Consider the following 57,491-nt stretch of genomic DNA (forward strand, 5'->3'; position numbering starts at 1 on the left):
GACCAGAAGGGCCGCGGCTACGAGGTCCGCAAGGGCAAATATGTCGAGATCGAGAAGGACGAGCTCGATGCGGTCCAGATCGAGAGCAACCACACCATCGATATCGATTCCTTTGTGCCCGCGGGCGAGATCGACAAGCGCTATCTCGACCACCCCTACTACATCAGGCCCGAGGGCAAGGCCGGGGCCGACGCATTCGCGGTGATCCGCGACGCCATGAAGGACCAGGACCGGGTCGCACTGGCACGCATCGTGCTGACCAACCGTGAGCACGTGATCGCGATCGAGCCACTCGACAAAGGCATGCTCGGCACCACCCTGCGCTACCCGTACGAGGTCCGTGATGCCGACGATTATTTTGACGACATCAAGAGCCCGAAGGTCACCAAGGACATGATCGAACTCGCCGGCCACATCCTCGACAGCAAGGCCGCGCATTTCGACCCATCGAAATTCAAGGACGAGTACGAGACCGCGTTGAAAGCGCTGGTACGCCGCAAGGCCGCGGGCAAGCCGATCAAGGCCGTCGAGCGTGAGGAGAAGCCCAGCAATGTGGTGAACCTGATGGACGCGCTGAAGCAGAGCCTGAAAGACCGGAAAGGCGGCGCGAAGCGTGCGCAATCCAGTGCGCGCCGCCCGACCTCGCACCGCCGTGCCGCGAAGAAGGCGCACCGGTCGAGCGCGCGGTCGCGGAAGGCGGGGTGAATTGAATTTCACGCGTCGTGCCCGGGCTTGACCCGGGTATCCATCTTCTTGGCCAGAAAGACGTGGATGGCCGGGTCAAGCCCGGCCATGACGAAGGTAGACGGACGGCGCCCTACCGCTTCTTCGCAGCCTTGCGCTTCTTCGCCATCTTCTTGGCCGTCTTCCTGGCGGCCTTCTTCGGCACCTTCCGCCCCTTGGCGCGGGCCTCGGATAGTCCGATCGCGATCGCCTGCTTGCGGCTCGTCACCTTCTTCTTCGAGCGGCCGCTGCGCAGTGTTCCGGCCTTGCGTTTCTTCATTACACGCTCGACATCATCAGATGCCTTCCGCGAGTATTTCCTTGCCATGGCTTCTCTCCCGGTAAGGGGAAACAAGCCTCGATGGGAGCCAAAGTTCCGATCGCTGTGACAGCTCAGTCCGCCGCGCGCAGCCGATAGCCGATGCCGGTTTCGGTCAGCACGAATTGCGGGCGCTCGGGATCGGCCTCGATCTTCTGGCGGAGCTGGCGGACATAGACGCGCAGATATTGCGCGTCGGTCAGTTCGTCCCACAATTCCTTCAGCAGGAAGCGATGCGTCAGCACCTTGCCGGCATGCTGCACCAGCACGCGCAAAAGATCGTACTCCTTCGGCGACAGCTTGATCTCCTTGTCGCCAACCTTGACGATCCGGCGCACCAGATCGACCGAGAGATCGCCGGAGCGGAACACCGGACGCTCGCCCTGCACCTGCAACTGGTGGCGCAGCGCCGCGCGCAGCCGCGCAAGCAATTCGTCCATACCGAACGGCTTGGTCAGGTAATCGTCGGCGCCGAGATCGAGTGCCTGCACCTTGCCGGCCTCGTCGCCGCGGCTCGACAGCACCACGATCGGGACGCTCTCGTTGCGGCCGCGGATCATGCGCAGGAGATCGTGGCCCTGGATATCGGGCAATCCGAGATCGAGGATGATCAGCGCCGGCCCCTCGCCCAGCATTTCCAGCGCCAGCTTGCCGTTGGAGGCCTCGAGGATGTCGTAGCCCTGCGTGCTCAGCCCCATCCGCAACAGCTTGCGGATCGGCGGCTCATCGTCGATGACCAGGACCTTGATGGGGATAGCATTCATGCAGCAGTGTCCAGCGCGTTGGTGTCGGCCGTAACAGGCAGGCGGATGGTGATGACGGCGCCGGTCCGGTCGGAGCGGTTGGCCGCCGCGATCGTGCCGCGCATCGCCTCGACGAAGCCGCGCGAGATCGCAAGGCCAAGGCCGGTGCCGGGGCGGACATGGTCGCCCTTCTCGGCGCGATAGAATTTGTCGAACACGCTTTCGAGCTCGGCGGCCGGAATGCCGTTGCCTTCATCGAGGATCTGCAGCGTCACCGCGTCACGGTCGCGGCCGCCGCGGATCGAGATCGTGGTGTCCGACGGGGCATATTTGGCGGCGTTGTCGAGCAGGTTGAACAGCACCTGCTCGAACAGCACGGCGTCGAGCTCCAGCATCGGCAGGTCGGCTGCGAGCTCCAGCGACACCCTGTGGTGCACCAGGATCTTGCCCGCCCGGCGCAATGCGCTGCCGACGATTTCGCCGACATCGTGCCGCGCCGTGTTCGGCACGACCGCGCCGGATTCCAGCTTGGTCATGTCGAGCAGATTGGCGATGAAGCGGTTCAGCCGCTCGGATTCGTCGATCACGGTGGCGAGCAGATCATGCTTCTGGGCGTCGCTCAGGCTGGCACCGAGATCGCGCAGCGCGGAGGCCGAGCCGAGCACCGAGGCGAGCGGCGTCTTGAGATCGTGCGAGATGGAGGTCAAGAGCGCGCCGCGCAGCCGGTCGGATTCGACCGTGCGCTTGACCCGATCCATGTCCTCGACCAACAGCACGCGCTCGATCGCCAGCGCGCCCTGATCGACCAGCGCATCGAGTAGCCGGCGCTGGTCCGGCGTCAGCAGCGGCCCGGTGCGATCGTCGTCGATGCCGATCACGCCGATCGGGCCGCGGCCGGTGCGCATCGGCAGGAACAGCCGCTTTCCGCCCGGCAGCGTGTCGGAACCGCGGCCGGCCGGGCGATCGTTGCCCCAGGCCCAGTTGGCGGCGGCAAGATCAGCCTGGTCAAGCTGGTCTTCCGGCGGATAGCCGGTCTTGACCGCCAACAATCCGTCCTCCGGCAGCAGCAGCACCACCCGCACCTTCAGCATCAGGGCAATCTGGTAGGCGGTCGCCCACAGCACGTCGTCGAGCGTCGCGGTGCCGGCGAGCTTGCGGCTGAAGGCGTAGAGCGATTCGGTGGTGCGGACGCGACCGATCGCGGTGTCGGCCTGGATACGTACCCGTGCCGCGACGTTGGAGACGATCAGCGCGATCAGCATGAAGAAGAAGAACGCCGCGACATTGGTCGGGTCGGTGATGGTGAAGGTATAGACCGGCGGCAGGAAGAAGAAATTGTAGCACAGCGAGGCGGCGACGCTCGCCAGCAGCGACGGCCACAGGCCGTAACGCGCCGCGGCGCCGACCACGGCGGTGAGGAAGACGAGGTCGACATTCTCGATGCCGAAGAACGGCTGGATCAGCTTGGCCGCGCCGAGCCCGAGTCCCACCAGCAGCAGCGACATCAGATAAGGCCGCGGATTGAACGGCTCCTGCCGCTGCGCGGTCTGCACCGGCGCCTTGCCGACCGGCAGCTCGTCGCCGGCGATCACGTTGACGCTGATATTGCCGGCGCGGCGCACCAGATCGTGCACCACCGAGCCATGCGTCAGCTCGAACCAGCGCGAGCGCGTCGACTTGCCGATGATGATCTGGGTGACGTTGTTGGCCTGGGCAAAATTGATGACATCGTCGGCGATGCGGCGGCCGACACCGGGAAGCGTCAGCGCCTCGCCGCCGAGCGATTCGGCAAGCCGCATGGTGTCGGAGAGCCGGTCGCGCTGCTCGTCGGTCAATTGCAGGCTGCGCCGCGTCTCGATGCTGACGGCGGTCCATTGCGCATGCAGCCGGTCGGCCAGGCGCTTGGTGTAGCGCACGAGACCGGCCGCGCGCGGGTCCTCGCTGAGGCAGACCAGGATGCGCTCGCCCGCCGCCCAGGGACCCTGGATGGCATTGGCCTGCATGTGGGTGAGCAGCTGCTCGTCGACCCGCTCGGCGGTACGCCGCAGCGCCAGCTCGCGCAGCGCGGTCAGATTGCCGGGCGAGAAATAATGCTCCAACGCCCGCTCGGCCTGCTTGGGCACATAGACCTTGCCCTCCTTCAGCCGCTGGATCAAATCGTCGGGGGTGAGGTCGATCAGCTCGATGGCGTCGGCGCGATCGACCACCGAGTCGGGCACGGTCTCGCGCACTCGCACATGGGTGATCTGCGCGACGACGTCGTTGAGGCTCTCGATGTGCTGGATGTTGATCGCGGTGTAGACGTCGATGCCGTGCGACAGCAGCTCCTCGACGTCGAGATAGCGCTTGGGATGCCGGCTGCCCGGCGCATTGGTATGGGCGAGCTCGTCGACCAGCGCAAGCTGCGGCCGCCGCGCGATCAAGGCGTCGAGGTCCATCTCCTCGAGCGTCTGGTCGCGATAGGCCAGCCGCTTCCGCGGCAGCACTTCGAGGCCCTTCAGCAGCGCCTCGGTCTCCACCCGTCCGTGGGTTTCGACCACACCGACCACGACGTCGACGCCCGCCTTGAGGCGGGCGTGGGCGCTTTGCAGCATCTCGTAGGTCTTGCCGACGCCGGGGGCTGCGCCGATGAAGATCTTCAGCCGTCCCGAACGATCGGCCTCGCGGCGCGCCGCCTCCAGCAGCGCATCCGGCGAGGGTCGTTTTTCAGGGTCGCGCTGATTGGCCATACCGCAATATAGTCATCCTGCGAGTGGCGGCCTACTCCCCTATTTCGCGTTTGCCGCGTCCAGCGCCAGGTTGAGCGCAAGAACGTTAACGCGGGGCTCACCCAGCACGCCGGCAAAGCGGCCCTGGATGTTCTGCGTCACCAGCTGGTGCACCGCGTCCTCGGACATGCTGCGCGCCTTGGCGACCCGCGGCACCTGGAACAGCGCGGCGTCCGGCGAGATGTCGGGATCGAGACCGCTGGCCGAGGTGGTGACGAGATCGACCGGCACGCTGGCGGACGGATTCTCCGCCTTCAGCTTCTCGACATCGTCCTTGATCCGGTCGTTCAGCGCCTTGCTGGTCGGGCCGAGGTTGGAGCCGCCGGAATTGGCTGCGTTGTAGGGCGCCGGCACGGTCTTGGAGGAGTCGTTCGGATCGGGCGCTACCGTCGCCGACGGCCGGCCGTGGAAGTATTTGTCCTCCTTGAACTCCTGCCCGATCAGGGCGGAGCCGATCACCTTGCCGTCCTTCTCGATCAGGCTGCCTTGCGCCTGCCTCGGAAAGATCACGCCGGCGATCCCGGTAATGGCGAGCGGATAGGCAAGGCCCGTGATCGCGGTCAGCAGGACCAGCACGAGGATGGCGGGGCGGATTTCTCTCAACATGATAGGTCTCCTAGTTCTCTTTCGTCATTGCGAGCGAAGCGAAGCAATCCATGGTTCAGCACGGGGATCGATGGATTGCTTCGTCGCTTCGCTCCTCGCAATGACGGTTGTACGGGTTACGCCAGGCCCAGGGCGGCGACGATGAGGTCGATCGCCTTGATGCCGATGAACGGGATGATGATGCCGCCGAGGCCGTAGATCATCAGGTTGCGGCCGAGCAGCGCGCCGGCACCGACAGCGCGATACTTGACGCCCTTCAGCGCCAGCGGGATCAGCGCGATGATGATCAGCGCGTTGAAGATGATCGCCGACAGGATCGCGCTCTGCGGACTTGCCAACCGCATCACGTTCAGCACCTCGAGCTGCGGATAGAACGCGAGGAACATCGCCGGGATGATCGCAAAATATTTCGCGACGTCGTTGGCGATCGAGAACGTGGTCAGCGCACCGCGGGTCATCAACAGCTGCTTGCCGATCTCCACCACCTCGATCAGCTTGGTCGGGTTGGAGTCGAGGTCGACCATGTTGCCGGCCTCGCGGGCGGCCTGCGTGCCGGTGTTCATGGCGACGCCGACATCGGCCTGGGCGAGCGCCGGCGCGTCGTTGGTGCCGTCGCCGCACATCGCGACCAGCTTGCCCTTGGATTGCTCGTCGCGGATCAGCTTGAGCTTGTCCTCGGGCGTTGCCTGCGCCAGGAAGTCGTCGACGCCGGCCTCGGCCGCGATCGCGGCCGCGGTCATCGGATTGTCGCCGGTGATCATCACGGTGCGGATGCCCATGCGGCGCAATTCCGCAAAGCGCTCACGGATACCGCCCTTGACGATGTCCTTCAGATGCACGACGCCGAGCAGCTTGCCGTCCTTGGCGACGGCCAGTGGCGTTCCGCCGGCCTTGGCGATCTCGTCGGCGATCGACTGGATCTCGCGCGCTTCCGCGCTCATCGTCGCCGCGACCGCACGAACGGTGTTGCCCGACGCGACCGTGCGGTGCGAGCCGCCGTCGACATAGCTGAGGATCGCGTCGACCGCGCCCTTGCGGACCGACGAGGAGCCGGCATCGATGCCGCTCATGCGGGTCTGCGCGGTGAACGGCACGAAGGTCGCGGCAAGCTCATGCATGTCGCGGCCGCGGATGCCATACTTCTCCTTGGCGAGCACCACGATCGAACGGCCCTCCGGCGTTTCGTCGGCGAGCGAAGCGAGCTGCGCCGCGTCGGCAAGGTCCTGCTCGGAGACGCCGCGGATCGGACGGAACGCGGTCGCCTGGCGGTTGCCGAGCGTGATGGTGCCGGTCTTGTCCAGGAGCAGCGTGTCGACGTCGCCGGCGGCTTCCACCGCACGGCCGGACATCGCCAGCACGTTGAAGCGCACCAGGCGGTCCATGCCGGCGATACCGATCGCCGACAATAGCGCGCCGATCGTGGTCGGGATCAGCGTGACGAACAGCGCCACCAGCACCACGACCGAGATCGAGCCGCCGGCATAGGCCGCATAGCTCGGGATCGTCACCGTGGCGAACACGAAGATGATGGTGAGGCCCGCGAGCAGGATGTTGAGCGCGATCTCGTTCGGCGTCTTCTGCCGCTCGGCGCCCTCCACCAGCTTGATCATGCGGTCGATGAAGGTCGAACCCTGCGCCGCGGTGATGCGGACGCGAATCCAGTCCGACAGCACCTGGGTGCCACCGGTGACCGCCGAACGGTCACCGCCGGATTCGCGGATGACCGGCGCTGACTCGCCAGTGATCGCCGCTTCATTGACCGAAGCGACGCCTTCGATCACCTCGCCGTCCGACGGGATGTTGTCGCCGGCCTCGACCAGCACGACATCGCCGACCTTCAGCGAGGTGCCCGGCACCATCCGGTAGGTCCGGTCGGTGCCGGTGAGCAGCTTGGCCTGGCTCTCGGTGCGGGTCTTCTTCAGCGATTCCGCCTGCGCCTTGCCGCGGCCTTCAGCGACCGCTTCGGCGAAGTTGGCGAACAGCACCGTGAACCAGAGCCAGAGGATGATCTGGAAGGTGAAGCCGAGATTGGCGCCACCGGTGACGAGGTCGCGCACGAAGATCACGGTGGTCAGCGCGGCCACGACCTCGACGACGAACATCACGGGATTCTTCGCCATCAGGCGAGGATCGAGCTTGACGAAGGCCGACCAGATCGCCGGCACCAGGATCTTCGGGTCGAGCATGGTCGACGCCGTCACCTGCTTCTGCAGTTTCATGGTTTCCATGGATGTCACTCCGGACGTATCGGATCAAAAGAGGGTGTTAGCGTTCATGGCGAGGTGCTCGACGATCGGCCCGAGCGCCAGCGCCGGGAAGAAGGTCAGGCCGCCGATGATCAGGATGACGCCGATGACGAGGCCGACGAACAGGCCGCCGGTGGTCGGGAACGTGCCCGCCGAGGCCGGGATCGACTTCTTCTCGACCAGCGATCCCGCGATCGCCATCGCCGGCACGATCATGAAGAAGCGGCCGACGAACATCGCAGACGCGAGCGTCAGGTTGTAGAACAAGGTGTTGCCGGTGAGGCCTCCGAACGCCGAGCCGTTATTGCCGGTCGCCGAGGTGAAGGCATAGAGCACCTCGGTGAAGCCGTGCGGGCCGGCATTGGCCATCGAGGCCACCGCCGACGGCAGCACCACGCCGACCGCGGTCCAGCCGAGATACATCAGCGGCAGCACCAGGATCGCGAGCATCGCCATCTTGACCTCGCGCGCCTCGATCTTCTTGCCGACATATTCCGGGGTGCGGCCGACCATCAGGCCGGCGACGAAGATCGCCAGCACGACGAACAGCAGCATGCCGTAGAAGCCGGCGCCGACGCCGCCGATGATGACTTCGCCGAGTTGCATGTTGATCAGCGGGATCATGCCGCCGAGCGCGGTGAAGCTGTCATGCATGGCGTTGACCGCGCCGCAGGAGGCGGCGGTGGTGACGACGGCGAACAGCGAGGACGCGACGATGCCGAAGCGGACCTCCTTGCCCTCCATGTTGCCGCCCGTCAGGCCGAGCGCCTGCAGCGCCGAGGTGCCGTTGGCTTCCGCCCAATAGGTGACGACAACGCCGGCGACGAACAGGATGCCCATCACGGCGAAGATCGCCCAGCCCTGGCGCTCGTTGCCGACCATGCGGCCGAACACGTTGGTCATCGCCGCGCCGAGCGCGAAGATCGAGATCATCTGCACGAGGTTCGACAGCGCCGTCGGATTCTCGAACGGGTGCGCGGCGTTGGCATTGAAGAAGCCGCCGCCATTGGTGCCGAGCATCTTGATCGCGACCTGCGAGGCCACCGGGCCGAGCGCGATGGTCTGCTTGCCGCCTTCCAGCGTGGTGGCGTCGACATAGGCGCCGAGCGTCTGCGGCATGCCCTGCCAGACCAGGAACAGCGCATAGACGATGCAGATCGGCAGCAGCACATAGAGCGTGCAGCGCGTGACGTCGACCCAGAAATTGCCGACCGTGCGCATCGACGAGCGGGTAAAGCCGCGGATCAGCGCCATCGCGAGCGCGATGCCGGTCGCCGCCGACAGGAAGTTCTGGTGGGTCAGGCCGAGCATCTGGACCAGATAGGACAGCGTGCTCTCACCGCCGTAGTTCTGCCAGTTGGTGTTGGTGATGAAGGAGATCGCGGTGTTGAACGAGAGATCCTCGGCAACCGCGGACTGTCCGGCCGGGTTGAACGGCAGCACCGCCTGCAGCCGCATCAGGCCGTAGATGAGGGCGAAGCCGCCGACATGGAACAGCAGCATGGCGACCGTATAGGTCAGCCAGTGCTGCTCGCGCCGCTCGTCGACGCCGCCGACCCAGTAGATGCCGCGCTCGACCGGGCGCAGCACGGGCGAGAGGAAGGTGCGCTCGCCGTTGAACACGCGGGTCATGTACCAGCCGAGCGGTTTGACCAGCGCGATCACGATCGCGCAAAACAGAATAATTTGAATCCAGCCGATGACGGTCATTGCGTCAAGCCTTTCGAATGGGTGCGAAGCGCAGCAGCGACGCGAACAGGCCGAGCAGCAGCCCGGTCAGCACCGCGTCGGCTAACAGAATTGTGCAAAGCGCGAGCATTGCGGACCGCCTAGAAGCGTTCGGGCCGCAGCAAAGCGTAGGTGAGGTAGAACAACAGGCCGAGCGAGACGAGGCCGGCGAGCGAATAATCGAAGATCATCGCCGCCTCCCTTACAGCCGTTCGCAGGCGTAGGCGTAGCCGATGCCGGCCGCGAAGAAGCCGATCGCGAGCGCCGCCATGAGAATGTCCATCATGTGAGACTCCTATGGTCACAGGGCGCGGGCGACCGTATAAGCGCTCCGCGCCGGGTGGTGGTGAGGTGCCATCCGGGGCATAGGTTTTCGAGATGTGGCGCATAAGGACGTTATAGGAATCCTATAAAGGTCCGTGCCTCTCCGCCGTCGTCCTGGCGAAAGCCAGGACCCATAACCACCGCGCTTGGTGATGAACGAGATAGGCGGCCCCAGCATCGCCCAACGATTTCCATCCGGGGTAATGGGTCCTGGCTTTCGCCAGGACGACGACGTGGGTTCCATCTTTATGGAATCCCTATATCTCCGCCCCTCGCTTCATCTCGTTTTCAAATGGCTATCCGGCCATTTTGGGCCTGCGGCCAATGCCTTGAACCACTCCTTCTTGGGCCGCGCGTAGAACGAGATGACGTCATGTCCGTGCTATCCCAAAACTCCTCGACCGACCTCGGCGACCGGCTGCGCGACGCTTATGCGGTCACTGCAGAGTTCATGGCCGACATCATCAGCCAGACCTGCCGGCGCTTTCCGTCGGTCGGGCAGAACGGCAAGAGCGCCCGTGTCGAGCGCCTGATCCAGTCCGGCGCCTGGACCGATGCAGCGATCGCGCTGCTCGATCTCGAACTGCCGCAATGGCAGGTCCGCCGCCTGGTCTATGACGAGGGCGAATGGCATTGCGCATTGTCGCGCGAACGCGAACTTCCGGACTGGCTCGACCAGTCGATCGAAACCCGCCACAGCGATCTCGCGCTCGCGATCCTCAGCGCCTTCGTCGAGGCACAGCGGATCAGCGCGCCCGACAGTCGGACCAGCGTACCCACCGTCCGCCGCGACACGCGCTCGCTCTACGAGCCGCTGTTCGTCGACAATATCGGCTGACGGCGGCCCCGCCGTGAACACCAAGCAACTGCCGCGACAGCTGCGGTCGGCCCAGGTCCTGGTCCGGTTCGGCTTCCGGCTCGCCATCATGATCGGCTTCGCCGTGTTCGCCGGCACAGGCTTCGGCAAGGGCCTCGTCACGCTGCTCTGGATGTCGGCGCTGATCTGCGCGCTGGCCGGGCTCGTCAAGCGCGAGATGCCGTTTGCCAAAAACCTCAATCACTGGGACGAGATGACCGCCTATGTCGCGCTGTGCGCGCTCGGCACCGGCATCGTCCAGCGCCTCTGAAATCACCCCTCAAATCCTATGCCGCTCCTATGAAGTCGCTGCTCGCACGCGCTCGATTTCATATCCGGCAAATCAGACATTGATCGCGTGACTGTGACTGAAGCGTTTTCGAGCGAAATGGATACCGGTTCGCGTGAAGAAAACGCGTCAAAAACAAAAGAGCAAGGACTACCACCGTGAAACTCGTCGAACCTCCCTCGTGTAGCGCAGCGTCCACCATTGTCTTCATCGGCCGCAACCACCGCGGCCAGTGGGTCGCCCAGCAACAGAACGGCCTCTATGGCGGCCTATTCGTCAACCGCGCCCAGGCCGTCAAATACGCGCTGTTCGAGAACGGCCAGCACCCTGAAATGATCATCGAGCTGTCGCGCGAGATCGAGCTCGATATGCGCGGCGAGACCGCGAACCTCCCCGCAAGCCGCGTGGCCTGAGCCACCCCCATGACTGCGAAAGCGGCGACTGCGAAAGCGGCTTCGAAAGCGGACACGGCCGAATGGCTGTCGGGCTTCATCCCCGATCTTCCGACCCCCTTCAACCATCAGGGCGAGATCGACGCCGAGGCGTTCGCACGGCTTTGCGAGCGCCAGATCGCGGCCGGCGCCACCGCGCTGGTGGTGGGTGAGACCGCGGGCGAAAGCTCGACGCTTGAGCCCGCGGAGCGCGTGCAGCTGGTTCGCATCGCGGCCAGCATCGCGCGCAAGCGGGTCCGAATCATCGCCGGCGCCGGGTCGAACGCAACCGATCGCGCGGTCACGTTCACCCGGACCGCAGCGGCGGCCGGCGCCGACGCCATCATGTCGGTCGTGCCCTATTACAACAAGCCGATGCCACAGGGCATGGCCGCGCATTTCCAGGCCGTCACCGCGGCCACCACGCTGCCGGTGATCCTGCACGACATCCCGTCGCGGACGGTGAAGGGCCTTGCGGATGAGACGCTGCTCGAGCTCGCCGCAGCGCCACGCATCGTGGGATTGCGCGACGGCGGCGGCGACGTCGCCCGCCTGGCGCGCCTGCGCCTACGCCTGCCGGCAACGTTCCGGATGCTGACGGGCGACGACAATTCATCGCTCGCCTATATCGCGGCCGGCGGCGATGGCTGCATCTCGGCCGTGGCGAACGTCGCGCCCGATCTGTATGTGGCCGTTCACAGGCATTTTCGCGCGGGACGGTTGTACCAGGCGCGGGAGTTGCACCAGCGGCTGGTGCCGCTTGCAACCCTGTTGGAGCGCGAGCATCCCGCCGCCTTGAAATTCGCGCTGGCGCTGCTCGGGTTCATGCAGCCGGCGACGCGGCCGCCGATCGTCCAACTCAACGGATCGGCGAAAGCCGAGCTCGCGCAGGCGATGGCCGAGCTTGCCGACGAATACCTCGCCGCCGCGCAGTGAGATGTGCCGGCCCGACGCAAGTCATCGCAATGCACAATGGCACGCGCCGGCATCGCCCGTGACACCACGCCCATATTGAGGTTCCGAAGCGGCGCCCCATATTTTCGGCAAGGGAGTGCTTGCCGTGCAGACCTTAAGGGCAGCCCTCGTTGCGGCGACCGCGCTCATCGCCCTCTTTGTCTCCATCCGTCCCGGTGCCGCGGAGGACAACAGCCGCCTCGCCGTGACCGTTTCGATCGATGGAGCCATCGGGCCAGCGTCGGCCAGCTATGTGAAGGGCGCCCTGGCCAAGGCCGCCGAACGGCGCGCCGAGCTTGTCGTGCTGCGGCTGAATACGCCGGGTGGTCTGAACACCAGCATGCGCGAGATCATCGCCGACGTGCTTGCCTCTCCTGTCCCCGTGGTCGGTTATGTCGCCCCCTCCGGCGCGCATGCGGCGAGCGCCGGAACCTACATACTCTATGCGACGCACATCGCGGCGATGGCGCCAGGCACCAACATCGGGGCCGCAACGCCGGTGCAGATCGGCGGCGTACCGGGCCTGCCCGGCCCCGACAAGGACGCCAAGGATGGTGACCGCCAGCAGCAACCGAAGGATACCATGACGGCGAAGGCGACGAATGACGCCGTCGCTTTCATCCGCAGCCTCGCCGAGCTGCGCGGCCGCAACGCCGACTGGGCCGAGAAGGCGGTGCGCGAGGCCGCCACCCTGTCCACCAACGCTGCGCTGCAGGCCAATGTCATCGAGATCATCGCACGCGATCCGGCCGATCTGCTCAGACAGGTCGACGGTCGGACGGTGGAGGTCGCAGCCGGCAAGACGCAACGGCTTGCAACCAAGGACATCGCGATCGAAGCGATCGAACCCGGCTGGATCTCGCGCCTGCTTGCGGTCATCACCGATCCCAACGTTGCGTTCATCCTGCTGATGGTCGGCATCTACGGGCTGATCTTCGAATTCATGTCGCCCGGCATGGTCGCTCCGGGGGTCGTCGGCACGATCTGCCTGCTGCTCGGCCTCTACGCTCTCAATCTGCTGCCGACCAACTACGCGAGCTTCGCCCTGATGCTGGTCGGGATCGCGCTGCTCGCCATCGAGGCCTTCAACCCGACGGTCGTGATCGGCGCCGGAGGGCTTGTCGCCTTCGTGCTGGGCGCGCTGATGCTGTTCCGGGACGAGACGCCGGGCTACGGCCTGTCATGGTGGGTCATCGGCATCACCGCGGCGGCGCTTGCTGCCTTCCTGGTTGCCGTGCTCGGCGCGCTGCGCCGCGCCGCGAAAGAGCAGCTGCGCCTCGGTGCCCAGGCCATGCAGGGCCTGTCGGCCGAGGTGCTCGACTGGTCCGGGACATCAGGTCACGTCTTCACCAATGGCGAGCGCTGGCAAGCGCGCGGCACCGAGACGTTCCAGTCCGGAGAGACCGTCGAGGTCGCCAAACTGATCGATTTGACGCTGGTGGTGCGGCGCGCGCCGATCGCCACCGGCAGGGAGGTACAGCATGATGCTTGATTATTTCGGCTATGCGGCGCTGGCGCTGGTCGTCGTGATATTCCTGACGCAGGCCGTTCGTGTCCTGCGCGAATATGAGCGCGGCGTCGTCTTCACGCTGGGCCGCTTCACCGGCGTGAAGGGCCCCGGGCTCTTCCTCCTGATTCCGATCGTGCAGCAGCTGGTGAAGGTCGATCTCCGGGTGGTGGTGCAGGTGGTGCCACCCCAGGACGTGATTTCGCGCGACAACGTCTCGGTCAAGGTCAACGCCGTTCTCTACTTCCGCATCGTCGATCCCGAACGCGCCATCATCAAGGTCAGCGACTATATGGCTGCGACCAGTCAGCTTGCACAGACCACGCTGCGCTCGGTGCTCGGCAAGCACGAGCTCGACGAGATGCTCGCCGAACGCGACCGGCTCAACGCCGATATCCAGGAAATCCTCGACAAGCAGACCGACGCCTGGGGCATCAAGGTGACCGGGATCGAGATCAAGGATATCGATCTCAACGAAACCATGGTGCGGGCAATCGCCAAGCAAGCCGAGGCGGAACGGTTGCGGCGCGCAAAGGTGATCAACGCGATGGGCGAGCAGCAGGCCGCCGAGAAGCTCGTCGAGGCCGGGCGGATCCTCGCGCAGGAGCCGCAGGCCATGCAGCTCCGCTACTTCGCGGCGCTGCAGGACATCGCCGGCGAGCGCTCCTCAACCGTGGTGTTTCCGCTGCCGATGAATCTGCTCGATCACCTGACGCGCCGGAGCGAGGCAACCTGACCCGGCTGATGCTTGGCCCGCCAGGCCGGTCCCGGGCCGCGCATGTAGTGCGCCTCGGGCCGGTAAGCGCTAATCGGCTCCTCGCCGATCCAGGCGAGGAATTTGAACAGCCCCTCTGCCGCACTGCGCAGCAGGACACGGATCGATGAAACGATACGCATCTCAATAGTCCCACTTCTCGCCGAGCACGACCGGCGGGCGCGGATATTTCTCGGCATCGCCGCCGCGCGTGTTCAGGTTCATCCGCGCCCAGTCCTCATGGCCGCGATGCAGCAAGAGCTCGTTGCGCAGACGATGGATCTTCGCGGCGGCGATCGAGCGGTGGATCGCCCTGAAGCCAAGGACGATCCGCCGGATCGTCCGCTTCAGTACGGGGCGGATGGCACCGGCCGAACCGCGCGGCCGGACATCGTGCAATTGAAGCAAGGTCATGTCCCACCTTCCTGTTGGCGGCGCGCGAGCGCACCGCGTCAGGACAAAAGATGCCGACAACACCGTAGGAATTCGAGAGGACCCGCCGCGATGCGGCATAGGAGCCGTATAAAGACCAGCCAATCCGCAATGGGATGCACCCCATGCCGCCCCACAAGCCGGGACGCAACGTCTCGGCGTGTTGACCGGCGCCCATACAGTGCTAGCCTTTTGGCAACGAATAGCGTCAAGCGGGTTCGATAACCGAGGGTGGAGACCATGGACCTCGTATCGCCAACCGACGCAACCGCCGGGCCCGTCAATTCCGATGGCGTGATCGCGGCAGGCGTCTACGTCGAAGGACGACGCATCGCCAACATCGCGATCGACGAAGCCGCGAACTGGCGCAGCAAGCCGGACCATGTGGTGTGGATCGGCCTGCACGAGCCGGACATCACGCTGCTCAGAAGCCTGCAGCGGCAGTTCCAGCTGCACGACCTCGCGATCGAGGATGCGAACCATGCACATCAGCGGCCGAAGATCGAGCAATACGGCGACGCGCTGTTCATCGTGGCACGCACCGCGCAGCTCGACGGCGAGAGCATCGCCTTCGGCGAGACGCATCTGTTCGTCGGCGAGGGATACATCGTCTCGGTGCGCCACGGCGCCTCGACGTCCTACACGCCGGTCCGCGAGCGTTGCGAGAGTTGCCCGCGCGCGCTCGCCCGCGGCGAGGACTACATTCTCTATGCGATCCTCGATTTCATCGTCGACAACTACTCACCGGTGCTCGAGACGATCCAGGAGGAGGTCGAGGCGATGGAGGCGGAGGTGCTTGCGAGCGCGATGACGCGGGCGCAGATCGAGCGGCTCTATCTGCTGCGACGTGACCTGCTGCGTCTGCGCAACGCGGTCGGGCCGCTGGTGGAGGTCTGCCGCAGACTGGAGCGCGACGACCTGCCAATGGTGCGCGAGACCATGCGCCCGCTGTTCCGGGATGTCACGGATCACGTCCGCACCATCCAGGAACGGATCGATGCCCTGCGCGAAGTGCTCGCCTTTGCGTTTGAAGCAAGCCTGCTAGTCGGTCAGGCGCAGGAAACGGCGATCTCCAAGAAGCTCGCCTCATGGCTTGCGATTGTTGCCGTGCCGACCGCCGTCGCCGGCATCTACGGCATGAATTTCAAGTACATTCCGGAGCTGCAATGGGAGTACAGCTATTTCGTCGTGATGGGCCTGATGCTGGTCGCATGCGGCGGGCTGTTCTGGCGATTCCGGCGTTCCGGCTGGCTGTAGGCAGCGATCCTAACATCGAGCCATCCTGGTCCGGGCAGAGTGCAGCGGCGCATCGCACACGTGCCGCAAATCGCGAGATTTCGGACAATTTTACCTCCCCGAACGGCGACGCGAGGGGCCGGTTTACGGTCGGCGGCAAGACCGGTAACCTTGGCTCCCAATGCGACGTGGAGACTGCCCATGGGCCCCAAGGATCCGATCAACTGGATGCTGACCGACGCGATCGAGGCGCTCGCCCGGGCCGAACGGTTGCACCAGAGTTTCCTGAACCTGCGCCCGCAGGCGGGCAGCGAGCCGAGCTGGGAACCGCCGATGGACGTGATCGAGACGGACGAGGAGATCCTCATCCTGGTCGCGCTGCCGGGGGTCGACCCCGATGAGGTCGAGGCCGCGCTCGACGGCGGCACGCTGGTGATCTCAGGCCGCCGCATCCTGCCCGCAGAGCTCCGCGACGCCCGCATCCTGCGCCTCGAGCTGCCGCAGGGCCGGTTCGAGCGCCGGATCGCGCTGCCGACCGGCCGCTACACCATCAGCCGCTTTGCCGCGCATGGCTGCGTCGGCCTGCGGCTTGGCAAATCGAGCTGAGGATTTCGACATGGCTGCTTCAGACATTTCAGGCTCGACCACGGCATCGGCGCCGATCCCCAGCGACGCGCTGGTCATCATCGCGGTGCGCACCACCGTGCTGTTTCCCGACGTCATCATCCCGATTTCGATCAACCGCGCCAAATCCATCGCCGCGGCCCAGCAGGCGGTGCGCGAGCAGCGCCAGATCGGTATCCTGCTGCAGCGCGACCCCGAGGCGGACGATCCCGGCCCGGACGGGCTGTACCGTGTTGGCACCGTCGCCAACATCGTGCGCTACATCACCGGCGCCGACGACACCCATCATCTGGTCTGCCAGGGCGTGCAGCGCATGCGCGTGCTCGACTATCTGCCCGGCACGCCGTTCCTCGCGGCCCGCGTGCTGCAGATCCCCGAGCCCACCACTACCTCGCCCGAGATCGAGGCACGCTTCCTCAATTTGCAGCGCCAGGCGCTGGAAGCCGCGCAACTCTTGCCGCAGACGCCGCCCGAATTGATCGCCGCGCTGCAGAGCGCGACCTCGCCGGCGACGCTCGCCGACCTTGCAACCTCCTACATGGACATCAAGCCGCCGGAGAAACAGGACATCCTGGAAACCATCGATCTCGCGGCGCGGATGGACAAGGTGTCGCGGCATCTCGCCGAGCGCATCGAGGTGCTGAGGCTGAGCCAGGAGATCGGGCAGAAGACCAAGGCGGTGTTCGACGAGCGGCAGCGCGAGGCAATCCTGCGCGAGCAGATGGCGACGATCCAGCGCCAACTTGGCGAAGGCGACGGCAAGGCCGCCGAGGTGGCCGAGCTGACCAAGGCGATCGTCGAGGCCAAGATGCCGCCGGAAGCCGAAAGCCAGGCCCAGAAAGAGCTGCGCCGCTATGAGCGGATGCCGGAAGCGGCAGCCGAGTCCGGCATGGTGCGCAGCTATCTCGACTGGCTGATCGACCTGCCCTGGAGCCTGCCCGAGGAGAAGCCGATCGACATTGCCGAGGCACGCAAGATCCTCGACCAGGACCATTACGGGCTGGAGAAGATCAAGAGCCGCATCATCGAATATCTCGCGGTGCGCAAGCTCGCGCCCGGCGGCAAGGCGCCGATCCTCTGCTTCCTCGGACCGCCCGGCGTCGGCAAGACCTCGCTTGGGCAATCGATCGCGCGCGCGATGTCGCGGCCGTTTGTCCGCGTCTCGCTCGGCGGCGTGCATGACGAGGCCGAGATCCGCGGCCACCGCCGCACCTATATCGGCGCACTGCCCGGCAACATCATCCAGGCGATCAAGAAGGCCGGCGCGCGCAATTGCGTGATGATGCTGGATGAGATCGACAAGATGGGCCGCGGCATCCAGGGCGATCCGTCGGCCGCGATGCTCGAAGTGCTCGACCCCGAGCAGAACGGCACCTTCCGCGACAATTATCTCGGCGTGCCGTTCGACCTTTCGCGCGTCGTGTTCATCGCCACCGCCAACATGCTCGACGGCGTCCCGGGCCCGCTGCTCGACCGCATGGAGCTGATCAGCCTTCCCGGCTACACCGAGGACGAGAAGCTCGAGATCGCCAAGCGCTATCTGGTGCGTCGCCAGCTCGAAGCCAATGGGATCAAGGCCGAGCAGGTCGAGATCGATCCGGACGCGCTGCGGCTGATCATCAAGAGCTACACCCGCGAGGCCGGCGTTCGCAACCTCGAGCGCGAGATCGGCAAGGTGTTGCGCAACGTCGCGGTGCAGATCGCCGAAGGCAGCACGAGCCACGTCACCATCGCGCCAAAGGACATCGTGTCGCTGCTCGGCCAGCCGCGGTTCGAAAACGAGATCGCGATGCGCACCAGCATTCCCGGCGTTGCCACCGGGCTGGCCTGGACCCCGGTCGGCGGCGACATCCTGTTCATCGAGGCGTCACGAACGCCGGGCCGCGGCGCGCTGATGATCACCGGACAGCTCGGCGACGTCATGCGCGAGAGCGTGCAGGCCGCGCTGACGCTGGTGAAGAGCCGCGCCACCCAGCTCGGCATCGACCCCGGCGTGTTCGAGAAGAGCGACATCCACGTCCACGTTCCCGCTGGTGCTACGCCGAAGGACGGCCCGAGCGCGGGGGTAGCGATGTTCACCGCCCTCACCTCGCTCCTGACCGACCGCACCGTGCGCAGCGACACCGCGATGACCGGCGAGATATCGCTGCGCGGTCTCGTGCTGCCGGTCGGCGGCATCAAGGAGAAGGTGGTCGCGGCCGCAGCCGCGGGCCTGACCCGGGTGATGCTGCCGGCGCGCAACAAGCGCGACTACGACGACATCCCCGCCGGCGCCCGCGCCAAGCTGGAGTTCATCTGGTTGGAGCGCGTCGACGACGCGATCGCTGCGGCCCTGGAGGCCGCGAAGACCACGCCTGCCGCCGCGGAATGAAAGCGAGCAGCATCCGGCTAGAGCATTTCCGGTTCTGATTGAATCAGAACCGAAGCTCCAGCTTTTTGTTTTGACGCGCTTTCTTCACGCGAACCGAGGTCCACTTCGCTCGAATACGCGCCAGCTAGCCCGCACGACGCCCCTTGAAATACCCGGCGTTCGTCGTGTTCTGCTTGATGTTGGCCGTGTCGCCCTGCTCTGCAGGGTTGCCCACCGCCTTGGTGGATGACGTGTCCTTCTTGACCTCCACTCCGCCACCCGTGCCCTTGGGGCTGCGGTTGGCCGGCGGGATCGGCGGCATCTTGTGGTGACGTGACATGGTTACGCCTCCAACTGCTGTCGGTCTCTGACTCGCTTTGAACTGCGCGATGGGTCGTCCACGACGCGATCCGGGCGAGCAGGACAGCCTTAGCGCCTTCCCGATATCAGACGCCTCAACATTTTTTCAGCGATGCGACAGGGCCGCTTACTTGATTTTCGCAGGCGGCCTTCTCCGGACCGTCCGTGAGACCTGGCCTCGAAGACGGCGCCCCCGGCCTCGTGCTACCGGTCGGCGGCATCAAGGAGAAGGTGGTCGCGGCCGCGGCCTGACCCGTGTGATACTGCCGGTGCGCAACAAGCGCGACTGCGACGACATCCCCGCCGGCGCTCGCGCCAAGCTGGAGTTCATCCGGCTGGAGCGTCGACGATGCGATCACACGCCGCGGCAAGCGGTGATTGAACATCCCTCCATCCGTTTCGCATTTGCGAAGAAAGCGACGGCGCCTCGCGCACATACTACAGACGATTTTCCACTATGCAGGTATCGCGAAGTTGATAGTGTTCGACGATGACCGGCGATGGACAACAGGAGCGGCAACGAGCGCTGCTCGACAATATTCCTGACATGGCATGGCTCAAGGATCGCAAGTCGCGCTATCTTGCCGTCAACTCGGCCTATCTGAAAGTCGTCGGCCTGCCTGAACAAGAGGTGATCGGGAAAGCCCCATCGGAGGTATGGCCGCCCGAGATCGCCAATGTCTATCTGCGCACCGATCTCGCCGTCCTGAAGAGCGGCAGACGCCGGCGGTACGAGGAATCCCGTCCCGACAACAACGGCGAACTGCGTTGGTTCGAGACCATCAAAGCCCCCATCCGCAATGATGCCGGGCGCATCGTCGGGACCGTGGGCATCTCCCGCGATATCACCGAGCGAAGGGCGGCAGAACACGAGCTTCGCCGCTCCAGGTCGCAGTTGCGCGAGCTGTCCTCATACCTTCAGTCGGTCCGGGAGGAGGAGCGCACGAGAATCTCAAGGGAACTTCACGACGAGCTGGGTCAGACACTCACGGCGATGAAGATCCAGTTGACCTGGATCCGGGACCATCTGTTCTCGTCGCCAGACGTCCTGCGCCTCCATATCGACCGACTCGTTTCTGTCGCAGATCGTTCGGTGACCGACCTTCGACGCATAGCGGCCGACTTGAGGCCCATCATGCTGGACGAACTCGGTCTCGTCTCTGCGATCAAGTGGCTGACGCAGAACTCCACCGAGATGAGCGGGCTCGACGTCTCCCTGTCCTTTGATCGGGAGGATATTGCCTACAGCAAGGATGTGAGCACGGGCGTGTTCCGCATCGTCCAGGAATCACTCACGAATGCGCTCCGCCACGGACATGCGAGGCAGGTCGACATCAGCGCACGGCACGTCGCGGACGAGCTACAGCTCGAGATCGTCGATGATGGCCGCGGTATCGACAACGTGATATTGCCGCGCGATGGCTTGGGCCTCGTGGGCATGCGTGAGCGCGCCTTCTCCCTCGGAGGATCGATCGACGTTTCCGGCGCTACGTATAGCGGAACGCGCGTGTCGGTGCGCATTCCGCTCCACGTTTCCGAGGAAGTCCGGACCGGGCGATGACACGTCTCATCATCACCGACGACCACACGATCTTCCGCGAGGGATTGAAGCAGATTCTCGCGGATCAGGCCGATATTGATATCGTCGGCGAGGCGCGAAGCGGCGAGGAACTGCTGGGGCTGCTGGAAACGACGCCGTGCGAAATCGCGCTGCTCGATCTCTCCATGCCTGGAATCAGCGGGATTCCGCTGCTCCAGCTGCTCAAGGCCAAGCATCCAGGGATTCGCATCGTCGTCCTCAGCATGCATGAGGAGCATCAGTACGTCATCGAATCGCTGAAGGCCGGCGCCGCGGGATACGTCACCAAGAATAGCGCAAGTCATCAGCTGATCCAGGCAATCAGGACCGCTGCGCGCGACGAGATGTTTGTCAGCGCGGCGACGCGAGAAGCTGCCCGGCGCCCGCTGGTGGCGGAATTCCCGCATATCCGATTGACGAAACGCGAACGCGAAGTCTTCGATATGCTGGTTCTTGGACGCAAGATCACCGACATCGCCCGCAGGCTCAATCTGAGCATCAAGACCGTGAGCACCCACAAGGCGAACCTGATGGAAAAGATGGGGGCTGCGACGGTCGTCGACCTGGTTCACTACGCGCTCCGAAATCAGCTCGTCGAGTGATCTGCCCGACATTCCATCCGACCGGTTTTACGCGGCACTCCTGCAACCCCGGGGACGCCCCGGCAAGGAATTCACGCCGGCATTTCTAGGATTATTCCTAGCCGCCTCCTAGGAACCCACCGATTATCCCGCGGCAGGTTCTGCCCTAGGCTTCTCAACGCGTCGGGGAAACAAAAAGCAAAACTCCGACGAAGCCAGGGAGGAATCATCGATGGAAATGGTCGTTCGCCAGGTTCGGCTTAGCGACGAGCAGCCCCTCATGGATATCGGAATTCGCGGAGGGCGAATTGCGGCGATTGAGGAAAGCCTCGACAGGGTGGGTGAAGAGGAGATCGATGCGGAGGGCCGCGTCGCCATGCCTGGCTTCATCGAACCGCACCTGCATCTCGAAAAGGCGTTTGTGCATCGACGGCTGCCCGCTCGTTCGGGAACCCTGGAAGAAGCCATCCGGGTCACCGGAATCCTCAAGGCGAAGCAGGAGCGGAGCGATGTGCTGGAGCGATCGCGCAAGGTTCTGGACATGGCGGTCCGCAACGGCACGGTCTTCGTTCGCGCCCATCCGGATGTCGACCCGATCCAGGGACTGATCGGAGTCGAGACCGCTCTGGAGCTGAAGGACGAGTACAAGGATCTGCTCGATCTGCAAATCGTTGCCTTTCCCCAGGAAGGCCTGCTGAAGACCGCGGGCGTGATCGATCTCATGGAGCAGGCCATAGCGATGGGCGCCGACGTGGTCGGCGGCTGTCCCTATAACGAGCTGAGCTGGGACGATACGTGCAAACATGTCGACAAGGTGTTCGATCTGGCCTTGAAGCACGATCTCGACATCGACATGCACGCCGACTTTGCCGACGACACCGACGACAGGCGCTTCGCCGCGGCGGAATACATCGCGCGAAAAACCATCGATACGAATTATCGAGGCAGGGTCGCGCTGGGCCACATGACGAGCCTTGGTGCTCTGACGTCCGAACAGGCGAAGCCGGTCATTGATCTGCTGCGGGAAGCGGACATCACCATCGTCACGCTGCCCGCCACGGACACCTATCTCGGCGGCCGGAAGGACGACGCGCGGCCACGTCGTGGCCTGGCACCGGTGCGCGCGTTGCACGCCGCCGGCGTCAATGTTGCCTACTCCTCGAACAATATCCGCAACGCCTTCACCCCTTTCGGGAAGGCCGACCCGCTTCAGATCGGCAATCTGCTGGCCCATCTTATCCAGTTTGGCACGCCCGAACATCAGCTCGAGGTTCTCAGGATGGGCACCTCCAACGCTGCGCGTGCGGTGGGGCTGTCCGATCAATACGGTCTGGCGGTGGGCAAGCCGGCGGACATCGTGATCTTCGACACGTTCGCCTTCGCGGATGTGTTGCTGGACATTCCGCCGCGCTCCTGGGTTCTCAAGCGCGGACGCGTGACGGTCGTTACCCGGCACGAGAGTCGAATCTGCAGGGAATGCGGCCACGCCCATTCGTGATGGGCGAGCGTAGCGGAAGCCGAACAAACAAGCAAAAGCACCAAGCGAGGAAACCACACATGACAAAGCTGCCAGCCGAAGTTGTCGCGTCACTTCTAGCCGTCACCACGATCTTCATCAGCATGACCTCGTTCCACTTCCCGCCGTGGGCGATCTTCATCACCTGGGCGGGCACATTCGCGGCCGGCGGGCCTTCCATCGGCTTGTTGAAGAAGTTCTGGCCCACCATGATCATCGGCGGCATTTTCGCCTACATCATCGTGGTTTGCTTCAAGTTCTCGGCGCAGCACCTTACGGGGACTGCCCAGATCCTCGCCGAGTGCGTCATCCTGTTCGTCTTCAACGGCGCAATGATGCTGCTGGGACGCATTCCTGCCCTCAGCTTCGTCCCGGGAATGTTCTTCGGCTTCGCATCGTACTTCGCAACCGTGTTCGGCGGATTTGGGCCGGTACCGGGCGATCCGCTCGCCGCACTGGCGGCCTCGCTCCTGATGAATCTGCTGGGACCGATCTACGCCTGGCTGACGGCGCACTTCGGAGCTCACCACCATCATGCCGAAACCGCAGATCAGCGCCTGCCTGAGGTTGTTCCCTCCCGACAGGCGTGACGTGCGGAAATCATGCTCAGGCAAAAGGGGCCGGGATCGTGGTGCGATTTTATGAAATCGCATCACGATCCGGAAAGTGCCGGCCGCTCCTTGTTTGCGAGTGAATCGAAAGAACACGATGAATCTCCATGTCGATAAAACCTCCGCTCGATCTGACGGCGCTGCCGAGGCAGCACCGGGATCGCTGACAGCCCGCTCGACCCATGGCATGGTGACGAGCCCGCACGGGCTTGCCACCGAAGCAGGTCTCAAGGTGCTCCGTGACGGCGGCAACGCCATGGAGGCGGCGATCGCCGTCGGAGCCGTGATCACGGTCACCTGCCCGCACTTCTGCGGAATTGGCGGCGATGCCATCTGGATCATCGCCGACCGCAGCGGGCGCAAGAATGTCCTTATGGGGCTCGGCCAGGCGGTGGAGCATCCGCCGAACTTCCAGAATGCGATCCCCTTCCGCGGTCCCGGCTCCACGATCGTCACGGCGGGTGCCGTCGACAGCTGGGAGCAGGCTCACGCCTATTCGAGGGCGCATTGGGGTGGGCAGTTCAGCTTCCCGTCGCTGCTGGATGCAGCGATCGGCTACGCCGAAAACGGCTTTCCGATCACCGCTTCACAGCTGTATTGGCTGGACTTCAGAAAGACCGAGGTGGACCGCTGGCCCAACTTCTGCGCGACGTTCATGCCGAATGAGCGGCGCCCCAAAGAGGGGGAGAGCTTTGCTCAGCCGAACCTGGCGCACAGTCTCAAGGCGATTGCCCGGCACGGCGCGCGGGAGTTCTACGAGGGAGAACTTGCCGCAAGGATTGCCAAAGGACTGGAAGCTGTCGGCTCTCCGGTGACCGCGAACGATCTTCGCAAGACACGATCCTCCCTCGAGCAACCGGTCAGCCTCGATTACCGGGGCTTCACGCTGCTCGCACCACCGCCGCCGACACAGGGCATTTCCACCCTCGCCATCATGGGGGTCTTGCGCGAATTCGACCTCGGCAAAATTCCTGAAGGCAGTGCAGACTACTACCATCTGTGTGTGGAAGCGGTGAAGCAGGCGTTCCTGGACCGCCCCCGCATTGCGGACCCGGATTTTACCCCGCAACCGCCTGACCAATGGCTGGCTCCCGACCACCTCAAGCGCAAGGCGCAATCGATCAAGATGGACCGCGCGCTCGACTGGCCGCATCCGTTCAAGACCGGCGACACGGTCTACTTTGCGGTCACCGACCGGTTCGGGCACAGCGTCAGCGTCCTGCAAAGCACCTATTACGACTGGGGCAGCGGCATCGTGGTCGGGGATACCGGCATTCTCTGGCAGAATCGGGGAGCCGCATTCAGCCTTGATCCGCGCAGCCCGAACGTTGTTCGCGCCGGGAAGCGCCCGTTCTATACGCTTAATCCAAGCATGGTCCTCAAGGAGGGTACGCCATACGCTCTTTGCGGCACGCAAGGAGCCGACGGGCAGCCGCAAACGCTGGCAGTGCTGCTCACGCGCCTCTTGGACTATCGCCTCGATCCACAGGAAGCGCTGTCGCGCCCGCGTTTCCTGCTTGGCAAGACATTCTCGGACCAGCGCGACAGCCTCAAGCTCGAGGCCAGCGTCAGCGGCGACGCACTCGATGATTTGGCCAGGCGCGGCCACAGTCTCGCGACGATCCCCGCGCTTAGCCCGCTGGCCGGGCAGGCTGGAGCCATCGTGATACATGACGATGGCACGATCAAAGGCGCACACGATCCGCGTGGCGACGGTTGCGCCATCGGACTTTAGGGTGGGATTTTAGGCGCTCGCGTTACTCCGCCGCCGACCGGAACTCGGCCTTTTCGGCGCGCACCGCGCAGAACTTGAATTCCGGGATCTTGCCGAACGGGTCGAGCGCCGGGTTGGTCAACAGGTTCGCCGCCGCCTCCGCGTAGCAGAACGGCATGAACACCATGTTCTCCGGCACGTCGCGGTCGGCGCGCACCTTGACCTCGACGGCGCCGCGGCGCGTCTCGAGGCGGATGAAGTCGCCCGGAGCGAGCCCCTTCTTCCGCATGTCCTTCGGCGTCATGAACGCGACCGCTTCGGGCTCGATCTGGTCGAGCACCTGGGCGCGACGCGTCATCGAGCCGGTGTGCCAATGTTCGAGCACGCGTCCGGTCGACAGCACCATCGGATACTCTGCGTCGGGCAGCTCGTCCGGCGGGATCACCTTGGCCGGCACGATCTTGCCGCGGCCGCTCTCGGTCGGGAAGCCGGTGGTGAAGATGATCTCATTGCCCGGCTTGTCCGGATCGTCGACCGGATAGGTCACCGCGCCCTCGCGGACCAGGCGCTCCCATGTGATGTTCTTCAGGGACGGCATGAGCTGAGCCATCTCGGTGAAGACCTCGCCCGGGCCCGCATAATTCCAAGGCAATCCCATCCGCTTGGCGATCTCCTGGATAATCCAGAGATCCTGCCGCGCATCGCCCGGCGGCCTGATCACTTCGCGCGCCAGCTGCACGCGGCGATCGGTGTTGGTGAAGGAGCCGGACTTTTCGGCGAACGCCGAGGCCGGCAGGATGACGTCGGCGTGGAACGCCGTCTCGGTAACGAACAGGTCCTGCACCACGAGGTGATCGAGCATGGCCAGCGCGCCGCGCGCGTGCTGCAGGTCCGGATCCGACATCGCCGGATTCTCACCCTCGACATACATGCCGTGGATTTCGCCGGCATGGATCGCGTTCATGATCTCGACGACGGTCAGTCCGCGGACCGGATCGAGCTCCTGCCCCCACAGCTTTTCGAAGGCGCCGCGCATGTCGTCACGGCCGACCGGCTGATAGTCCGGCAGGAACATCGGGATCAGGCCGGCGTCGGAGGCGCCCTGCACGTTGTTCTGCCCGCGCAGCGGATGCAGCCCGGTGCCGGGGCGTCCGACCTGGCCGGTGATCAGGGCCAGCGCGATCAGGCAGCGCGCATTGTCGGTGCCGTGGACATGCTGGCTGATGCCCATGCCCCAGAAGATGATCGACGACTTGGCACGCGCGTAGGCACGCGCCACCTCGCGCAGCGTCTCCGCGGGAATGCCGCAGATCGCCGACATCTTCTCGGGCGTGAAGTCGACGATCTTGGCCTTGAGGTCTTCGTAGCCCTCGGTATAGCCGGCGATGTACTGCTCGTCAGTCAGGCCTTCGGTGATGATCGTGTGGATCATCGCGTTCAGCATCGCGACGTCGCTTCCGGGCTTGAATGCGAGGTGCTGCGTGGCGTGGCGCGACAGCGTCTGCCGGCGCGGATCCATCACATACAGCTTCGCGCCGCGCTTGGCGGCGTTCTTGATGAAGGTCGCGGCGACCGGATGGTTCACGGTCGGATTGGCGCCAATCACCCAGATCACTTCCGCGTCGGCCGCGGCCGCGAACGGCGCCGACACCGCGCCGGAGCTCAATCCCTCGAACAGGGCTGCCACCGACGAGGCGTGACACAGCCGCGTGCAGTGATCGACATTGTTGGAGCCGAAGCCGGTGCGGACCAGCTTCTGGAACAGATAGGCCTCCTCGTTCGAGCCCTTGGCCGAGCCGAACCCGGCGAGCGCCTTGGCACCCTTTACGTCGCGGATTTTCCGCAAGCCCGCCGCAGCAAGATCGAGCGCCTCTTCCCACGTCGCCTCGCGGAAATGGGTGTAGGGATTGGCCGGATCAACCTGGTCGTTGGCGTCCTTCTTGACACCCGGCAGCCGCACCAGCGGCTTGGTCAGGCGATTGGGGTGATGGATGTAGTCGAAGCCGAAGCGGCCCTTGACGCAGAGCCGGTTGTGGTTGGCCGGGCCGTCGCGGCCTTCCGCATAGATCACCTTCTCGTCCTTGACTTGGTAGGTGACCTGGCAGCCGACGCCGCAATACGGGCACAGCGAATCCACCTCGCGATCCGGATAGGTGACGCGGGTCTGCTTGTCGTCGAGCATCACGGAGGGCATCAGCGCGCCGGTCGGGCAGGCCTGCACGCATTCGCCGCAGGCCACGCAGGTCGACTCGCCCATCGGGTCGTCGAAGTCGAATACGATTTTCGAGCCGTGACTACGATAAGCCATGCCGATGACGTCGTTGACCTGGACCTCGCGGCAGGCGCGCACGCACAGGCCGCACTGGATGCAGGCGTCGAGATTGACCCGCATCGCCGGATGGCTGGCGTCGGCGGTCCAGCGCTCCGCCGCCGGAAAGCGGCTTTCCGTGACGCCGGTCTTCTCCGCCCAGTGCCAGAACTTGGAATCCGGATCGTGCGAGGTCTCGCGCGCCGGCTGGTCGGCGACCAGGAGCTCCATCACCATCTTCTGCGCCGCGACGGCGCGCGCGCTCTCGGTCTTGACCTTCATGCCGACCGACGGCGTACGCTTGCAGGACGCCGCCAGCACGCGCTCGCCCTCGATCTCGACCATGCAGGCGCGGCAATTGCCGTCGGGCCGGTAGTCCGGCGCCGGCGAGTAGCAGAGATGCGGAATCTCCTGCCCGCCGCGCTTGGCGACCTGCCAGATGGTTTCGCCCGGATTGGCCTCGACCTGCTTGCCGTCGAGCTCGAACGTGATCTTCGTCATTCGGCAGCTTCCTTGAACTCGTCGGGGAAGTATTTGATCACCGATGTCAGCGGATTGGAGGCGGCCTGGCCAAGGCCGCAGATCGACGCATCGCGCATCGCCTGGCTCAATTCGTCGAGCAGGGCCCGGTTCCAGACCGGCCGCTCCATCAGCTGCGCCGCCTTCTGGGTGCCGGCGCGGCACGGCGTGCACTGGCCGCAGCTCTCGTCCTCGAAGAAGCGCATCAGGTTCAATGCCGCGAGGCGAACGCTGTCCTGCTGCGACAGGATCACGATCGCCGCCGAGCCGATGAAGCAGCCGTATTTCTCCAGCGTGCCGAAATCGAGCGGGATGTCGTCCATCGAAGCGGGCAGGATGCCGCCCGATGCGCCGCCCGGCAGATAGGCGTGGAAGACGTGGCCGTCGGCCATGCCGCCGCAATATTCGTCGATCAGTTCGCGCACCGTGATGCCGGCGGGTGCGAGCTTCATGCCGGGATTCTTCACCCGGCCGGAGACCGAGAAGCTGCGCAGCCCGTGCCGCTCATGACGACCATGGCTCTTCCACCATTCAGCGCCCTTCTCGACGATGTCGCGCACCCACCACAACGTTTCGACATTGTTGATCAGCGTCGGCAGGCCGAACAGGCCGACCTGGAACGGGTAAGGCGGCTTGTGACGCGGCAGGCCGCGCTTGCCCTCGATGCTCTCCAGCAGCGAGGATTCCTCGCCGCAGATATAGGCGCCGGCGCCGCGGCGCATGTGCAGCTTCGGGCCGCCCGCAGGAAGTTTTGCGATCTCGCGTTCGAGGATTTCGCGGGCGGCCGGATATTCGTCGCGGATGTAGATGTAGACCTCGGGCGCGTCGACGATATGCGCGCCGATCAGCATGCCCTCGAGGAAGCGATGCGGATCGGTCTCGAGATAGTAGCGATCCTTGAACGTGCCGGGCTCGCCCTCGTCGCCGTTGACGGCCATCAGCCGCGGGCCGGGCTCGCCGAGCACCGCGCGCCATTTGCGCCCGGTCGGAAAGCCAGCGCCGCCGAGCCCGCGCAGGCTGGCATCATCGAGCGATTTGAGCAGGTCTTCCTTGGCGAGCTCACCTGAGCGCAGCTGGTTGAGCAGTTGGTAGCCGCCGTCCGCGACATAGGCATCATAGCCGATCGTGGTCGGCAGATGCGCATGGGTGTCGCCGGCCTTCGCTGCCGCCAGCACGTTGTCGACGGTCGCATGGTCGATGAAATTGTGACCGACCTCGGCGGCGGGCGCGGTGTCGCAACGCCCGACGCAGGGCGCGCGCACAACGCGAATGCCGGGGCCCGCCTTGTCCTTGAGTTCTTCGAGCAATCGCTCCGCGCCCAGCATCGCGCAGGTGAGCGAATCGCAGACCCGGATCGTCAGCGGCGCGATGTCGGGCTCGCCCTCCTTCACGATGTCGAAATGCGCGTAGAAGGTCGCGGTCTCGAACACCTCGGCGAACGACAGCTTCATCTCGTCGGCAAGGGCCGCGAGGTGCGCCGCCGAGATCTGGCGATAAGTGTCCTGGATCAAATGCAGGTACTCGATCAGCATATCGCGCTGCCGCGGACGGTCGCCGAGCAGCTGCTCGACCTCGTGGGCGGCGGTCGGATCGACCTGGCGGCCCTTGGGCGTGGCCTTGGCGCGCTTCCGCCCGGCACCCGGGTGCTCGAAATTGCGGACCTTGTGAACGTCATCCGTCGTCATCAGGGCGTCTCGTTTCCTGCTGCCAGATCAATAGTCTAGCCGTTGGCATGCCAGATGCCAACTAAATTCGAAGCATTCCAAACAGCATTAAGGGCATGCAGCCGGCGCTGTCACGCCCCTTGAAACCAACCCATTGCGGAACGGGCGGTTCTCACGTCTTGCCCATGCACTCCTCGATGTAGAACCAGCGGTCGTCACCGGTCAGCCCCTTCGACTTCACCTCGGCGCGGCAGGCCTTGAGCTTGGGCTTGTTGGCGCGCCACTGTGCCTTCATGGCCTTCAGCTTCTCCATCGTCAGCTTGATCTTCGACGGCTTGGCCGTGGTGGCGGCCGGTGCCGAGGCGGCCGGCGCCGCGGTCTGGGCCGAGGCGGCATGAAGCCCTATGGCGAGCAGCGCGGCGGCAAGGCAAATCCGGGTGCGAAACATCAAAATCCCCCAATCCTTTTTCTGTTCATTGAATAAAGCGAACGCCGCAGGTGCCGGGAACCGGCAACCCGCGGCGATGATGGTCGCGGTTAGAGGATTTTGACTGCGCTGAGCAGCGTCATGTAGATGCCCCAAGCCAGCGGAATGCCGACGAACAGCCAGAACAGCGCTGCCCTGCCGTCCAGACCGCCCTTGCCGATGCCGAACGATCCGGTCGCACCATTGCCACCGGTCGCCGTCGCCGCCTGCAACTTCGCCACGTCGGCATCGCTCATGTGCCACTTCGGATCGACCGGCTTGATCAAATAGTTGCAGATGAAGCCCGCGATCAGCATGGCGCACAGGATGTACATCGTGGTGTTGTAGAGCTGGTCGCGCGGCACGCCGGCGGCCAATTGGAATTCGCGGAGATAATTCACCACGACGGGGCCGATGATGCCTGCAGTCGACCACGCCGTCAGCAGCCGGCCATGGATCGCGCCGACGAACTGGGTGCCGAACATGTCGGCAAGATAGGCCGGCACCGTGGCGAAGCCGCCGCCATACATCGACAGGATGATGCCGAAGCCGAGCACGAACAGCAGCTTCGAGCCCATCGCGGCGAAGGTCGGCGCCAGCGCGTAGAGCACGATGCCGAGCACGAAGAACGTGTAATAGGTGTTCTTGCGGCCGATCTTGTCCGACAGCGAGGCCCAGAAGAATCGGCCGCCGATGTTGAACAGCGACAGCAGGCCGGCGAAGCCCGCGGCGATCGCCGCGATCTGCGCCTTCTGCGAGGCGTCGAGCGCGTTGAAGCCGACATTGGGCAGCCCGATCAGCTTGCCGGCGAAGATCTCCTGCAGCATCGGCGAGGCCATGCCGATCACGCCGATGCCGGCCGACACGTTCAAGCACAGCACCCACCAGATCAGCCAGAACTGCGGCGTCTTGTGCGCGTTATCGAGGTGCACGTTCTTGGTCGAGATCATCGCGTTGGCCTTGGCCGGCGGCGTCCAGCCCTCCGGCTGCCAGCCAGACGGCGGCAGGCGGTAGCGGAACGCGCCGATCATCATGAACACCAGATAGATCAGGCCCATGGTCAAGAAGGTTTCCCAGACACCGACCGAGGTCGGCGTCTTGAAATAGTTCATCAGGAGATTGGCGAGCGGTGCGCCGATCATGGCGCCGCCGCCAAAGCCCATGATGGCCATGCCGGTCGCCATGCCGCGGCGGTCGGGAAACCATTTCACCAGCGTCGACACCGGCGAGATGTAGCCGAGACCGAGCCCGATGCCGCCGATCACGCCGGAGCCGAGCCACATCAGCCACAATTGATGGGTGATGATGCCGATCGCGCCCAGCACGAGACCGCCGCACCAGCACAGCGCGGCGACGAAGCCGGCCTTGCGCGGCCCAACCCGCTCGAGCCAGCCGCCCCACAGCGCGGCGGAGACGCCGAGCACCACGAAGAACAGGGTGTACATCCAACCCATGCTCGCGACCTTCCAGTCGCAGGTGGTCGTGAACAATTCCTGGAACAGCGAAATGTCCGGGCATGCCTTCGGCGCGGTCAGGCCGATCGCGCGCGACAGCGGCAGCCAGAACACCGAGAAGCCGTAGGCCATGCCGATGCACAGATGGATGCACAGCGCGGCCGGCGGCACCAGCCAGCGATTGAAGCCGGCGGCCGCGATCGTGTGTTCCTTGTCGAGGAAACCTGCGCCTGCAGCCGATACGCGTCCGGCGCTGCTCATCGTCGTCATTGAAACCTCCCTGCAGCCGCCGTTACATCAGGCGTTCTGCCGTGTTCGATCCCGTCCCATCCCTTTGCGGCGCAATCATCACATTGCTCCGCGCATTTCCTGCATGCGCCGGGATCAGCCACGCGCATTCCCGAAATGCCAACCCCCAACACGGCCGGATATGCCCCGGTCGCGCGGCCCGCTCTGAACGTTAGGCCTGCCCTGTATTGCCCCACGCGCCCTGATCCGGGCACGACTTGATCTCCACAACCCGGTGGAGATTATCAATTCGCGCAGAATGGAAAATAGGTGTCGATTGGCAAAAGGTAGATATCAAGCTGCATCTAGCGCGCACGCGGCGATGCAGCATTTGAATTATCTATCGTGCCATTTGCTTTCTCGATCAAAAAAACGATGCGAACGTCGCTTCGTTCGGTGATCTCGACCTTGTCGCCGGTCTCCCGAATGAGATTCGGGATGTCGATCACCGAAAGCGGATCGGTGCAGTGCACTTCGAGGAAATCGCCCGCCGTCACGCTCTTCAGCGCCTTGCGCGTCTTCAGCGCGGGCAGCGGGCATTTCAGGCCGGTGAGATCGAGCTTTGTCGTGGTCATGATTCGACCATGGCGGAGCCGACTTATATCGTCAACGCAGGTTGCATCGTCAACGCGCCCTGCATCGTCAACGCGGGGCGCGCTCACATCAGGCTTGCATAGGACAGGAAGCCGACCGTCTGGCCGGGCTCAACGCGCGTCAGCTGCTCGCCCAATTCGACCAGCCCGTCGGTATCGACCAGCGACGACAGCAGGCCGGCGCCTTCGCGCGGAAACTTGACCGCCTCGCGCGCGCCGTCCACCGCCTGACGCAGGCTGACGCGGACATATTCGCGCCGCGCGATCTTCTTCTTGTAGGCAAAGGCCGCGCGCACCGGCAGCGGCACCAGCGGCTCCTGCCGCGCGCCCATCAGCGCCAGCACGGTCGGCCGCACCACATGCACGAAGGTCACGAAGCTCGCCACCGGATTTCCCGGCAATCCGATCAGTGGCGTGCCGTCGATGATGCCCATCGCCACCGGCCGCCCCGGCTTGATCGCCATCCGCCACAGCACGAGCTTGCCGACCGCCTCGACTCCGGCCTTGACGTGATCCTCCTCGCCGGTCGAGACCCCGCCGGTGGTCAGGATCAGGTCGTGCGCACCGGCAACGTCGCGCAGCGCGGAGGCAAGTGCTGTGCGCTCGTCGCGCAGGATCCCGAGATCGCTGACCTCGCAGCCGAGCCGGCGCAGCATCGCCATCAGCATGAAGCGGTTGGAGTCGAACAGCTGCGGCGGCGCGCGGTGATCGCCGGGTGAGACCAGTTCGTTGCCGGTGGAGAACACCGCAACCCGCAGCCGCCTGACCACGGTGAGATCGGTCAGCCCCAGCGCCGCCGCGAGCGCGACATGCTGCGGCCGCAGCCGCTGCCCTTCCTGCAGCGCAACATGCCCGAGCGGAATGTCCTCGCCGGCCGGGCGGACATTGGCGCCCGGCTTCAGCCCCGCCGGCAGCACGACATTGCCGTCCTCGAGCCGGACATCCTCCTGCATGAACACGGTGTCGGCGCCCTCGGGCATCGGCGCGCCGGTGAAGATACGCATCGCCTCGCCGCGCTTCACGGAGGCCTGCGCCGACGCGCCGGCCTGCACGCGGCCGGACAACGGAAACGCCTGCGCCTCGCTCGTCGGCAAGTCGGCGCTCGCCACCGCATAACCGTCCACCGCGGAGTTGGTGAAGGGCGGCAACGGCAGCGGCGCTGCGATGTCACCGGCGAGCACGCGGCCATCGGCCGCCGCAAGCCGCACGGTCTCGACATCGGACACCCTGCTGACGCGTGCGGCGATCAGGCTCACCGCCTCGTCCACCGACATCATCGGTCCGCCAAAGGCAAAGCAATCGTCGGACAGTTGCGCCATTCCGCCTCGTCAAAGTGAAATGAGATGAGCTCGCGTTACAACCGCAGCGGGATTGTGCTCCCTCTCCCGCCTGCGGGTGGGGGTGCCACCACGAGTCACATTGTGGAAAGAGCCCCCACCCGCATCGCATCTCGCGATGCGATGCGACCTCCCCCGCAAGCGGGAGAGGTGATGCGAATTCGTGGACAGGGCGATCCGACCAAAGGTCATCACACTTCAGCTCCCGGCCGAAGCCACAGCCAGCACGTCGTCGACCGCGATCGCGGATCGCAGCATCAAGGCCGCGACCTCCTCGATATCGTCGAGATGGGCGATCGGCAGCGACGTTTCAACCGCAACATCGCTGGCGATGCCGACCACGCTCGCATCGTCGGGAAACAGCAGCGGCTTGCCGTTGGCCGCGCGATGCACCTCGATCTTGTTGACCGGCTCGCGCTTGAACCCCTCGACCACGACCAGATCGACCGGCGCCAGCTTGGCGAGCAGCTCCGGCAGGCGCGGCTCGGATGCCCCGCGCAGCTCATGCATCAGCGCCCAGCGCCGCGTCGAGGACACCAGCACCTCGGTCGCGCCGGACTGCCGGTGCACCCAGGAATCCTTGCCCGGCACATCGACATCGAATTCGTGATGGGCGTGCTTGATCACGGAGACGCGAAGGCCGCGGCCAAGCAGATACGGGATCACCCGCGACAGCAAGGTGGTCTTGCCGGCACCGCTCCATCCCGCGAGGCCAATCACTTTCATTGCAGTCTCCCTACCGGCCGGAACCGGGGACTAGGCATCAGCTCTTGACGCTTTATATCGGCTGTGAGCCGTTGTCATGCTAGCCTGACCAACATGATGAAAATCGAGAAAGCGCCTGTTCCCCTGATCGTCCCCAATCCGGACGATCCGCGCCTGACCGAGCGCGTCACGGGCACCGACCAGACCGGCGCGGCGGTCGAGATCAGGGTGCCGGTGGAGCGGCCACTGACGCTGTATCTCAACGCGCAGGAGATCGTCACCATGATGACGATCGGTGACTATCCGGAATATCTGGCGCTCGGCTATCTCCTGAACCAGAACATGCTGAAATACGACGACGTCGTCACCGAGGTCGAGTATCACGACGACCTCGACGTCGTGGTCGTCCGCACCGAGCACAACACCAATTTCGAGGCGAAGCTGAAGAAGCGCACCCAGACCTCGGGCTGCGCGCAGGGCACCGCGTTTGGCGACCTGCTCGAGGCGGTCGAGAGCGTCGCGCTGCCCAAGGCCGAGCTGCGCACCTCCTGGCTCTACCAGATGACGCACACCATCAACACCATGCCCTCGCTCTATCTGGAGGCAGGCGCCATCCATGGCTGCGTGCTGTGCAAGGAAGGCACGCCGGTGTGCTACACCGAGGACGTCGGCCGTCACAACGCGGTCGACAAGATCGCGGGCTGGATCTATCGCCATGGCGTCGATCCCGCCGACAAGATCCTCTACACCACGGGACGGCTGACCTCGGAGATGGTGATCAAGACGGTGCGGATGGGAATCCCGATCCTGGTGTCGCGCTCGGGGTTCACCGCATGGGGCGTCGAGCTCGCGCGGCAGGTCGGGCTGACGCTGGTCGGGCGCACCCGCGGCAAGCGCTTCATTGCACTCTCCGGACAGGAGCGCATCGTATTCGACCAGAACCTCGACTATGTCGAGGATGAATCCGCGCGCCACAAACGCAAGGGCGAAGCGCGTGACGACTGACGTTATGACGCGCCTTGACCCGGCGCAGATTCCCGGCGTCCTGCTGGCGGGCGGCCTGGCGCGGCGCATGGGCGGCGGCGACAAGCCGATGCGCACGATCGGCGGCCGCACCATTCTGGAGCGCGTGATCGCGCGGCTGAAGCCGCAATGCAGCGAGCTGATCCTCAACGCCAACGGTGACCCCGCGCGGTTCGCGGCTTTCGCCCTGCCCGTGATCGCCGACACCGTGAAAGATTTTCCGGGGCCGCTCGCCGGCATCCTCGCGGCGCTCGACTGGTTCGCGGCGAACCGGCCTGAAGTGGCGCTGGTGCTGAGCGCGGCCGCCGATTGCCCGTTCCTGCCGCGCGACCTGGTGGCGCGGCTGCATCGGGCGCTCACCGACGAAAAGGCGCAGCTTGCGGTCGCGGCCTCCGACGGCCAATCGCATCCGGTGATCGGACTGTGGCGCGTCGACCTGCGCGACGAGCTCCGCCACGCACTGGTCGTGGAGGACATGCGCAAGATCGACCGCTGGACCGCACGTTACAGGCTCGCCACCGTGGCCTGGCCGACCACGCCGCTCGACCCGTTCTTCAACGCCAACACGATGGACGACATCGCGGACGCCGAGCGGCTGGCTGCGCTGGACGCGGCCGGCGCTCAATAAAACTGGGTCTTGGGGAATTCCTGCAGAAGCTGCGCCCAGATCACCGCGAACGCGATCAGGCCGCCGGCGCCGAGCGCCGCCGTGAACCGCGGCAACCGGCCGATCGCCACCATCAGCCAGGCCGGCAGGAAGAACAGGCCGAAGATCATGCCGAGCGGAATCACGGCAAGCCACTGAAAGCCGCTGCCGTCACCCGGCGCCACATGGGCGATGGCGTAGAAGATGTAGAGCCAGAACAGCGTGCCGGCCGCGGCAAGGACGGCGGCGATCCGGCGGAAATTGAGGGGCTGGGATGGCCTCATGGGATTGCTCATCCCCCTTGGTCGCAATCCTTGCCTGGCGAGTTCACTGACTGCCGGCCCGCCCCGGCTTGAACTGGTGCGCGACCGGCCGCGACAAACCGACATCGCAAGACCAAGCGGCCGGTGAGATGATCGACTTCCTCTGGGGTATCGTGGTTTTCATCTCGCGGGCGATCAATTTCGCCCTCGACATTGCGATCGGCTATATGACCGGATGAAGCGCCTCGCCGGCCAGATGACCGGCGCCGACAGGATCGTCGCCTTGCCTGATGACCCCAAGGCCAAGGTCGAAGGCCAAGGTCGCGGATAACGCGCGACGGCCGGATTGAGCGGCGGCCGCTCGCTATCCCGTAAGATCAGTCGATCCGTTGACTAACAGGCCGTCCCGGCTTGGCAAGCTTTGCCGATCGGCGCTCTCTCATCTCACGTCACGCGCCGTCTGACTATCAGCGGATATACCTCCAAGTTTCCAATGCACGGGGTGACCGGAAAACGATAACGTACATCGCAGGAGTAGCACCTATGCCTCGCGCGCCTTCGATCGTGCCGCATCAAATCGACCACGACACCTATCTGGTGCTGAACGATTTTGGCCGGCTTGGCCGTGCCTGGTGCGAAACCGACGAAGGCACTGACCGGAAAACGCTGATCCGCCGACTGCTGGAGGACCAGTACAGCCATCCGGTCCGCATCGTGGCCTTCAACACCAACGAAGGATGGTCCCGCGACGTGACGACCGATATTGCCGACGAGCTTCGGCGCCGTTTCGTCGAATATGATGAGGTCCCGCGCTCGGTGCTGGAGTTCGTCGAGATGGCCATGCGGCACTGAGCCGGATCCGCAACCGCAACGCCGATGCCCGCCGGCGTCGCGAGGGCCCGGCGCGTGTGCGCCAAAACAGTAATTTTCATAGCAATTTCAACTCGGTACACCCTGTCCAGCCCTCGGCGAGAAAATAATTCTGTTTTCACGAACAATGAATCGGGTGTAGAGTGCGCCCGTCTCACCCGATCGAGGGGCGCTTCGCGATCGTCACGGGTGTTGTGGTGAGATGCGGTGGACGCGGAATGCGCCAATCGACGAATGCGCATGAAGCGGACGGTGAAGTCGTGTGGTCCTGACGCCCTAGCGGCCGGTGTCCCCTTGTAGAACGCGTAGCGTTCTTACGATGGCGGTGACAAAAAAGCCCAGTCTCGCCGGGGAGAGCACGAAATAATCCGTAAGCCATCGCGCAGGGAAAGCCGGATTGCTCCGGTTACACCTGTGGTCCTACCCCCGAGCTTTCTACCTTTGCTCGGCCCATGGGTGCAATCGGCACCCGGCTTTCCCTGCGCCCTCTACAAGAGAGAGGGTGAAACGAACAGCAAAGCTCGGGCAGAACATGTCGCGAGAACGCGGAAGTTTGTCTCACAAGCGGCACCACACACTCAGTGTCGTCCCGGCGCAGGCCGGGACCCATAACCACAAATGCCGATTGTTATCCACCGCTGGAACGACGAGTCCCGGGAGCCACATCTGCCGCGGCGTATGGGTCCCGGCCTTCGCCGGGACGACGGCGGTGATTACTGCGGCGTTCTTGACCATACCATGCAGACGCCGACAATTGCCGCTACGCCGGCCTGAACCCCGCCTCGATCAACGCGGCGCGGGCTTCGTCCGACGCCAGCGCGTCGAGAAAGGCCTGCACCGCGGGCCGCTGCTTGCGCGCCGTGACCAGCGCGAAGTCGTAATGCTCTTCGGCCAGCGGAATGAAACCGAGCCCGGATGCTGCCGCGACCGGCGCGATGGTCATGCCCCAATCGGCGCGATGCTGCGCCACTGCGGCCGCAACCGCATTGTGCGAGCGCGGCTGATTCCAGTAGCCGTCGGGCCGGCTGCCTGCCAGCAGGCGATCGATCAGGATGCGGGTGCCGGCGCCCTGGTTGCGGTTGACCATGATGCAGGCGGGATCGGCGAGCGCTGCGCGCACCGCCAGCTGCGCGCTCAAGCCGGCAAAACGCTCGTCGTCCTTGCGGAACACGATGCCCTGCATGCGCCGCCAGCCCGGCACCAGCTCGAGGCCGTCGGCAAGATACGGCGTGTTGTAGGTCTCGGTCTTGTCGTCGAACAGATGGATCGGGGCGAGATCGCATTCGCCGCGCTTGGCGGCCGCGAGCCCGCCGAGGCTGCCGACCGCGATCGAACGCACCACAAGGCCGGCATGCGCCAGCGGTGCGGTGACGAGATCGAGGCCGGTGCAATGGCTGCCCACGATGACGAGATCAGGCACCCGGACATGCGGCGTGAACAGCGTCACCTCGGCCTCGCTGCCGGCCGGCAACTGGTCGGCAAGCGCCTCGATCCTCAGGAAGCCATCGGCCTGCGCAAAAGAGGTGATCGCGCCCGACCCCTTGCCGCTCGGATAGGCGATCAGGCCGTCGGCGCCTTCGACCAGCGACACCATCACGAACTCGGTCCGCCCGAGCTCGGAGGCGATGCGCACCGGCACCTTCGCCGCCACCTTGGCGTCCGGCCGCGGCGGCAGGCCGGCCATCCGCCGCAGCACCGGCACGATCATGTCGTGGAAGGTGAACATCGCCGAAGTCGGAAAGCCCGGCAGGATGACCACCGGCTTGCCGTCGCAGACCGCAAGGCACAGCGGCTTGCCCGGCTTCAGCGCCACGCCATGCGCGATGATGCCGGGCTTGCCGAGCCGGGCGATGATCCGATGCGAGACGTCGCCCGCGCCCTTCGAGGTGCCGCCCGACAGCACCAGCATGTCGCTCTCCGCCAGCGCCGTGCGCATCGCGGCTTCGAGCAGGGCCTCGTCATCGGCGATTGCGCCGAGAAAATGCGCGTCACCGCCATTCTCGGCAATCGCCGCGGTGACGATCGCGCCATTGGTGTCGTAGATCGCGGCCGGCCGCAGCACCTCGCCCGGCTGCACCAGTTCGTCGCCGGTCGAGAGGATCGCAACGCGCGGACGGCGCACCACCACGACCTCGGCGATGCCGCAGGCCGCGAGCATGCCGATCTCGCGCGAACCGATGATGGTTGCCGCGCGCAACAGCGCCTCGCTGCGTGCGATGTCGGAGCCGGCATAGGACACGAACTGCCCGGGCGATGCCGCGCGCCGGACCTCGATGGCGCCATCGCCGGCGGGTTGGGTGTGCTCGACCATCACGATCGCATCCGCGCCGCGCGGCACCGGACCGCCGGTCGCAATCGCGGTCGCGGTGCCCGGCAGCACCGGCCGGGTCGGCGCGGTCCCGCAGGAAATGGTCTCGCCGTTGAGCGCGAGGCGCGCCGGCACAGCTTCGCCCGCACGGACCAGATCGGCCGAGCGCACGGCAAAGCCGTCGACATTGGAGCGATCGAACGGCGGCACGTCGATCGGCGCCACCACGTCCTTCGCCAGCGCACGGCCGAGAGCATCGGCGAGCCGCCGCGTCTCGGACGGCAATTGGCGCGGGAACAGCGCCGTCTCGAAGCGCGCGAGCGCCTCCTCGCGCGCCAGGATGGTCAGGAACTGGTCCTGCTCGACGGACGGGTTGGGTTTCGGCGTGGACATATCGGTCATCTCGGGAACTCACTCCCGCAACATATAGGCATCGACGACCGTGCCCGCAGCAAAGCCCTCCGCGGATCCAGCCACGATCAGCACGGCTTCGGCGCGCGCGATGGCATCGAGCGAGAGCTCCCCGATCGCAAGCACAGCCCAGCAACCCTGCTGGCGCGTCAGCAGCACGACCTCGGCGATGCCGACGCTGGAAGCGATCTTGCGCGCCAGCGGCAACGCGAGCGTGTTGCGCGGGCGACGGCCCGACAGGCGATCGAGCACGGCAAGCGCAATGGCCCACCAGGCCGCGAACGCCTGATCCGGCGCGCCCGGCAAGGCGATGACCGGCGTCGTATCGATCCGTCCCACCGCCGTGGTGCGCCCGGGTTGCAGGGCAATGCCGTGCGCGATCAATTCGCCACGCGTCGCCAGAGCATTCACCGCAGCATCCGTGCGACCAACCCCGGTGCCACCGATCGTGATGATCAGATCACAGGCAGCTGCATCGAGCGCGTTGGCAATCGCCGTCACATCCGCCGCCGCCTCGGCGCAGAGGACCTCAGCACCCGCCAGGCGCGCGGTGTCAGCGATCAATTGCGCGCTCAGCTGAACGTTGGCGACGTTGACGATGCGAAGCCTTGGTCGTCGAACGCGCAACAGCTGCAGTCCGGCCGCTCGCGCGAGCAGGAGATCGCGCGGCAGCAGCGGCTCGCCCGCTGCGATCAACGTGCGCCCCCCGGCGATGTCGCTGCCGGCACGGCGGACGCCCTGCCCCGGGATGGCTTCGGCAAGCACCTGCGGCAGCGGGCCGGAGGTGTCGACGGCGTCGGCATCGACCACGCAATCGGTGCCCTCGGGCATCGCCGCACCGGCCTCGACCCAGACCGGAGGCTCGGCGAGTGGCAACGGCGCGTAGGACGACGCCCCGACCAGGTCATTGGCACGCATCGCCCAGCCGTCGCTGACGGCGACATCCTGCGGCGGATAGGCGCACAAGGCCTGCATCTCGGCGGCGATACAATGCAAGGCATCGGCCGGCGACAACGCGATCGGCTCGACCGGCGCGAGGTCGCGCAACACGGCGGCGAGTGCCGCATCGAGCGGGGCGAGCGAAGCCGGCAAGCGCTGGGTGGTGACCATGGCCCGCTATGGACTGAATCGGCGGCGAAAGAAACTGCCTCAGGCCGGTCCGGACCTCCGTCATTAGACCGAAGGCGCGTTGACGAAGCGCCCGAAATAGTTGCAAAAGAAACCAATATGACCGGGTCGCGGAGATCCGGCACAACCAATAATGGCCAATGCGCCAATTCAGGAGGGAGACAGAATGATCGCCACCAGACTAGCCATGTTCGGGACGCTCGCAGCCGCGCTGCTGGCCTCCTCGACCGTATCGGCGCAGGTGTCCGACGACGTCGTCAAGATCGGCGTGCTGACCGACATGAATGGTCCGGCCTCGACGCCGACCGGACAGGGCTCGGTCACCGCCGCGCAGATGGCGGTCGACGATTTCGGCGGCAAGGTGCTCGGCAAACCCATCACGGTGATCGTCGGCGATCACCAGCTCAAGCCCGACATCGGCGCGACCATCGCGCGGCGCTGGTATGACGTCGATCAGGTCGATCTCATCGTCGACGTGCCGGTTTCGGCGGTCGGGCTCGCGGTGCAGAACATCGCCAACGAGAAGAAGAAGCTGTTCATCACGCACTCGACCGGCGCGACCGATTTCCATGGCAAATTCTGCTCGCCCTATACGATGCAGTGGGTGTTCGACACCAGAGCACTCGCGGTCGGCACCGCGCAGGAGGTGGTGAAGCGCGGCGGCGACAGCTGGTTCTTCATCACCGACGACTACGCGTTCGGCCACTCGCTGGAGAAGGACGCCTCCGCCATCGTGACCAAGAACGGCGGCAAGGTACTCGGCGCGGTGCGGCCGCCGTTTGCCACGCCCGATCTGTCGTCCTTCATCCTGCAGGCGCAGGCCTCGAAGGCCAAGATCATCGGCATTGCCGGCGGTCCGCCGAACAACACCAACGAGATCAAGACCGCCGCCGAGTTCGGCGTCTTCGCCGGCGGACAGCAGATGGCTGCGCTGCTGGCTTTGATCACCGACATCCACTCGATCGGCCTGAACGCCGCGCAGGGCCTGCTGCTGACCACCTCGTTCTACTGGGACATGGACGACAAGACCCGCGAGTGGTCGAAGCGCTATTTCACCAAGATGAACCGGATGCCGACGATGTGGCAGGCCGGCGTCTATTCCTCGGTGACCGCCTATCTGAATGCGATCAAGGATGCCGGCACCGACGATCCGCTCAAGGTCGCGGCCAAGATGCGCGAGAAGCCGGTCGAGGATTTCTTCGCCCGCAACGGCAAGCTCCGCGAGGACAATCTGATGGTGCACGACCTCTGGCTGGTCCAGGTCAAGACCCCGGCCGAATCGAAATATCCGTGGGACTATTACAAGATCCTGGCGAAGATCTCGGGCGACGACGCGTTCGGCCCGCCGGACCCGGCGTGCTCGCTGGTGAAGAAGTGAGATAGCGAATGGCGAATAGGGAGCGGCGAATTGCGGGTGGTGCGTGACGAACGGGAACAACTATTCGCTATTCGCTACTCCCTACTCGCCCTCATCATTTCGCCACCCCGATCTCACGGAAATATCTGAGCACGCCGGGGTGGATCAAATTGATGTCGGGCGCTGCGGCGACGGTGTTCGCCGCCGTGGTCTCGCAGGCCTGGGCGAGCTTCTTGCAGAAGGTTGCCTCCGCGCCGTGCAGCGTCTTCGCCAGCCGATAGGCGACATCGTCGGGCAGGCTCTCGCGCACCAGGATGTAGCTCCAGGAGCCGACCGAGGAGATTGCCTCGGTCTGCTTCGGATAGCTGCCGGCGGGGATCGTCAGCGGCTTGAGAAAGGTGTGCTTGGCGCGGATGCGGGCAATTTCGTCCGCGGTCGGCGCAATGAAGCGCGCACCGCTCGCGCTCTCGGCCATCTTGCTGAAGCCGGGCCAGCCGATGCCGGCGCCCCACAGCGCCGCGGTGCGGCCGTCTTCAACCATCGCCGGTCCATCGCCGGCGCGATCGAGATAGATCGACTTGAAGTCCTCGTCCTGCTTCAGCCCGATGCCGTCGAGGATATAGCGCGACAGGATCGGCAGGCCCGAGCCCTTGGCGCCGAACGCGACGGGCTGGCCGACCAAATCCTGGATCGACTTGTAGGGGCTGTCGGCGCGGACCACGAACATGCCCGGGCTCGAATACATCGCGGTGAGGATCTTCAATTTGGTGGCCTTCGGCCGGCCGATGCCCATCAAGGCCTCATAGGACGGTTCGCCGGCGACGGTTGCGATATCGACGCTATCCGCCTCGAGCAGCGGGATGTTCTCGTTGGAGCCCTTGGTGTTGCGCGGCTCGATCGACAATGTCGGATCGGCCGCATTCATCACCTCGGCAAAGGCGTTGCCATAGAGCGGAAAACCGCCGCCCGGCGTCGCCGTGACGAAACTGATCGTGGTTTTGGAAATGGTCTTGCCCCCCTCTTGCGCCGCCGCGCCGCCCGCGAGCAGCAGCGCGCCGGCACAAATCATAACAGCGAATTTCATCTCGAACCTCAAGCATTGCACGTGAGCAAGACTATCGTCGCACGGGCGGGGTCGTAGGCAAAGGCAGCGTTTTGTGAAACCATGCCGGCAACAGTCACAAGAAAATGACGGGAAGAAATGATGATCCGATTTGCGCGTGCCGCGTTGCTTGGTTTGATGTGTTGCATTGCCTCCGTTGCCCCCTCCTCCGCATCCGACTATCCGAACCGTCCGGTACGCTGGCTGATCGGCTTTGCCGCCGGCGGCCCGGTCGACATCGTCGCCCGCATCATGAGCCAGTGGCTGTCGGATCGTCTCGGCCAGCAATTCGTGGTCGAGAATCGCGCCGGCTCCGGCGGCAACATCGCAGCCGCCGCCGCGATCAACTCGCCGGCGGACGGCTATACGCTGCTGTTCGTGGCGCCGAACAACGCGATCTCGACCTCGCTCTACAAGAAGTTGCCCTACGACTTCCTGCGTGACACCACCCCGGTCGCCAGCATCATGCAGCTCACCAACATGCTGGTGGTCTCGAACGCGATGCCGGTGAAGACCGTTCAGGAGTTCATCGACTACTGCAAGGCCAATCCTGGCAAGATCGCCTACGCCTCGTCCGGCAACGGCACCTCGGTGCACATGTCGGCCGAATTGTTCAAGGCGATGACCAAATGCGACATGCAGCACGTGCCGTATCGGGGATCAGCGATCGCCTTCCCCGACATCATCTCCGACAAGGTGCAGCTGATCTTCGACAATCTGCCGTCGGCGCTGGAGCAGTCGCGCGGCGGCAGCGTCCGCGCGCTCGGCGTGACCTCGCCGCAGCGCTGGCCAAGCGTGCCCGACGTGCCGGCGATCGCCGAGACCGTGCCGGGCTTCGAGTCGGTCGGCTTCTACGGCATCTCCGCGCCGAAGGGCACGCCGCCGGAAATCGTCAACATCCTCAACAAGGCGGTCGGCGAAGCCTTGAAGGACCCCAAGCTGGTGGCGCGCCTCGCCGAGGTCGGCGGCATCCCGAAGCCGATGACCCCGGCCGAATTCGGCAAACTGGTGGCCGACGAGACCGAGAAATGGCGCAAGGTCGTGGAGTTCGCCGGCGTCTCGGTCGACTGACGCGGACGGTCAGGGAGCGCGAGGTGCGGCATTGCCGAAACCCCGCGCACCCTGTAAACGGAGCCCGCACCGTTGCCGGCCGCGCCTTGCGGCCCGCAAGGCGGCGGGGCCTGTAGCTCAATGGTTAGAGCCGGCCGCTCATAACGGTCTGGTTGCAGGTTCGAGTCCTGCCGGGCCCACCAATGAGATCAAAGGGTTGTAGCCAGTCCCGCACAAGCCAAAAAAGCGCCGCCACAGTTTTCGCCACAGATACGCGCTCAGTCCGTTCCGTTGTCATGCCTGGACGAACCTGGTTGGACGGTTCTTGTTTTTCCAATCTCGCGAGCTCTCACGACGTTGAGCAACGCAATAACCATCTCTCTGGTCGATAATTGGCACAGGCCTACGAACGATTAACGACTCAAGTCTATTCCACCCGACATGATGATCCGTGAGCTAGGTAAGCTGTTGCTTCAGGGTGGGGTGCGCGTGGCAGTCGCGAGCCTGGCGACGCTGTGTATCGCCGGTGTCCTCTACCTCGTTGCAACCCGCGTACAATCTGAAAAGCGAACGTTCGTCGAAGTGTCAACAAAGCCGAGCTGCCCGCCCAGCCAATGCCGAGCGAAAGCGCCGGGCGGTCGATGATCGTCCGACATCTGCTCTGAAAACCATTCGTGTAAGCGAGGCCTTCCCTGGCCAATCGGCTCAGCGGCAGGGGGATTCGCACTTTCCAGTCCCGGCCCGCACGAAGTCAGAGGGCTATAACCGCACCCAAACGGATGTAGCCGATGTTACGGCTCCCACACGAAGCGCTATATCCAAACTGACGGCTGGGCTTTCCACCTTCCCTGGATGACATTCTGTCCGGAGTGCAGAACCCGTCCGATTGCGCGGAGCGATTGCGATGAGGAAGGCTATGATGGATTTTTCACGGATGTCGGATGGAATCCGGCTGCATCACGCCTCTCTTCACCACGATGGGTACGATGGTGACGATGAACCGGGCCCTGCGCCGAGCGCCCCGTTCGCGACTGACGCGGTCGGCGGAGCTGCCCTGGTTCATGGCACCGGCCCACTTGCAGGCCTTGGAGCGCACCCGGCGAGCGCGCATACCCAGCATCATGACTCCCATCCGGTTCAATCCGAGCATCCCACCACGTCCGCTTCCGGCGCATCCCATCCCGGGACGGACATTGCCAAGGTCGAGAGCGGAGCGAACACGGCCGGGAACGGCGGAGATGGCTATTTTTACGGGGGGATCATTCACGCGTCGGTGCTGATCTATGAACCGATCAACATCTCGGTAAGCTTGGGATACGGCTCGGTCGCCCTGGCCAGCCAGTCCAACAATCTGAATGTCGATCAATCCGCCTTTCAGATGGCCGGCGTCGGCGGCCATGGCGGCAATGACAACATTGGATCGGGAGGGAGCGTCAGTACTTCCTCGGGCTTCAACGTGATCGCGACCGGCGACAACAGCGCCGGAAACGGCGGCAGCGGCTATTTCTCGGGTGCGTTGGTGGACGCTCCTGTGGTGATCTATCATCCGATCAATATTGCGGTGGCGGGCCCGGGCGGCACTGCGCATGCAAGTCAATCGAACACCGTCGACATCGATCAATCGGCCATACAGATCGCGGGCGTCGGCGGAAGTGGCGGAAATGGCAACGTGGCCGCCGGCGGCAGCATCATCACGCTCGACCCCAGTTGGGGATCAAACGGAGGGGGCGTCTCGGACTTTCAAACGGGCGGAAGCCAGGCCGGCAATGGCGGCGACGGCGTGTTCTACGGCGGACTCGTCCATACCTCCTTCGTGCTGTACGCCCCGATCAACATCGCAGTCGCGGGCTATGGCTCCAACGTTCATTCGGTCCAGACGAATGACGCCGACGTGGATCAATCCATAGTTCAGATCGCCGGCATTGGCGGACACGGCGGCAATGGCAACGCCGCGACGGGCGGCCATGCAAGCCTTCTTTCCCACGGCTTGTGGGGAGGCTCCGACACGATTGCGACCGGTTCGAACGGCGCAGGCAATGGTGGCAACGGCTATTTTGCCGGAAGCCTGGTCGATGTCAGCGTCGCCATCTATGCACCCATCAACATCGCAATCGCAGGTCCCCATTCGACGGCCCTGGCCGATCAGGTCAACAACGTGCACATCGACCAGAGTGCGGTGCAGATCGCCGGACTTGGCGGAGACGGCGGCTACGGCAATCTCGCGCTGGGCGGCGATCTTACCGCCCACCTTCTGTCAGACCTTCACCTGATGGGATAGCGCAACATCAAACCGCTCGCGCCGGCCCGATCGGAAGGCGGCCCTGTGCATACGAGCTCACCCAAAGGCGCCGTCCCCTGACGTTTCGAGCTCGGATGTTGCAGGAATAATGACATACTTTCGTACGTAGATCGACCGAACCGGATGGTGTCCGATTTGACATCTATCGTCATCGCGCATGGGCGGATCAGACTTGCCGCGCGCGTCCGCCTGATCGGGATGGATGATGCGAGACAGCCAACAGAAGCACGGAGGCTCACATGTTGCCCAAGGCGATTCACATCTCGGATTCGATCGAATTCAAATCGATCAACACCGGTGGTCAAAGTGTCGGAAATGGCGGCGATGGTACCTTCAAGGGAGCTATCATCAGCAAGCCGACGGTCAACTTCGATCCGACCAACAAGGCAGAAGGCGCCGATGTGCATGTGAGCACCGGCGATCACGTGACTCAGAAGGCGGATTGGGACGCCGGCGGCGCAAACGCGACAGCCTCGTTGTTTGCGAAAGCCAACGGCGGAGCCGCCGAGTCGAACGGAAGCCAGAAATCCTACAGCGGCCATGATACTTCCAAGGTATACGCCAATACGGATGCCACCCAGATCAACAAGCTCACGGTGGACCAGCATCAGGATGTCCTGGCCGGCATCGGCGGCAATGGCGGAGACGGCAACGCCGCGTTGGGTGGAGAAGTGAGCTTCCATCTCGATACGCTCTGACCACCGGTTCGTCCGACTGGCAGGACCGGTGGCCACCGCCGCCGGTCCGGGAGTTCAAGCGAATGCCCCGCCGATGCCGTTGGCTGATGACGCCGACCATCGAGCAAGTGCGTCGGACCTCGATTTCAGGCGGTGACGATCATGCTGATGCCGCCCATTCAGATGCCCATCCTGCCGCAGATCCGGACACCACTGCATGCGGCCCTCTGGTCCTGCGCGGGACCGCTCGGTCTCGTATTCGCGTATAGTTGCAGCTACAATCTGCTTCTGTTTGCTCCCTCCATCTACCTTCTTCAGATCTACGACAGAGTCTTGTCGAGCCGGAGCGGCGACACACTGCTCCTGCTCACGCTCATTGTCGCGATCACGGTGGTGGTCGGAGGGGTGTTCGATGCATTGCGCCGTGCACTGCTGGCGCGCCTTGGCGCCTGGCTCGACGATCGGCTCCGTCCTTGCGTGCTTTCGGCCGGCCTCGAATCCGCGTTTCGCAGCGATTGGACGCAAGCATCCGGCACATATCGGGATCTCACCGTGCTGCGCCAATTCATTGAGTCTGGCGCATGTCCGATGCTGTTCGACGCGCTCTGGACGCCCTTGTTCCTTCTTGTCCTGTTTCTCATCCATCCCTTGCTGGGCGTAGTCGGTGCCTGCTGCGTAGCCTTCCTGTTCGCTATCACCCTTGTCGGAGATCTGGTCACGGAAGACGTTCTGCTCAGATCCGGCGCCGCACTGTCCAGAAGCTACGGCCGCCTCCAGGCTGCCGCTGGCAACATCCACATGATCCGCGCCATGGGAATGCTCGATAGCGCTGCGCGTATGATCCATCATGACGCGCAGGAGGCGCGCAGGGAGCACGACGCGGCAATCCGGCGGGGCGAGATCGTCATGCTGGTCACCAAGCCGGTCCGCGCGCTATCACAGGTCTTGATCATGGGGGCCGCCGCGTGGCTCGTGCTCGATCACGGGAAGAGTCCGGCAATCATCTTCGCGTCCATGCTGATGTTCAGCCGGGCACTCGCGCCGGTCGAAAGTGCGATCGCAGGCTGGAAGTCGCTCGCGACAGCCGCGAGCGCCTGTCAGCGGCTCGGCGCGCTTCTCGCCGCATTCCCCGCCGCCGGGCAGCGAGATACGGAGATTTCGCCGCGGCAAGCCCGGAGCGGTCTCGTCGTCGAGAATGTCGGCGTGAGGCTTGCGGGGACCAATCATCCTCTGCTGAACGGCGTCTCGTTCACGCTCGCGCCCGGAGAATGCCTCGGCATTGTCGGTCCGTCCGGGTCAGGCAAGTCCCTGCTTGGCCAGGTGATCGCCGGGCTGTCGATGCCAACGCATGGCCGTGTTCTTCTCGACAATACCGACGTCTCGCTGCTTCGCGAAGGCCGAAACGGCCACCATCTCGGCTATCTTCCCCAAGACATCAACCTGATCGGCGATACGATCAACGACATCATCGCGCGCCTCGATGACGCCGATCGGCGGAAGGTCGCCGAAGCGGCCAAGCTCGCCGGAATCCATGAGGCGATCATGCGCCTGCCGCAGGGTTACGACACGGTGGTCCACAGTGAGAAAGTCTTCTCGCGCGGATATCGGCAGCGCCTGGGTCTGGCCCGCGCCTTTTTCGGCAGTCCACGCCTCGTCGTTCTCGATGAGCCGAACGCCAGCCTCGATTACGGGGGCGAGCGAATGCTGCTGGATGCCATCCAGCACATGAAGCTCGCAGGTGTGATCCTCGTCGTCGTTACGCACCGCATGGGTCCGCTGGCAGCCGCGGACAAGATCGCCATCATGGAAGACGGTGCGGTCGTCGCGTTCGGCGACAGCGAGGAAATTTTCGAACGGCATCTGAGCCGTCCCCAGCTTACATCGCAGATTGCGCCATGATCTCGAGCTTTTCTCACTATCTGGGGAAACTTCCAGCGGTCTCGAGACTCCCCATGATCTGGGACCAGGTCATGCGAACGCCTGCAAGGCCCCCGTTGGCCGGACAACTTGGAGCCGTGGTTACCGCAATCGATGATTTCGAGCCTCTTGAATATCCATGGTGCTCGACACCCACGCCGATCTCTCCGCGCCGGAGGCTTCGCGGTATCATGCTCGCGGGCAATCTGCTGGTGGCCTTCTTCATGGTGGGGCTTGGCACATGGGCGAGCCTCGCGCCGCTCGAGAGCGCCGCGATCGCGTCCGGCGTCGTGGAATCAGAATCGAGCCGCAAGACAATTCAGCATCTGGAAGGCGGTATCGTGAGGAAGATCCTGGTTTCGGACGGCGATATCGTGCGAAGCGGACAGATGCTGATCGCGCTGGACGACACTCGAGCCGGTTCGGAGGTGCAAAGCCTTCAAGGTCAGTTGTGGGATGCAATTGCCCGCGCGGCACGGCTTCAGGCCGAGCAGCAGAGATTCGAAAGGATCGCGATCCCGAGCGCGCTGGAACAGGACACCAGGCAGAATGGAGTGGCCGCCGCAGCGCTGTCGGCGCAGCAGTTCATTTTTCAGGCACGTCGGCAGGTTCACGAGTCGCAGCTTGCAGTCATTCGCGAACGAAGGCTTCAAGTCGAAAAGGAGATCGAAGGTCTCAGGGCCCAGGAGAGCGCTACCAGGCAGCGAATCGACATCGTCCGGGAGGAACTGGACATGGTCACGACCCTCGTCAACAAAGGACTCGAACGGCGGCCGCGACTTCTGAACCTTCAGCGCGAACTGGCCGACGTTGAGGGTCGCCGCGGCGAGATCACCGCACAGATTTCCCGCGCCGGGCAGGTCATCAGCGAGCAGCAGGCGACATTGTTCAAGCTAGAGAGCGACAGGCAGAACGAGATCGCGCAGTCGATTCGTGAAGCGCAGAACCAGATATTCCAGCTCCGCGAGCGGTTGCTTGCGGCCAGGGATCAGCTATCGCGAACAGAGGTCAAGGCGCCTGAGGATGGCGTGATAACCGACCTGCGGGTCCATACAGCCGGCGGCGTCATCGGGGCGGGTGCGCCGCTCATGGACCTGGTACCCCGGCAAGACCGCCTCATCGTGACCGCCCGCCTGAGACCCGAGGACATTGATGTGGTTCACCCCGGCCTCAATGCCGAGGTGCATCTCGTACCGTACAATCAGCGTCGCGTGCCGCGCCTGAAGGGGACTGTCGTGCATGTGTCCGCTGACCGGCTTCTCGACAAGCGTACCGATCAGCCATACTACGCAACCAGGATCCGGATCGACGACGCGCAGATCGCAGAAAACGACATCCGGATCGTCCCCGGTATGCCGGTTGAAGTGTTCATCACGACAGGGCGCGGCACCGTCGCACTTTACGCACTCAGGCCCCTGCTCGATAGCTTCCGCGGTGCATTCAGAGAGGATTGATGCTGGTTAAGGTGACTAGGTCTCCGTCGTCAGAGCTGCGCCCGGCTCGAGATCGCGACTCTGCGCGGGCAACCGGCCGCGCCAACGGAGGACCGCTTCCGTGCGATTGTGGGCGGCACATTTCCTCATGATGTGCTGGATGTGCATTTTGACGGTGCTTTCCGATAGGTTCAATTTGGCGGCGATTAGCTTGTTGGGCAGGCCGAGTTCCAGTTCCGCCAGAACGTGCTGCTCTCGAGGCGTGAGATCGGCCACGCTCCTGTCGATAGCCAGCCTGGCTGCCTCGTTGATCAGATATGCGGACGCAAGCCCGCGCGCGTCCGGCGGCTCGAAATCCGGCATTTTGTTCATCCCGGCGACGGGCAACGGCCTGTAGACACCGCCGACGAGAACAAGGCGCAGGCCAGCTATGGCGATCTCGATCGGTAGCGAGGTGGAAAGAAAGCCGCGCACGCCCCGCTGCATCGCGGCCTGCACGGTCGGCTCGTCGTCATGATTTGACAGGACTACAACGGCGGCGTTGGGACAGCACTCCGCAACGAAGGCAAAATCGTCCTCAACCGAGGGATCGCCGATGGGCTTGTCCGCGATACTCAGCACCACCAGACGAACGTCACGGGCTGACGTGCAGTCCAGGCTTTGGACTGTCGCCATGTCAAGGATCTCAAGTTCGTCGAGTTCCCGCCTGAGGACGTTCAGAATGCATGTGCGAGGTAACAGGACCGGCTCGACGATCACCAGAACCGGCAAGTGAAGGGATTCATTGAGCCGCTTTGAGGAGTGCGCTATGTCGTGCATGATTTCCCCGAAGTTAAAAGAATTTCCGCGATATTCCCATTTCGCCTCTCGTGATGCTGCATTCGTCCTGAATGCGGTAACTACGAGAGTACAGCGCCAGTGTTGGTGCCGTATCCACTACGGGATCGCTTGGCACGGGATCACTTGGCGCTTGGCTGGAAATTCTTTCCGCTCAAATCATTTGGGCGCATACCGCGCGGTGACGCAGTCGACGCATTCCCTAATTGCATATATTTCGATACGCGATTGAAGCCGCCGACCCTGACTTGCCGTCGACGACATATGCTTCATCCTCCTTCACGAGATACAGAAACGGCCTATCTCCAGTCTCGCTGCCTGACGCGCTTCTTCCTTTCACACGCCCGCAGATCGTATCCACGGGGCGTCCAAGCGTGTTCTTTCGCATTGCGCGCTTCATATCGCTAAATTCGACCGATCCTGGATCCCCCATCCTCGTCGCGATCGTTACCTTTGCCTTGTCCAGGACGGGATCTGATGTGCCCGCGGGGCGTTGGGATGGCGAGACGCTGATCCTCGTTCGCGGAGCTGCCGCTTTGGTGAGGTCGGTCGATCCCCGCTTCTTCGGGGGTTTCTTGCCGGACCTTGCCGGGGGGGCAGAATTCGATTTGACGATCGCAGGATCTGGCGCCGATGCCGCTGGCATTGGCTGCACGGGTTGGACGACGGCAACCCTGTCGAAACAGGGTTGTGACGCGCACCCGAGGAAATATCCTCGGGAAGGCGCAACCAAGCCAAAGCCGATCAAGACTCCTGCCAGCACTCCAACAAAAAGCAGTCCCATCCGATTCCCCTCCTCGGGAGCTCGGCTCGCACTCGTAACTAGGACTAATTCCGCGCTGGTGGTCCTATCTGTTGCGCAAAAGCGTTAAACGCTCATTAAGCGCACGTGCGGCCGTTCGGCACGTGCCGTGACCGGCTGAACAGGGCCGCCAGATCCGCGACGATTTGCTTCAAAGGCCGATCGTGAACGCAATCATGCCCGATTTGGTGCGCTCTAGGGTTCCCGCCATTGGTTCTGCCGCGGGCGCACCAAGGACATCGATCGCTCATTCGGTCCTGCTTGGTCGGTCCTGCTTGGCCGGATCCGGCGTCTCCTCCCTTGTTCTCGCGGCCACCAGCCTCTCACCTAGGCCGTCATCAATGGCCTCAGCTTACCGATGTCGCCGATCCGCTCGAGATTGCCGATCTGCTCGATCAGTTTCTCGGTCTTCTCGTTGCCCAGCACCGGCGCGATCAGGTCCCGCGTCTTTGCCGCCACGGCTTCCGTGCTCAGCGGGTTCTCCCTGGTGCCCGGCGGATACTTGGTGAAGTGATCGACCTTCCTGCCGTCGTTGAGCGTCACCTCGACAACCGCGCCGCGCGGCGCGGCCGGGTCCATCAGCGCCTTGTCGCCGGCCAACGTCACCTTGGCGCGTTGCTCGAGGATCTTCGGATCATGCGTCAGCGCGACGTCGTGGCTGTCGTTGAACGACACCGCCCCCTTCACCAGGGCGACGGCCACAAGGTGCTGGCAATTGACGTCCGGCATCGCGCTCTCGCCGACGATTCCCATCGCATCGGTCGGAAGCTTGACCAGGATGCTGCGCACGTTGTCCGGCGTGAGGGCATGCTGCTTGCGCAGCGTCAGCGTGGCATCCAGCGGCGATTGAATGGGATAGCCGACCGAAAAAGTCTTGATCGCCGTCTCGGTGACGTAGAAGCGGCTGCCGAGATCCTTCACCATCTCCTCCGGCTTCGGATCGGTCGAGAGCGCGATGAAGAGATTATGGGTGCCGTCGAGCACATCATCGACGCCGGTCAATCCGGCGCGGACCATGTCGACAGCCATCACGCCGTTGCGCGCGCCCATGCCCGCGAAGTCGAACGCCTTCTCGACATGGTCGCGATCCCTAACCCAGCTCCACAGGCCGGAGACCTGCTGCGCCGAATAGGAGATCGCATAGCGCATCCCCCTCTCGTCAAGCCGCGCCAGCGACGCTGCGGCGCCGAGCGCACCGAAGGTCGACGACGTTCCTTCGGCGCTTCGATGCGAGCCACGCACGAGATCCGGCCCCAGCGCCATCAGCAGGCGGCAGCACAGGTCGTAGCCGAGCGCGACGGCGCGCACGACGTCCTGCCCGCTGCGATGTTCCCGCTCGGCAAAGGCGAAAGCTGCCGGCACGACCGAGCATCCCGGATGCGCCTTGGTGACGGGCTCGAAATCGTCGGTCTCGTCGGCATGGGCGCACATGGCATTGGCCAGCGCCGCGTTGACCGCCGTGGTCCGGAAATCGGATCCGACGACGGAGGCCTGGGCATCGCCGCCGAGGCTTCGGACATATTTCAGCGCCATGATGCCCGGATTCATGCGCGAGCCCGACACCATGGCACCGAGCGTATCGAGAATGCGGTGCTTGCAGGCCAGCACCACCTGCTCGGGCAGTTCCTGATCGCGCGCGGCGACCATGTACCGCGCCAGCCGTTCGGTAACGCCCGGGCCCACCGCGCGCGCCGGGCGGCCGCCGGCGGCGGCCATCGCGGCAACCGAAGCGGCGGATTGCAAGAAACGGCGGCGTGACGGCATGCTGCGTCCTCCGCGATCAGGCCGAAACCGACATCTTGGCAATGTCCGCCGCGTTCGGCAGGCTCTCGACATTCCAGCAGGCATCCATGACGCGCCGGATCATCGCGGCGGGAATGATGCCGTCCGCGAGGTCGGAGAACTTGGTCTCGAGCTGCTTGTCGCTCATCGGCACCTCGACGCTGCCGATCGCGTGCTCGATGAAGCGGTTCAGCTTGCGCCCGTCCTTGAGCACGATGGTCAGATCGACCTGCTCCGGCTTGATGCCAGACGTGATCACCGGCACAACCTTGCCCCGCAGCGCGACGATGGTTGGATCGGTCACGGCACGATCGCTGAACTGCTTCTCGCCGCCGGCACCCTCGACGATTGCGACCGCAACGGCATGGTAGATGCTGAACTTGCCTTCGAGCCCCTGCCGCGGCGTCTTCTTGCCGGTGAGCTCCAGCACCAGCGGATGGACCTTCAGCTCGACGCGCTCGATCTGGTCCGCGGTCACCTTGTTCTCGTTGCGAAGCTGGATTGCCGCGTCGATCGCAGGATGCATCACGATCCCGCAGGCGAACGGCTTGTAGGTATTCAGCGCTGCCTCGTAGCGCTTGCCGAGGTCGACCAGGATCTCGTTGTAATCCTGCTTGGTGCTGATCGTATTGGCCCAGCCGCGCTTGGCTTCGATCATCGCGTCGGACGAGGTGAAATTCTTCGACGCCAGAATGGCGGCGAAGATGCCGCTGGACGCGGCGCGGCCGGGGTTGAAGCTCTTGTTCATGGAGCCGAAGGACTCGCGCAGGCCGACCGGCTGCGACGCCGCAAGGCCGAGCGCCCAAATCATCTGCTGCTCGTTCAGCTTCAACAGCTTGCCGACGGCGGCCGCCGACCCGAACACACCGGCGGTGCCGGTGATGTGCCAACCGACATCATAATGGTTCGGATAGACCGAGTTGCCGATCCTGCATTCGGTCTCGACGCCGAGCACCAGCGCGTTCAGGAACTCCTTGCCGGAGACCGGCTGCATTTCCGACAGCGCGATGATCGCCGAGGCCACGGGACCGGCGGGATGGATGATGGTCTTCAGATGCGTGTCGTCATAATCGAAGATGTGGCTCGACACGCCGTTGATGAAGGCCGCGTTCATGATGTCGAACCGCTCACGGCGCCCGAACAGCGAGGCCTGCTGCGGACCCGAGAACGGACCGAGCGCAGCGACAGCGATGTCGACCGTCTCGTGATGCGATCCGCCGATGGCGACGCCGACCCAGTTCAGAAGCGTCCGAACCCCCTCCTTGCGGACATTGGCCGGCAGCTCGTCATAACTCGCGGTGACGAGATAATGCGCGAGTGCGCGCGTGACCTCCTTGGGCGGCGCGGCCGCGGGTGCAGGCGCGGCAGCCGTGGCTTGCGCGAAGGCCGCGCTGCTGCCGACCGCCGAGAGCGGAAGCGCGGCGGCGGCCCGGATCAGGGTCCTGCGATCAGTGTGCATGGGATGTCTCCAAAGACTTCGTCGAGGATTTCATCGAGGCCAACTGCGCCGCGAGACGGACGGCGCTTTCGAAGGCACCGGTCTTCGCGACGCCATGGCCGACAATATCGAATGCCGTACCATGCGACGGCGTGGTGAATACGGTCTCGAGCCCGGCCGTGACGGTGACGCCGCGGTTGAAGCCGCGCAGCTTGGTCGCGATCTGGCCCTGGTCGTGATACATCGCGACCACGCTGTCGAATTCGCCGGCAAAGGCCCGGACATAGACGGTATCCGCGGGATAAGGTCCGCTGCAGGCGATCCCTCTCTTCGCGGCCGCTTCGACCGTCGGGCGGATCAACTCGATCTCGTCGCGGCCAAACAGGCCGCCCTCGCCGGCATGCGGATTGAGCGCGGCCACCGCGATGCGCGGCCTGGCGACGCCGGCCCTGCGCATCATCCGGTCGACCAGCTCGATCGCATCGGTGATGCTTTCCGCATTGATACCGTCCAGCGCCTCGCGCAGCGACTGATGTCCGGTAACCCGCGACATCCATTGGCCGTCCAGCACGTTCATCTCGGAGAAGTAGCTCTTGTGCCCGAGCAGGCTCGCGAACATCTTGTGTTCGTCGGGGAATTTCCAGCCGCCGTCGAACATCGCCCGCTTGTTGAGCGGCGCGAATGTGATGGCGTCGATTTCGCCGGCGCTGGCGAACTCGATCGCCCGCGACAGCGTCTCACCGGTCAGCCAGCCGGATTCGGCGTTGGACTTGCCGGGCGGGAACTTCGCGGGATCGGTGTTGCCGAGATCGACGAGTTGCACGGTGCCCTGTCCCCAGCGAGCCGCCTTGGGCGAGCTGATCCGCTCGACGTCAAGCTTCACGCCGGCATGCGCCATGCCCATTTCCAGCACACGGGCGTCGCCTATCACGACGAGGCGCGCAGCATCGCTGAGCCGGTCGTCGGAGAGAATGCGCGCGGTCTGTTCGGGACCGATACCGGTGCAGTCGCCCGGGGTCAGCGCCACGATCGGCAGGTCGTTCGTATTGGTAGCCATTGGTCCTTACTTTGCTGTCTGGATTTGAGCGGAAGACCGAGCCCAGTCCTCCCTGTTGAATTCGCCATCCCATTTCGCGACCACAATCGCGGCCACGGCGTTGCCGATGGTATTGGTGATGGCACGCGCCAACGACATGAAGCGGTCGATGCCGAGCAGCAGCGCCAGTCCTTCCGCGGGCAACCCGGCCGCGACCACGGTCGTCGCCAGCGCCGCGAACGCGCCGCCGGTGACGCCGGCCGCCCCCTTGCTGGTGTACAGCATCACCACGAACAGGCTGAGCTGTTGCGCGGCCGTCAGCTCGACACCGTAGACCTGGGCGACGAAGATCGTGCTCAGCGGCAGCGTCAGCGCGACGCCGTCGAGATTGAAGGAATAGCCGGAAGGAATGACAAGGCCGGCCACCGCCCGGCCGACACCGGCCTTCGGCAGTTTCTCCATCATCCCGGGGATGGCGGTCTCCGACGACGAGGTGCCGAGCACGACGAGCAGCTCGGTGCGCAACA

Annotated in this window: 50 protein-coding genes, 1 tRNA gene and 1 pseudogene (2 of these 52 only partly in view); 26 read left to right on the forward strand and 26 right to left on the reverse strand. The window is 64.5% G+C overall.

Going from position 1 to position 57,491, the window contains the following annotated elements; genetic code table 11:
• A protein-coding gene (locus tag G6P99_RS35375; protein ID WP_029079078.1) for a Ku protein crosses the window boundary here: on the forward strand, positions 1-705 show its 3' portion. It extends 183 nt beyond the left edge of the window; the window shows 705 of its 888 coding nt (coding positions 184-888); its start codon lies beyond the left edge, outside the window; it ends in the stop codon at positions 703-705.
• Positions 706-817: 112 nt separating this feature from the next.
• On the opposite strand, the gene G6P99_RS35380 is transcribed toward G6P99_RS35375, so the two are convergent.
• From G6P99_RS35380 to G6P99_RS35410, 7 genes are all read right to left on the reverse strand, one after another.
• Positions 818-1,003 carry a DUF6496 domain-containing protein gene (locus G6P99_RS35380; RefSeq protein ID WP_245284551.1) on the reverse strand — a complete coding sequence of 62 codons (186 nt, stop codon included), beginning with the start codon at positions 1,001-1,003 and terminating at the stop codon, positions 818-820.
• A gap of 113 nt (positions 1,004-1,116) precedes the next feature.
• Positions 1,117-1,806, reverse strand: coding sequence for a response regulator (locus G6P99_RS35385; protein ID WP_029079080.1), 690 nt, complete (start codon positions 1,804-1,806; stop codon positions 1,117-1,119).
• Positions 1,803-4,514: a sensor histidine kinase gene (locus G6P99_RS35390; protein WP_029079081.1), complete on the reverse strand. Its 2,712-nt coding sequence runs from the start codon at positions 4,512-4,514 to the stop codon at positions 1,803-1,805. Before G6P99_RS35390 ends, G6P99_RS35385 begins: the two co-directional genes overlap by 4 nt.
• 39 nt (positions 4,515-4,553) lie before the next feature.
• Positions 4,554-5,159 (reverse strand): K(+)-transporting ATPase subunit C, encoded by a 606-nt coding sequence (locus G6P99_RS35395; RefSeq protein ID WP_029079082.1) that lies wholly within the window; start codon positions 5,157-5,159, stop codon positions 4,554-4,556.
• Positions 5,160-5,275: 116 nt separating this feature from the next.
• Positions 5,276-7,387, reverse strand: coding sequence for a potassium-transporting ATPase subunit KdpB (gene kdpB, locus G6P99_RS35400; RefSeq protein WP_029079083.1), 2,112 nt, complete (start codon positions 7,385-7,387; stop codon positions 5,276-5,278).
• 24 nt (positions 7,388-7,411) lie between these two features.
• The gene (gene kdpA, locus G6P99_RS35405; RefSeq protein WP_029079084.1) at positions 7,412-9,115 is read right to left on the reverse strand and encodes a potassium-transporting ATPase subunit KdpA; all 1,704 of its coding nucleotides are present in this window, start codon (positions 9,113-9,115) and stop codon (positions 7,412-7,414) included.
• A 119-nt stretch (positions 9,116-9,234) separates the two neighbouring features.
• Positions 9,235-9,324 carry a K(+)-transporting ATPase subunit F gene (locus G6P99_RS35410; protein ID WP_016846764.1) on the reverse strand — a complete coding sequence of 30 codons (90 nt, stop codon included), beginning with the start codon at positions 9,322-9,324 and terminating at the stop codon, positions 9,235-9,237.
• Between the two features lie 506 nt (positions 9,325-9,830).
• Here G6P99_RS35410 and G6P99_RS35415 point away from each other — a divergent pair.
• From G6P99_RS35415 to G6P99_RS35440, 6 genes are all read left to right on the forward strand, one after another.
• Positions 9,831-10,295 (forward strand): hypothetical protein, encoded by a 465-nt coding sequence (locus G6P99_RS35415; protein WP_029079085.1) that lies wholly within the window; start codon positions 9,831-9,833, stop codon positions 10,293-10,295.
• 13 nt (positions 10,296-10,308) lie between these two features.
• Positions 10,309-10,584, forward strand: a complete 276-nt coding sequence (locus G6P99_RS35420; protein WP_029079086.1) for a hypothetical protein — start codon at positions 10,309-10,311, stop codon at positions 10,582-10,584.
• A 176-nt stretch (positions 10,585-10,760) separates the two neighbouring features.
• On the forward strand, positions 10,761-11,015 hold the full coding sequence (locus tag G6P99_RS35425) for a hypothetical protein (RefSeq protein ID WP_035976331.1): 255 nt from the start codon (positions 10,761-10,763) through the stop codon (positions 11,013-11,015).
• 9 nt (positions 11,016-11,024) lie between these two features.
• Positions 11,025-11,969 (forward strand): 4-hydroxy-tetrahydrodipicolinate synthase, encoded by a 945-nt coding sequence (gene dapA / locus G6P99_RS35430; RefSeq protein WP_051346060.1) that lies wholly within the window; start codon positions 11,025-11,027, stop codon positions 11,967-11,969.
• Positions 11,970-12,093: 124 nt separating this feature from the next.
• Positions 12,094-13,479, forward strand: a complete 1,386-nt coding sequence (locus tag G6P99_RS35435; RefSeq protein WP_035976375.1) for an NfeD family protein — start codon at positions 12,094-12,096, stop codon at positions 13,477-13,479.
• Entirely contained in the window at positions 13,469-14,230 is a 762-nt protein-coding gene (locus G6P99_RS35440; protein WP_029079089.1) for a slipin family protein, read from the forward strand. The genes G6P99_RS35435 and G6P99_RS35440 overlap by 11 nt, the downstream gene beginning before the upstream one ends.
• Here the strand turns inward: G6P99_RS35440 and G6P99_RS35445 are convergent.
• Together G6P99_RS35445 and G6P99_RS35450 are read right to left on the reverse strand one after the other, a co-directional pair.
• Positions 14,200-14,391: a hypothetical protein gene (locus G6P99_RS35445; RefSeq protein WP_035976332.1), complete on the reverse strand. Its 192-nt coding sequence runs from the start codon at positions 14,389-14,391 to the stop codon at positions 14,200-14,202. The two genes, G6P99_RS35440 and G6P99_RS35445, sit on opposite strands and share 31 nt — an antisense overlap.
• 1 nt (position 14,392) lies before the next feature.
• The gene (locus tag G6P99_RS35450; RefSeq protein ID WP_029079090.1) at positions 14,393-14,662 is read right to left on the reverse strand and encodes a hypothetical protein; all 270 of its coding nucleotides are present in this window, start codon (positions 14,660-14,662) and stop codon (positions 14,393-14,395) included.
• A gap of 258 nt (positions 14,663-14,920) precedes the next feature.
• Here G6P99_RS35450 and corA point away from each other — a divergent pair, with 258 nt between their 5' ends.
• The 3 genes from corA to lon all read left to right on the forward strand — a co-directional run bounded on the left by corA (position 14,921) and on the right by lon (position 18,911).
• The gene (gene corA / locus G6P99_RS35455; protein ID WP_029079091.1) at positions 14,921-15,937 is read left to right on the forward strand and encodes a magnesium/cobalt transporter CorA; all 1,017 of its coding nucleotides are present in this window, start codon (positions 14,921-14,923) and stop codon (positions 15,935-15,937) included.
• Between the two features lie 180 nt (positions 15,938-16,117).
• On the forward strand, positions 16,118-16,522 hold the full coding sequence (locus tag G6P99_RS35460) for an Hsp20/alpha crystallin family protein (protein WP_029079092.1): 405 nt from the start codon (positions 16,118-16,120) through the stop codon (positions 16,520-16,522).
• A gap of 10 nt (positions 16,523-16,532) precedes the next feature.
• A complete protein-coding gene (gene lon / locus G6P99_RS35465; protein ID WP_029079093.1) occupies positions 16,533-18,911 on the forward strand; it encodes an endopeptidase La in 2,379 nt (792 codons plus the stop codon).
• 124 nt (positions 18,912-19,035) lie between these two features.
• Here lon and G6P99_RS35470 read toward each other — a convergent pair whose 3' ends face one another.
• On the reverse strand, positions 19,036-19,230 hold the full coding sequence (locus G6P99_RS35470; RefSeq protein WP_035976334.1) for a hypothetical protein: 195 nt from the start codon (positions 19,228-19,230) through the stop codon (positions 19,036-19,038).
• A 215-nt stretch (positions 19,231-19,445) separates the two neighbouring features.
• On the opposite strand from G6P99_RS35470, the pseudogene G6P99_RS47760 reads away from it, so the two are divergent.
• From G6P99_RS47760 to G6P99_RS35495, 6 genes and pseudogenes are all read left to right on the forward strand, one after another.
• Positions 19,446-19,594, forward strand: a pseudogene (locus G6P99_RS47760) (S16 family serine protease); the annotation flags it as partial.
• A gap of 146 nt (positions 19,595-19,740) precedes the next feature.
• Positions 19,741-20,811 carry a PAS domain-containing sensor histidine kinase gene (locus G6P99_RS35475; RefSeq protein ID WP_029079094.1) on the forward strand — a complete coding sequence of 357 codons (1,071 nt, stop codon included), beginning with the start codon at positions 19,741-19,743 and terminating at the stop codon, positions 20,809-20,811.
• Positions 20,812-20,855: 44 nt separating this feature from the next.
• Positions 20,856-21,431 (forward strand): response regulator, encoded by a 576-nt coding sequence (locus G6P99_RS35480; RefSeq protein WP_245284552.1) that lies wholly within the window; start codon positions 20,856-20,858, stop codon positions 21,429-21,431.
• A gap of 211 nt (positions 21,432-21,642) precedes the next feature.
• Complete coding sequence (locus G6P99_RS35485; RefSeq protein WP_035976338.1) at positions 21,643-22,908, forward strand: amidohydrolase family protein; 1,266 nt, start codon at positions 21,643-21,645, stop codon at positions 22,906-22,908.
• Between the two features lie 59 nt (positions 22,909-22,967).
• A complete protein-coding gene (locus G6P99_RS35490) occupies positions 22,968-23,516 on the forward strand; it encodes a DUF1097 domain-containing protein (protein ID WP_029079096.1) in 549 nt (182 codons plus the stop codon).
• A gap of 208 nt (positions 23,517-23,724) precedes the next feature.
• Positions 23,725-25,272 carry a gamma-glutamyltransferase family protein gene (locus G6P99_RS35495; RefSeq protein ID WP_029079097.1) on the forward strand — a complete coding sequence of 516 codons (1,548 nt, stop codon included), beginning with the start codon at positions 23,725-23,727 and terminating at the stop codon, positions 25,270-25,272.
• 22 nt (positions 25,273-25,294) lie between these two features.
• Here G6P99_RS35495 and fdhF read toward each other — a convergent pair whose 3' ends face one another.
• The 7 genes from fdhF to mobB all read right to left on the reverse strand — a co-directional run bounded on the left by fdhF (position 25,295) and on the right by mobB (position 34,606).
• Positions 25,295-28,060, reverse strand: coding sequence for a formate dehydrogenase subunit alpha (fdhF, locus tag G6P99_RS35500; RefSeq protein ID WP_029079098.1), 2,766 nt, complete (start codon positions 28,058-28,060; stop codon positions 25,295-25,297).
• The gene (locus tag G6P99_RS35505; protein ID WP_205751531.1) at positions 28,057-29,763 is read right to left on the reverse strand and encodes an NADH-ubiquinone oxidoreductase-F iron-sulfur binding region domain-containing protein; all 1,707 of its coding nucleotides are present in this window, start codon (positions 29,761-29,763) and stop codon (positions 28,057-28,059) included. Before G6P99_RS35505 ends, fdhF begins: the two co-directional genes overlap by 4 nt.
• Before the next feature lie 151 nt (positions 29,764-29,914).
• Entirely contained in the window at positions 29,915-30,190 is a 276-nt protein-coding gene (locus G6P99_RS35510) for a hypothetical protein (protein ID WP_029079100.1), read from the reverse strand.
• 89 nt (positions 30,191-30,279) lie between these two features.
• Positions 30,280-31,932 carry an OFA family MFS transporter gene (locus G6P99_RS35515; protein WP_029079101.1) on the reverse strand — a complete coding sequence of 551 codons (1,653 nt, stop codon included), beginning with the start codon at positions 31,930-31,932 and terminating at the stop codon, positions 30,280-30,282.
• A gap of 323 nt (positions 31,933-32,255) precedes the next feature.
• A complete protein-coding gene (locus tag G6P99_RS35520; protein WP_029079102.1) occupies positions 32,256-32,525 on the reverse strand; it encodes a sulfurtransferase TusA family protein in 270 nt (89 codons plus the stop codon).
• Positions 32,526-32,608: 83 nt separating this feature from the next.
• Positions 32,609-33,862 (reverse strand): gephyrin-like molybdotransferase Glp, encoded by a 1,254-nt coding sequence (gene glp / locus G6P99_RS35525; RefSeq protein WP_029079103.1) that lies wholly within the window; start codon positions 33,860-33,862, stop codon positions 32,609-32,611.
• A gap of 216 nt (positions 33,863-34,078) precedes the next feature.
• Complete coding sequence (mobB, locus tag G6P99_RS35530; RefSeq protein WP_029079104.1) at positions 34,079-34,606, reverse strand: molybdopterin-guanine dinucleotide biosynthesis protein B; 528 nt, start codon at positions 34,604-34,606, stop codon at positions 34,079-34,081.
• Between the two features lie 93 nt (positions 34,607-34,699).
• On the opposite strand from mobB, the gene G6P99_RS35535 reads away from it, so the two are divergent.
• Both G6P99_RS35535 and mobA read left to right on the forward strand, forming a co-directional pair.
• Positions 34,700-35,590 (forward strand): formate dehydrogenase accessory sulfurtransferase FdhD, encoded by an 891-nt coding sequence (locus G6P99_RS35535; RefSeq protein ID WP_029079105.1) that lies wholly within the window; start codon positions 34,700-34,702, stop codon positions 35,588-35,590.
• Between the two features lie 4 nt (positions 35,591-35,594).
• The gene (gene mobA / locus G6P99_RS35540) at positions 35,595-36,236 is read left to right on the forward strand and encodes a molybdenum cofactor guanylyltransferase MobA (protein ID WP_029079106.1); all 642 of its coding nucleotides are present in this window, start codon (positions 35,595-35,597) and stop codon (positions 36,234-36,236) included.
• Here the strand turns inward: mobA and G6P99_RS35545 are convergent.
• A complete protein-coding gene (locus G6P99_RS35545) occupies positions 36,230-36,538 on the reverse strand; it encodes a hypothetical protein (protein ID WP_245284553.1) in 309 nt (102 codons plus the stop codon). The genes mobA and G6P99_RS35545 overlap by 7 nt on opposite strands.
• A gap of 522 nt (positions 36,539-37,060) precedes the next feature.
• Here G6P99_RS35545 and G6P99_RS35550 point away from each other — a divergent pair.
• A complete protein-coding gene (locus G6P99_RS35550) occupies positions 37,061-37,369 on the forward strand; it encodes a hypothetical protein (RefSeq protein WP_029079108.1) in 309 nt (102 codons plus the stop codon).
• Positions 37,370-38,147: 778 nt separating this feature from the next.
• Here G6P99_RS35550 and G6P99_RS35555 read toward each other — a convergent pair.
• Both G6P99_RS35555 and G6P99_RS35560 read right to left on the reverse strand, forming a co-directional pair.
• The gene (locus tag G6P99_RS35555; RefSeq protein ID WP_029079109.1) at positions 38,148-40,097 is read right to left on the reverse strand and encodes a molybdopterin biosynthesis protein; all 1,950 of its coding nucleotides are present in this window, start codon (positions 40,095-40,097) and stop codon (positions 38,148-38,150) included.
• Positions 40,098-40,106: 9 nt separating this feature from the next.
• Entirely contained in the window at positions 40,107-41,216 is a 1,110-nt protein-coding gene (locus G6P99_RS35560) for a molybdopterin-binding protein (RefSeq protein ID WP_029079110.1), read from the reverse strand.
• 184 nt (positions 41,217-41,400) lie between these two features.
• Here G6P99_RS35560 and G6P99_RS35565 point away from each other — a divergent pair, with 184 nt between their 5' ends.
• Entirely contained in the window at positions 41,401-42,612 is a 1,212-nt protein-coding gene (locus G6P99_RS35565; protein WP_029079111.1) for an ABC transporter substrate-binding protein, read from the forward strand.
• A gap of 94 nt (positions 42,613-42,706) precedes the next feature.
• Here G6P99_RS35565 and G6P99_RS35570 read toward each other — a convergent pair whose 3' ends face one another.
• A complete protein-coding gene (locus tag G6P99_RS35570; RefSeq protein WP_165125256.1) occupies positions 42,707-43,675 on the reverse strand; it encodes a TAXI family TRAP transporter solute-binding subunit in 969 nt (322 codons plus the stop codon).
• Positions 43,676-43,795: 120 nt separating this feature from the next.
• Here G6P99_RS35570 and G6P99_RS35575 point away from each other — a divergent pair, with 120 nt between their 5' ends.
• The 6 genes from G6P99_RS35575 to G6P99_RS35600 all read left to right on the forward strand — a co-directional run bounded on the left by G6P99_RS35575 (position 43,796) and on the right by G6P99_RS35600 (position 51,090).
• A complete protein-coding gene (locus G6P99_RS35575; protein ID WP_035976376.1) occupies positions 43,796-44,764 on the forward strand; it encodes a Bug family tripartite tricarboxylate transporter substrate binding protein in 969 nt (322 codons plus the stop codon).
• A gap of 106 nt (positions 44,765-44,870) precedes the next feature.
• A tRNA-Ile gene (locus G6P99_RS35580) sits at positions 44,871-44,946 on the forward strand.
• 716 nt (positions 44,947-45,662) lie between these two features.
• Positions 45,663-47,021 carry a hypothetical protein gene (locus G6P99_RS35585; RefSeq protein ID WP_245284913.1) on the forward strand — a complete coding sequence of 453 codons (1,359 nt, stop codon included), beginning with the start codon at positions 45,663-45,665 and terminating at the stop codon, positions 47,019-47,021.
• Between the two features lie 260 nt (positions 47,022-47,281).
• Positions 47,282-47,740: a hypothetical protein gene (locus tag G6P99_RS35590; RefSeq protein WP_029084820.1), complete on the forward strand. Its 459-nt coding sequence runs from the start codon at positions 47,282-47,284 to the stop codon at positions 47,738-47,740.
• A 141-nt stretch (positions 47,741-47,881) separates the two neighbouring features.
• Positions 47,882-49,618 (forward strand): type I secretion system permease/ATPase, encoded by a 1,737-nt coding sequence (locus G6P99_RS35595; RefSeq protein ID WP_051346779.1) that lies wholly within the window; start codon positions 47,882-47,884, stop codon positions 49,616-49,618.
• Between the two features lie 53 nt (positions 49,619-49,671).
• Positions 49,672-51,090, forward strand: coding sequence for an HlyD family type I secretion periplasmic adaptor subunit (locus G6P99_RS35600; protein WP_246709706.1), 1,419 nt, complete (start codon positions 49,672-49,674; stop codon positions 51,088-51,090).
• Between the two features lie 15 nt (positions 51,091-51,105).
• Here the strand turns inward: G6P99_RS35600 and G6P99_RS35605 are convergent, their stop codons facing one another.
• The 5 genes from G6P99_RS35605 to G6P99_RS35625 form a co-directional block, all read right to left on the reverse strand.
• The gene (locus tag G6P99_RS35605; RefSeq protein WP_029084823.1) at positions 51,106-51,888 is read right to left on the reverse strand and encodes a response regulator transcription factor; all 783 of its coding nucleotides are present in this window, start codon (positions 51,886-51,888) and stop codon (positions 51,106-51,108) included.
• Between the two features lie 1,147 nt (positions 51,889-53,035).
• Positions 53,036-54,472, reverse strand: a complete 1,437-nt coding sequence (locus G6P99_RS35610) for an MmgE/PrpD family protein (protein ID WP_029083640.1) — start codon at positions 54,470-54,472, stop codon at positions 53,036-53,038.
• A 16-nt stretch (positions 54,473-54,488) separates the two neighbouring features.
• Positions 54,489-55,949: an MmgE/PrpD family protein gene (locus tag G6P99_RS35615; protein WP_029083641.1), complete on the reverse strand. Its 1,461-nt coding sequence runs from the start codon at positions 55,947-55,949 to the stop codon at positions 54,489-54,491.
• Positions 55,939-56,985, reverse strand: coding sequence for a PdxA family dehydrogenase (locus G6P99_RS35620; RefSeq protein ID WP_029083642.1), 1,047 nt, complete (start codon positions 56,983-56,985; stop codon positions 55,939-55,941). The genes G6P99_RS35615 and G6P99_RS35620 overlap by 11 nt, the downstream gene beginning before the upstream one ends.
• A gap of 6 nt (positions 56,986-56,991) precedes the next feature.
• Positions 56,992-57,491: the 3' end of a cation:dicarboxylate symporter family transporter gene (locus G6P99_RS35625; RefSeq protein ID WP_165125260.1), read on the reverse strand. Its footprint extends 814 nt past the window's final position; only the last 500 of its 1,314 coding nucleotides appear in the window; the start codon falls outside the window, past its right edge; its stop codon occupies positions 56,992-56,994.

Source organism: Bradyrhizobium sp. 6(2017), from assembly GCF_011058295.2.
Classification (GTDB): domain Bacteria; phylum Pseudomonadota; class Alphaproteobacteria; order Rhizobiales; family Xanthobacteraceae; genus Bradyrhizobium; species Bradyrhizobium septentrionale.

Excerpts from the sequence above, each read along its gene's own strand:
- G6P99_RS35495 (WP_029079097.1), top strand. The coding sequence starts at position 23,725 with ATGGTGACGAGCCCGCACGGGCTTGCCACCGAAGCAGGTCTCAAGGTG.
- G6P99_RS35545 (WP_245284553.1), bottom strand. The coding sequence starts at position 36,538 with ATGAGGCCATCCCAGCCCCTCAATTTCCGCCGGATCGCCGCCGTCCTT.
- kdpB (WP_029079083.1), bottom strand. The coding sequence starts at position 7,387 with ATGGAAACCATGAAACTGCAGAAGCAGGTGACGGCGTCGACCATGCTC.
- G6P99_RS35470 (WP_035976334.1), bottom strand. The coding sequence starts at position 19,230 with ATGTCACGTCACCACAAGATGCCGCCGATCCCGCCGGCCAACCGCAGC.
- G6P99_RS35605 (WP_029084823.1), bottom strand. The coding sequence starts at position 51,888 with ATGCACGACATAGCGCACTCCTCAAAGCGGCTCAATGAATCCCTTCAC.
- G6P99_RS35535 (WP_029079105.1), top strand. The coding sequence starts at position 34,700 with ATGATGAAAATCGAGAAAGCGCCTGTTCCCCTGATCGTCCCCAATCCG.
- G6P99_RS35520 (WP_029079102.1), bottom strand. The coding sequence starts at position 32,525 with ATGACCACGACAAAGCTCGATCTCACCGGCCTGAAATGCCCGCTGCCC.
- G6P99_RS35390 (WP_029079081.1), bottom strand. The coding sequence starts at position 4,514 with ATGGCCAATCAGCGCGACCCTGAAAAACGACCCTCGCCGGATGCGCTG.
- glp (WP_029079103.1), bottom strand. The coding sequence starts at position 33,862 with ATGGCGCAACTGTCCGACGATTGCTTTGCCTTTGGCGGACCGATGATG.
- G6P99_RS35460 (WP_029079092.1), top strand. The coding sequence starts at position 16,118 with ATGGGCCCCAAGGATCCGATCAACTGGATGCTGACCGACGCGATCGAG.
- G6P99_RS35585 (WP_245284913.1), top strand. The coding sequence starts at position 45,663 with ATGGATTTTTCACGGATGTCGGATGGAATCCGGCTGCATCACGCCTCT.
- G6P99_RS35485 (WP_035976338.1), top strand. The coding sequence starts at position 21,643 with ATGGAAATGGTCGTTCGCCAGGTTCGGCTTAGCGACGAGCAGCCCCTC.
- G6P99_RS35510 (WP_029079100.1), bottom strand. The coding sequence starts at position 30,190 with ATGTTTCGCACCCGGATTTGCCTTGCCGCCGCGCTGCTCGCCATAGGG.
- G6P99_RS35490 (WP_029079096.1), top strand. The coding sequence starts at position 22,968 with ATGACAAAGCTGCCAGCCGAAGTTGTCGCGTCACTTCTAGCCGTCACC.
- corA (WP_029079091.1), top strand. The coding sequence starts at position 14,921 with ATGGACCTCGTATCGCCAACCGACGCAACCGCCGGGCCCGTCAATTCC.
- G6P99_RS35595 (WP_051346779.1), top strand. The coding sequence starts at position 47,882 with ATGCTGATGCCGCCCATTCAGATGCCCATCCTGCCGCAGATCCGGACA.
- G6P99_RS35550 (WP_029079108.1), top strand. The coding sequence starts at position 37,061 with ATGCCTCGCGCGCCTTCGATCGTGCCGCATCAAATCGACCACGACACC.
- kdpA (WP_029079084.1), bottom strand. The coding sequence starts at position 9,115 with ATGACCGTCATCGGCTGGATTCAAATTATTCTGTTTTGCGCGATCGTG.
- G6P99_RS35515 (WP_029079101.1), bottom strand. The coding sequence starts at position 31,932 with ATGACGACGATGAGCAGCGCCGGACGCGTATCGGCTGCAGGCGCAGGT.
- G6P99_RS35450 (WP_029079090.1), bottom strand. The coding sequence starts at position 14,662 with ATGACCTTGCTTCAATTGCACGATGTCCGGCCGCGCGGTTCGGCCGGT.
- G6P99_RS35505 (WP_205751531.1), bottom strand. The coding sequence starts at position 29,763 with ATGACGACGGATGACGTTCACAAGGTCCGCAATTTCGAGCACCCGGGT.
- G6P99_RS35440 (WP_029079089.1), top strand. The coding sequence starts at position 13,469 with ATGATGCTTGATTATTTCGGCTATGCGGCGCTGGCGCTGGTCGTCGTG.
- G6P99_RS35590 (WP_029084820.1), top strand. The coding sequence starts at position 47,282 with ATGTTGCCCAAGGCGATTCACATCTCGGATTCGATCGAATTCAAATCG.
- dapA (WP_051346060.1), top strand. The coding sequence starts at position 11,025 with ATGACTGCGAAAGCGGCGACTGCGAAAGCGGCTTCGAAAGCGGACACG.
- G6P99_RS35385 (WP_029079080.1), bottom strand. The coding sequence starts at position 1,806 with ATGAATGCTATCCCCATCAAGGTCCTGGTCATCGACGATGAGCCGCCG.
- G6P99_RS35565 (WP_029079111.1), top strand. The coding sequence starts at position 41,401 with ATGATCGCCACCAGACTAGCCATGTTCGGGACGCTCGCAGCCGCGCTG.
- G6P99_RS35570 (WP_165125256.1), bottom strand. The coding sequence starts at position 43,675 with ATGAAATTCGCTGTTATGATTTGTGCCGGCGCGCTGCTGCTCGCGGGC.
- G6P99_RS35445 (WP_035976332.1), bottom strand. The coding sequence starts at position 14,391 with ATGCGTATCGTTTCATCGATCCGTGTCCTGCTGCGCAGTGCGGCAGAG.
- G6P99_RS35380 (WP_245284551.1), bottom strand. The coding sequence starts at position 1,003 with ATGAAGAAACGCAAGGCCGGAACACTGCGCAGCGGCCGCTCGAAGAAG.
- fdhF (WP_029079098.1), bottom strand. The coding sequence starts at position 28,060 with ATGACGAAGATCACGTTCGAGCTCGACGGCAAGCAGGTCGAGGCCAAT.
- G6P99_RS35615 (WP_029083641.1), bottom strand. The coding sequence starts at position 55,949 with ATGCACACTGATCGCAGGACCCTGATCCGGGCCGCCGCCGCGCTTCCG.
- G6P99_RS35600 (WP_246709706.1), top strand. The coding sequence starts at position 49,672 with ATGATCTGGGACCAGGTCATGCGAACGCCTGCAAGGCCCCCGTTGGCC.
- G6P99_RS35395 (WP_029079082.1), bottom strand. The coding sequence starts at position 5,159 with ATGTTGAGAGAAATCCGCCCCGCCATCCTCGTGCTGGTCCTGCTGACC.
- G6P99_RS35475 (WP_029079094.1), top strand. The coding sequence starts at position 19,741 with ATGACCGGCGATGGACAACAGGAGCGGCAACGAGCGCTGCTCGACAAT.
- G6P99_RS35555 (WP_029079109.1), bottom strand. The coding sequence starts at position 40,097 with ATGACCGATATGTCCACGCCGAAACCCAACCCGTCCGTCGAGCAGGAC.
- G6P99_RS35610 (WP_029083640.1), bottom strand. The coding sequence starts at position 54,472 with ATGCCGTCACGCCGCCGTTTCTTGCAATCCGCCGCTTCGGTTGCCGCG.
- mobA (WP_029079106.1), top strand. The coding sequence starts at position 35,595 with ATGACGCGCCTTGACCCGGCGCAGATTCCCGGCGTCCTGCTGGCGGGC.
- G6P99_RS35575 (WP_035976376.1), top strand. The coding sequence starts at position 43,796 with ATGATCCGATTTGCGCGTGCCGCGTTGCTTGGTTTGATGTGTTGCATT.
- lon (WP_029079093.1), top strand. The coding sequence starts at position 16,533 with ATGGCTGCTTCAGACATTTCAGGCTCGACCACGGCATCGGCGCCGATC.
- G6P99_RS35415 (WP_029079085.1), top strand. The coding sequence starts at position 9,831 with ATGTCCGTGCTATCCCAAAACTCCTCGACCGACCTCGGCGACCGGCTG.
- G6P99_RS35620 (WP_029083642.1), bottom strand. The coding sequence starts at position 56,985 with ATGGCTACCAATACGAACGACCTGCCGATCGTGGCGCTGACCCCGGGC.
- G6P99_RS35560 (WP_029079110.1), bottom strand. The coding sequence starts at position 41,216 with ATGGTCACCACCCAGCGCTTGCCGGCTTCGCTCGCCCCGCTCGATGCG.
- mobB (WP_029079104.1), bottom strand. The coding sequence starts at position 34,606 with ATGAAAGTGATTGGCCTCGCGGGATGGAGCGGTGCCGGCAAGACCACC.
- G6P99_RS35410 (WP_016846764.1), bottom strand. The coding sequence starts at position 9,324 with ATGATCTTCGATTATTCGCTCGCCGGCCTCGTCTCGCTCGGCCTGTTG.